The sequence below is a fragment of the Mycoplana sp. 10N416 genome (assembly GCF_056394765.1).
The window spans coordinates 1-57671 of sequence record NZ_JBFTIM010000008.1; the positions used below are offsets into that span (position 1 = coordinate 1).

General features: G+C 61.4%; 50 protein-coding genes and 1 tRNA gene (1 of these 51 running past the window's edge). 28 read left to right on the forward strand and 23 right to left on the reverse strand.

The window, feature by feature from the left end; translation table 11 throughout:
* Nucleotides 1–163: 163 nt before the first annotated feature.
* The 3 genes from AC1DDS_RS16685 to AC1DDS_RS16695 form a co-directional block, all read right to left on the reverse strand.
* A complete protein-coding gene (locus AC1DDS_RS16685; RefSeq protein ID WP_477479927.1) occupies nt 164–934 on the reverse strand; it encodes an outer membrane protein in 771 nt (256 codons plus the stop codon).
* Nucleotides 935–1300: 366 nt separating this feature from the next.
* Nucleotides 1301–1606: a hypothetical protein gene (locus AC1DDS_RS16690; protein ID WP_310422821.1), complete on the reverse strand. Its 306-nt coding sequence runs from the start codon at nt 1604–1606 to the stop codon at nt 1301–1303.
* Nucleotides 1607–1739: 133 nt separating this feature from the next.
* Nucleotides 1740–1829 (reverse strand) — tRNA-Ser (locus tag AC1DDS_RS16695).
* A gap of 501 nt (nt 1830–2330) precedes the next feature.
* Between AC1DDS_RS16695 and AC1DDS_RS16700 the strand changes: the two genes are divergently transcribed.
* The 4 genes from AC1DDS_RS16700 to AC1DDS_RS16715 all read left to right on the forward strand — a co-directional run bounded on the left by AC1DDS_RS16700 (nt 2331) and on the right by AC1DDS_RS16715 (nt 6462).
* Nucleotides 2331–3347, forward strand: coding sequence for a septal ring lytic transglycosylase RlpA family protein (locus tag AC1DDS_RS16700; protein ID WP_477479928.1), 1017 nt, complete (start codon nt 2331–2333; stop codon nt 3345–3347).
* 63 nt (nt 3348–3410) lie between these two features.
* Nucleotides 3411–4574, forward strand: coding sequence for a D-alanyl-D-alanine carboxypeptidase family protein (locus AC1DDS_RS16705; RefSeq protein ID WP_477479929.1), 1164 nt, complete (start codon nt 3411–3413; stop codon nt 4572–4574).
* Nucleotides 4575–4738: 164 nt separating this feature from the next.
* Entirely contained in the window at nt 4739–5431 is a 693-nt protein-coding gene (tmk, locus tag AC1DDS_RS16710) for a dTMP kinase (RefSeq protein WP_477479930.1), read from the forward strand.
* Entirely contained in the window at nt 5428–6462 is a 1035-nt protein-coding gene (locus AC1DDS_RS16715) for a DNA polymerase III subunit delta' (protein WP_477479931.1), read from the forward strand. Before tmk ends, AC1DDS_RS16715 begins: the two co-directional genes overlap by 4 nt.
* 11 nt (nt 6463–6473) lie before the next feature.
* On the opposite strand, the gene AC1DDS_RS16720 is transcribed toward AC1DDS_RS16715, so the two are convergent.
* Nucleotides 6474–7274 (reverse strand): sulfite exporter TauE/SafE family protein, encoded by an 801-nt coding sequence (locus AC1DDS_RS16720; protein ID WP_477479932.1) that lies wholly within the window; start codon nt 7272–7274, stop codon nt 6474–6476.
* A 222-nt stretch (nt 7275–7496) separates the two neighbouring features.
* Between AC1DDS_RS16720 and metG the strand changes: the two genes are divergently transcribed.
* Genes metG through AC1DDS_RS16735 form a run of 3 tightly spaced genes read left to right on the forward strand, consistent with a single transcriptional unit; the run spans nt 7497 to nt 10704 of the window.
* The gene (metG, locus tag AC1DDS_RS16725; protein ID WP_477479933.1) at nt 7497–9047 is read left to right on the forward strand and encodes a methionine--tRNA ligase; all 1551 of its coding nucleotides are present in this window, start codon (nt 7497–7499) and stop codon (nt 9045–9047) included.
* A gap of 24 nt (nt 9048–9071) precedes the next feature.
* Nucleotides 9072–9851, forward strand: a complete 780-nt coding sequence (locus tag AC1DDS_RS16730; RefSeq protein ID WP_477479934.1) for a TatD family hydrolase — start codon at nt 9072–9074, stop codon at nt 9849–9851.
* A gap of 4 nt (nt 9852–9855) precedes the next feature.
* Nucleotides 9856–10704 carry an MBL fold metallo-hydrolase gene (locus AC1DDS_RS16735; RefSeq protein WP_477479935.1) on the forward strand — a complete coding sequence of 283 codons (849 nt, stop codon included), beginning with the start codon at nt 9856–9858 and terminating at the stop codon, nt 10702–10704.
* A 224-nt stretch (nt 10705–10928) separates the two neighbouring features.
* Here AC1DDS_RS16735 and glnA read toward each other — a convergent pair whose 3' ends face one another.
* Together glnA and AC1DDS_RS16745 are read right to left on the reverse strand one after the other, a co-directional pair.
* The gene (gene glnA, locus AC1DDS_RS16740; RefSeq protein WP_477479936.1) at nt 10929–12338 is read right to left on the reverse strand and encodes a type I glutamate--ammonia ligase; all 1410 of its coding nucleotides are present in this window, start codon (nt 12336–12338) and stop codon (nt 10929–10931) included.
* A gap of 68 nt (nt 12339–12406) precedes the next feature.
* The gene (locus AC1DDS_RS16745) at nt 12407–12745 is read right to left on the reverse strand and encodes a P-II family nitrogen regulator (RefSeq protein WP_192244611.1); all 339 of its coding nucleotides are present in this window, start codon (nt 12743–12745) and stop codon (nt 12407–12409) included.
* Nucleotides 12746–13108: 363 nt separating this feature from the next.
* Between AC1DDS_RS16745 and AC1DDS_RS16750 the strand changes: the two genes are divergently transcribed.
* Nucleotides 13109–14590, forward strand: a complete 1482-nt coding sequence (locus AC1DDS_RS16750) for an NAD(P)H-hydrate dehydratase (protein WP_477479937.1) — start codon at nt 13109–13111, stop codon at nt 14588–14590.
* Between the two features lie 63 nt (nt 14591–14653).
* Nucleotides 14654–15547, forward strand: coding sequence for an EamA family transporter (locus AC1DDS_RS16755; protein ID WP_477479938.1), 894 nt, complete (start codon nt 14654–14656; stop codon nt 15545–15547).
* 13 nt (nt 15548–15560) lie between these two features.
* Here AC1DDS_RS16755 and AC1DDS_RS16760 read toward each other — a convergent pair whose 3' ends face one another.
* From AC1DDS_RS16760 to uvrA, 3 genes are read right to left on the reverse strand one after another with little or no spacing between them, the layout of a single operon-like run.
* Nucleotides 15561–16373, reverse strand: a complete 813-nt coding sequence (locus AC1DDS_RS16760) for a DUF72 domain-containing protein (RefSeq protein ID WP_477479939.1) — start codon at nt 16371–16373, stop codon at nt 15561–15563.
* A 37-nt stretch (nt 16374–16410) separates the two neighbouring features.
* Entirely contained in the window at nt 16411–17034 is a 624-nt protein-coding gene (locus AC1DDS_RS16765) for a glutathione S-transferase family protein (protein ID WP_477479940.1), read from the reverse strand.
* Nucleotides 17035–17039: 5 nt separating this feature from the next.
* Nucleotides 17040–19958, reverse strand: a complete 2919-nt coding sequence (gene uvrA, locus AC1DDS_RS16770; protein WP_477479941.1) for an excinuclease ABC subunit UvrA — start codon at nt 19956–19958, stop codon at nt 17040–17042.
* A gap of 305 nt (nt 19959–20263) precedes the next feature.
* On the opposite strand from uvrA, the gene AC1DDS_RS16775 reads away from it, so the two are divergent.
* Nucleotides 20264–20794 carry a single-stranded DNA-binding protein gene (locus AC1DDS_RS16775; RefSeq protein WP_310420416.1) on the forward strand — a complete coding sequence of 177 codons (531 nt, stop codon included), beginning with the start codon at nt 20264–20266 and terminating at the stop codon, nt 20792–20794.
* Nucleotides 20795–21522: 728 nt separating this feature from the next.
* Here the strand turns inward: AC1DDS_RS16775 and AC1DDS_RS16780 are convergent.
* The 8 genes from AC1DDS_RS16780 to AC1DDS_RS16815 all read right to left on the reverse strand — a co-directional run bounded on the left by AC1DDS_RS16780 (nt 21523) and on the right by AC1DDS_RS16815 (nt 31037).
* The gene (locus tag AC1DDS_RS16780) at nt 21523–22227 is read right to left on the reverse strand and encodes a DUF2161 domain-containing phosphodiesterase (protein ID WP_477479942.1); all 705 of its coding nucleotides are present in this window, start codon (nt 22225–22227) and stop codon (nt 21523–21525) included.
* Between the two features lie 173 nt (nt 22228–22400).
* A complete protein-coding gene (locus AC1DDS_RS16785) occupies nt 22401–23591 on the reverse strand; it encodes a serine hydrolase domain-containing protein (RefSeq protein ID WP_477479943.1) in 1191 nt (396 codons plus the stop codon).
* 31 nt (nt 23592–23622) lie between these two features.
* A complete protein-coding gene (locus AC1DDS_RS16790; protein WP_477479944.1) occupies nt 23623–24546 on the reverse strand; it encodes a MurR/RpiR family transcriptional regulator in 924 nt (307 codons plus the stop codon).
* A 2-nt stretch (nt 24547–24548) separates the two neighbouring features.
* Entirely contained in the window at nt 24549–26012 is a 1464-nt protein-coding gene (locus tag AC1DDS_RS16795) for an amidase (protein WP_477479945.1), read from the reverse strand.
* Entirely contained in the window at nt 25999–27651 is a 1653-nt protein-coding gene (locus tag AC1DDS_RS16800; RefSeq protein ID WP_477479946.1) for a dipeptide ABC transporter ATP-binding protein, read from the reverse strand. Before AC1DDS_RS16800 ends, AC1DDS_RS16795 begins: the two co-directional genes overlap by 14 nt.
* The gene (locus AC1DDS_RS16805) at nt 27648–28442 is read right to left on the reverse strand and encodes an ABC transporter permease (protein ID WP_477480161.1); all 795 of its coding nucleotides are present in this window, start codon (nt 28440–28442) and stop codon (nt 27648–27650) included. The genes AC1DDS_RS16800 and AC1DDS_RS16805 overlap by 4 nt, the downstream gene beginning before the upstream one ends.
* Before the next feature lie 67 nt (nt 28443–28509).
* The gene (locus tag AC1DDS_RS16810) at nt 28510–29448 is read right to left on the reverse strand and encodes an ABC transporter permease (protein WP_477479947.1); all 939 of its coding nucleotides are present in this window, start codon (nt 29446–29448) and stop codon (nt 28510–28512) included.
* Between the two features lie 59 nt (nt 29449–29507).
* Complete coding sequence (locus tag AC1DDS_RS16815; protein ID WP_477479948.1) at nt 29508–31037, reverse strand: ABC transporter substrate-binding protein; 1530 nt, start codon at nt 31035–31037, stop codon at nt 29508–29510.
* A gap of 411 nt (nt 31038–31448) precedes the next feature.
* Here AC1DDS_RS16815 and AC1DDS_RS16820 point away from each other — a divergent pair, with 411 nt between their 5' ends.
* From AC1DDS_RS16820 to AC1DDS_RS16830, 3 genes are all read left to right on the forward strand, one after another.
* Entirely contained in the window at nt 31449–33350 is a 1902-nt protein-coding gene (locus AC1DDS_RS16820; protein ID WP_477480162.1) for a TPR end-of-group domain-containing protein, read from the forward strand.
* A 131-nt stretch (nt 33351–33481) separates the two neighbouring features.
* A complete protein-coding gene (locus tag AC1DDS_RS16825; protein ID WP_477479949.1) occupies nt 33482–34156 on the forward strand; it encodes a L,D-transpeptidase in 675 nt (224 codons plus the stop codon).
* A complete protein-coding gene (locus tag AC1DDS_RS16830) occupies nt 34153–34707 on the forward strand; it encodes an OmpA family protein (RefSeq protein WP_477479950.1) in 555 nt (184 codons plus the stop codon). Before AC1DDS_RS16825 ends, AC1DDS_RS16830 begins: the two co-directional genes overlap by 4 nt.
* 148 nt (nt 34708–34855) lie before the next feature.
* Here AC1DDS_RS16830 and AC1DDS_RS16835 read toward each other — a convergent pair whose 3' ends face one another.
* Complete coding sequence (locus AC1DDS_RS16835) at nt 34856–35485, reverse strand: MarC family protein (RefSeq protein ID WP_477479951.1); 630 nt, start codon at nt 35483–35485, stop codon at nt 34856–34858.
* Between the two features lie 238 nt (nt 35486–35723).
* Here AC1DDS_RS16835 and gyrA point away from each other — a divergent pair, with 238 nt between their 5' ends.
* The 6 genes from gyrA to tgt all read left to right on the forward strand — a co-directional run bounded on the left by gyrA (nt 35724) and on the right by tgt (nt 43023).
* Nucleotides 35724–38495, forward strand: a complete 2772-nt coding sequence (gene gyrA / locus AC1DDS_RS16840) for a DNA gyrase subunit A (protein ID WP_477479952.1) — start codon at nt 35724–35726, stop codon at nt 38493–38495.
* A gap of 474 nt (nt 38496–38969) precedes the next feature.
* The gene (coaD, locus tag AC1DDS_RS16845; RefSeq protein WP_477479953.1) at nt 38970–39464 is read left to right on the forward strand and encodes a pantetheine-phosphate adenylyltransferase; all 495 of its coding nucleotides are present in this window, start codon (nt 38970–38972) and stop codon (nt 39462–39464) included.
* Nucleotides 39465–39488: 24 nt separating this feature from the next.
* The gene (locus AC1DDS_RS16850) at nt 39489–40058 is read left to right on the forward strand and encodes a peptidylprolyl isomerase (RefSeq protein WP_310420384.1); all 570 of its coding nucleotides are present in this window, start codon (nt 39489–39491) and stop codon (nt 40056–40058) included.
* Between the two features lie 123 nt (nt 40059–40181).
* Nucleotides 40182–40691 (forward strand): peptidylprolyl isomerase, encoded by a 510-nt coding sequence (locus AC1DDS_RS16855; RefSeq protein WP_310420382.1) that lies wholly within the window; start codon nt 40182–40184, stop codon nt 40689–40691.
* Between the two features lie 110 nt (nt 40692–40801).
* Nucleotides 40802–41887 (forward strand): tRNA preQ1(34) S-adenosylmethionine ribosyltransferase-isomerase QueA, encoded by a 1086-nt coding sequence (gene queA / locus AC1DDS_RS16860; RefSeq protein ID WP_477479954.1) that lies wholly within the window; start codon nt 40802–40804, stop codon nt 41885–41887.
* Nucleotides 41884–43023 (forward strand): tRNA guanosine(34) transglycosylase Tgt, encoded by a 1140-nt coding sequence (gene tgt, locus AC1DDS_RS16865; RefSeq protein ID WP_477479955.1) that lies wholly within the window; start codon nt 41884–41886, stop codon nt 43021–43023. Before queA ends, tgt begins: the two co-directional genes overlap by 4 nt.
* Nucleotides 43024–43051: 28 nt before the next feature.
* Here the strand turns inward: tgt and AC1DDS_RS16870 are convergent, their stop codons facing one another.
* Together AC1DDS_RS16870 and AC1DDS_RS16875 are read right to left on the reverse strand one after the other, a co-directional pair.
* Nucleotides 43052–43474 (reverse strand): DUF4864 domain-containing protein, encoded by a 423-nt coding sequence (locus AC1DDS_RS16870; protein ID WP_477479956.1) that lies wholly within the window; start codon nt 43472–43474, stop codon nt 43052–43054.
* Between the two features lie 257 nt (nt 43475–43731).
* The gene (locus AC1DDS_RS16875; RefSeq protein WP_477479957.1) at nt 43732–45684 is read right to left on the reverse strand and encodes an elongation factor G; all 1953 of its coding nucleotides are present in this window, start codon (nt 45682–45684) and stop codon (nt 43732–43734) included.
* 360 nt (nt 45685–46044) lie between these two features.
* Here AC1DDS_RS16875 and minC point away from each other — a divergent pair, with 360 nt between their 5' ends.
* The 5 genes from minC (at nt 46045) to hspQ (ending at nt 49874) form a co-directional block, all read left to right on the forward strand.
* Nucleotides 46045–46818 carry a septum site-determining protein MinC gene (gene minC, locus AC1DDS_RS16880; protein ID WP_477479958.1) on the forward strand — a complete coding sequence of 258 codons (774 nt, stop codon included), beginning with the start codon at nt 46045–46047 and terminating at the stop codon, nt 46816–46818.
* A 31-nt stretch (nt 46819–46849) separates the two neighbouring features.
* A complete protein-coding gene (minD, locus tag AC1DDS_RS16885; RefSeq protein ID WP_310420372.1) occupies nt 46850–47665 on the forward strand; it encodes a septum site-determining protein MinD in 816 nt (271 codons plus the stop codon).
* Nucleotides 47662–47925, forward strand: a complete 264-nt coding sequence (gene minE / locus AC1DDS_RS16890) for a cell division topological specificity factor MinE (RefSeq protein ID WP_310420370.1) — start codon at nt 47662–47664, stop codon at nt 47923–47925. The genes minD and minE overlap by 4 nt, the downstream gene beginning before the upstream one ends.
* 339 nt (nt 47926–48264) lie before the next feature.
* Nucleotides 48265–49221, forward strand: coding sequence for a phosphoribosylaminoimidazolesuccinocarboxamide synthase (locus AC1DDS_RS16895; protein WP_477479959.1), 957 nt, complete (start codon nt 48265–48267; stop codon nt 49219–49221).
* A 317-nt stretch (nt 49222–49538) separates the two neighbouring features.
* Entirely contained in the window at nt 49539–49874 is a 336-nt protein-coding gene (gene hspQ / locus AC1DDS_RS16900; RefSeq protein WP_310421254.1) for a heat shock protein HspQ, read from the forward strand.
* An 88-nt stretch (nt 49875–49962) separates the two neighbouring features.
* On the opposite strand, the gene AC1DDS_RS16905 is transcribed toward hspQ, so the two are convergent.
* On the reverse strand, nt 49963–50580 hold the full coding sequence (locus AC1DDS_RS16905; protein ID WP_310420892.1) for an invasion associated locus B family protein: 618 nt from the start codon (nt 50578–50580) through the stop codon (nt 49963–49965).
* Between the two features lie 307 nt (nt 50581–50887).
* Between AC1DDS_RS16905 and AC1DDS_RS16910 the strand changes: the two genes are divergently transcribed.
* A complete protein-coding gene (locus tag AC1DDS_RS16910; RefSeq protein ID WP_477480163.1) occupies nt 50888–52660 on the forward strand; it encodes an extracellular solute-binding protein in 1773 nt (590 codons plus the stop codon).
* Between the two features lie 115 nt (nt 52661–52775).
* Nucleotides 52776–53447: a DsbA family oxidoreductase gene (locus tag AC1DDS_RS16915; protein WP_477479960.1), complete on the forward strand. Its 672-nt coding sequence runs from the start codon at nt 52776–52778 to the stop codon at nt 53445–53447.
* Nucleotides 53448–53567: 120 nt separating this feature from the next.
* On the opposite strand, the gene AC1DDS_RS16920 is transcribed toward AC1DDS_RS16915, so the two are convergent.
* Both AC1DDS_RS16920 and AC1DDS_RS16925 read right to left on the reverse strand, forming a co-directional pair.
* Complete coding sequence (locus tag AC1DDS_RS16920; RefSeq protein WP_477479961.1) at nt 53568–54005, reverse strand: DUF1489 family protein; 438 nt, start codon at nt 54003–54005, stop codon at nt 53568–53570.
* Between the two features lie 90 nt (nt 54006–54095).
* Nucleotides 54096–55496: an L-serine ammonia-lyase gene (locus AC1DDS_RS16925; protein WP_477479962.1), complete on the reverse strand. Its 1401-nt coding sequence runs from the start codon at nt 55494–55496 to the stop codon at nt 54096–54098.
* A gap of 652 nt (nt 55497–56148) precedes the next feature.
* Between AC1DDS_RS16925 and AC1DDS_RS16930 the strand changes: the two genes are divergently transcribed.
* A complete protein-coding gene (locus AC1DDS_RS16930) occupies nt 56149–56838 on the forward strand; it encodes a DUF599 domain-containing protein (protein WP_310420899.1) in 690 nt (229 codons plus the stop codon).
* Nucleotides 56839–56924: 86 nt separating this feature from the next.
* Nucleotides 56925–57671 carry the 5' portion of a heparan-alpha-glucosaminide N-acetyltransferase gene (locus AC1DDS_RS16935; RefSeq protein WP_477479963.1) on the forward strand. 267 nt of this gene lie beyond the right edge of the window, so the window shows 747 of its 1014 coding nt (coding positions 1–747); it begins with the start codon at nt 56925–56927; its stop codon lies off the right edge, out of view.

Genomic DNA, 57671 nt, shown 5'->3' on the forward strand with positions numbered 1-57671 from the left:
GGAGGGAGAGTATGATCCGACCCGCCTGCCGTCCCATCCACGACTTTCGCCGGATCATCGAATGTCAGAGTTGTCTGCGCCATAGTCTTCCCTCACCGCTGCGTCGCAGCGCCCCTTCATCCAGCCGTGCTGGGTGCACTTGCGAGCCACCCGTCGTATAAAATTACATTCGCCACTTCAGCCCGACGCGGATCGTGTCGACTTCGACATCGTTTTCGAAGCGTGGAAAGGCGCCGGGCGGAAAACTCGCCGCGCCGGTTGCCGTGATGGTGCCGAAGTCATAATGCAGGTATTCGATTCCAACCGACCACTCGGGTTTGACGCGCCATTCGATGCCTGCGCCGGCGACCCAGCCGCCCTCGGTCCCACCGCCGGACACGTCCATTTCTCCGGGCGCTGCGAGGGTTGGCCGACTGTAGGCGCGCACGTCCACATTCGCGAGCGCGTAACCGCCGGTGGCATAGAAGAGAAAATCGGAAGCGGCGATGCCAGCGCGCAATCGAGCACTTGCCGCCCAATCGATGTCGAAGCTTGTGTGGGTGTCGCTACTAATAGCCGACGTGCTGGTCGCTCCGAGGTTCGTCAGGGAAAAATCGACCACCCCGCCCAGCACGAACGCCGTGCCATTGAAATCGAACTGCCGGTCGCAGCCGGCCTCGATCCCGCCCGCCATACCATTGTCATCGTTGAAAATGCGCTCATAGGGCGCGTCCGCACTGTTCCATGAAAAGCCCGATCCCGCGAACGGACCGTCGATGAATGGCGCATCGGTGGCGTCTGCATCGCCGTGAATGTAGCCGACGTTTGCGCCGACGTAGCAGCCCGACCACGACGTCGCCGCGGTCGCTGTTGTTGACGAGTCGGCCGCATTCGCTGGGGGCAGAGCGATCAACGTGAATGCGGCCGATGCGGCAGTCAGAAATCGATACTTCACCGTGTGTTCCCCAGATAGGCAGTTCAGCGAGGCATCCGCGTAAGACGCTTGGGATGGGAATCAGCGGATATAGAAGTGTGATGCCGGGAGCTAGATAGAATCGCTAAAAAACTCGCGTCAAAAGAGTTCAAACGTTCACAGCTGCGGCAGATCGACCACAGGCCGGCACGACTCCAAAGCAAGGCGAGGGGGATCTCCTCACTGGCGCCTAGTACGGGCCTCCCGGAGTGCGCTAACTCTGCCTGCCGGGGCGCGGTACGCTGGGAGTCTGAGCACTCAGAGACTGATCGCGCTTCGCCTCGACAGGCGCCGCAAGTGGCAAGAAGGAGGTAGTGTGGTTCGCCCCGGCTCCTTCCGGGCCGCCAGCTACTTGGTCGGCCTGACGAGTGTAATGACCCTTGGCTTGGATGGCGCATCTAGCCATTCGATCCATTTATCTCGTTCTTCGATCGTGTCGAAGAACCGCCAGAGCCGGTACTCCTCTTCTGTGGTCTCCAGCATCTCTCCGATGGATACGAGCTCCAAGGGTAGCGTCACCTCGTTACCGTCGAAGCGAACGAGATACACGCCATCGGTGGCGAGACGAATGATCTGGCCAGTGCCATAGGTGCCGTCGGCGGCGTCGAGCGTGAAGTACATGCCTGTCAGAGTGTCGAGGATCTTGTCGTTCATAGGTCGATTGCCAGTCCGAGATGCGAGACTTGAGAGCGTGGCGTAAGCGCCGAAGGGAACTCGGCAGATCTATCCGTAAGCCCGTAGGCAGGCAAGTGTTCCAAACCCGTCACCTAGCCGCGGCGGAGATAGTTGGCGGATGGGGTGGGATTCGAACCCACGGTACGGTTCCCCGCACGCCAGTTTTCAAGACTAGTGCCTTAAACCACTCGGCCACCCATCCATCCATTTGGGCCCCAATTTTGAGCGGGGTGCCCCACGGGCGCCCCACGGTGGGAAACCCGCTTTATTCTCAATGCCCTAACCCGAAACGGTTCCTTATTTCAAGGCCGGTTCTTTAAACTGCTCGGACACTCTTCCATCTCATCGAATTGGCTTGGCCCTGACTATCCGCTGCTTAGGCGCGGGCCAGTGTTATCGGTTTGCCGCCAAATCACTCGACGGCTGGTTTTCTATCAGCTTTGATTGCCGCGTCAACTTGCTCTGTGGCGCTGGCCGGCGGTGTCCTTGGGCAGGGAGAATGCCGCGGTCGGGCGTTAACGCCTTGTAAACCATAACGAAAATTAGTTCCCGAGCTGAGCCGTTTGCGAGCAAATCGTTACGCAATTTCGCCATCATGGCATCGTGATTAACATATTCTTGTGAGCGTACCGATACGAGGCGACGGATCGCGGGACGTGACGATCCGGGACAAACCGTTGGGGACTGTAGCGGCGTGGGATATATGAAAAGTGGGTGCTTGTCGGCTGGAGTGCGCAAGGCGTTGCGCGTCGCCGCCATTCCGATGATGTGTGCGGGTCTTGCCGCATGCGGCACAACGGAGATCGCCAAGAAACCGACCCGAAGCAAGGAGTACTTTGCCGAGTCCGAATACGGCGTGAAGGCGAGCCCGCGGGTCGTTCAGGAAGGGCAGCCGGTTCCGAAGGGTGGTGGCCGCTATCAGGTCGGCCAGCCCTATCAGGTTCGCGGGAAGTGGTACCAGCCGAAGGAAGAACCGGGCTACAGCAAGGTAGGCCTGGCGTCCTGGTATGGTTCGGCCTTCCATGGCCGCTACACCGCAAACGGCGAAGTGTACGACAAACACCACCTTTCCGCGGCCCATCCGACATTCCCGCTGCCGAGCTATGCACGTGTCACGAACCTCGAGAACGGATCGTCCGTGATCGTTCGCGTCAACGACCGCGGTCCCTATTCTGAAGGGCGGATCGTCGACCTTTCGTCAAAAACGGCCGAGATGCTCGACGTCAAGGGGAAGGGCACCGCGAAAGTGAGGGTGCAGTACGTCGGCAAGGCGCCGCTGGACGGCCATGACATGCCCTACCTGATGGCCTCCTATGTGCCGAAGGGTTCGCGCGGTCCGGCCGTCGATCCGGGCGGGCAGATCGCAACCGGCGTGATGGTCGCCTCCGCAGCACCGCTTGCCGATGCGCTGCCGGCCGTTATCCCCACCTTTGCGCAACGCGACGATGGTCCGGCCGCAGGCACAAGCCTGACGGCACTCGCCGCCGAACGGCCGCCAAGTGCCGCCATCGCAGCGATGGGGCAGTTCGCAGCGCTTCCTGAAATCGGCCCCGTACCGACGGTGCGTCCCGGCTACGTGCCGTTGCCGGGCGACAGTTCGAGCTATGCGGCCGCTTACGCGGAAACAGCGCCGACGCGGAAATCGCTGGAGGCCTTGGAAGCCGTCCTTCACCTCGACGGATCCTTGAGTGTGATTCCGGTGCCGGTCAGCGCACGCTGACAGCACTTGCGGCTTGCCGCGCGCATCAAGATGTAGGACTCTTGGCCGGTCATCGGAGTCTTCATGTTCGCCCGCCTTCTCGCCGTATTTTTCCTTTGCCTGGCATTGCCATGGACCGTCGCGGCGCAGAGCGCCGGCGGTACGACCGCATTCGACACCAAGGCAAAGCAGATCTATCTGATCGATGCTGCCAGCGGCACGGTCCTTTTTGCCCGCGGGGAGAATGAAGCGGTCACCGCCGCCTCACTGGCCAAGGTGATGACCCTGACGGTTGTCTTCAAGGCGGTGCGAGACGGGGAAATCAACCTCGATACCTCCTACCCCGTGTCCGAACACGCCTGGCGGACCGGTGGCGCCCCGTCGCGCACCGCAACGATGTTTGCCGCTCTGAAGTCGCAGATCCGCGTTGAGGACCTGATCCGCGGCGTGGCGGTGCAGGCTGCAAACGACGGATGCATAATACTGGCCGAGGGCATCGCCGGCTCTGAAGGCGCATTCGCCGCAAGGATGAACGAGCAGGCGAGGGAACTGGGGCTGGTGCAGTCGCACTTTGACAATGCGACCGGCCTGCCGTCCCCTGGAAACAAGGTCAGCATGCGCGACCTCGTCGTTCTGGCCCAGCACCTGCATCAGAGCTACCCGGATTTCTATCGCTACTATTCCGAACCGGAATTCGAGTGGAACAAGATCAAGCAGCGCAATCGCAATCCCTTGGCGACGATGAACATCGGCGTCGATGGCCTCGTGATGGGGTTTGCAGAAGATGCCGGTTATGGGTTGGTCGCTTCCGTCGAGCGCAACGGCCGGCGCTTGTTTCTGGCCATGAGTGGGCTCTCGAGCGATAAGGAGCGTCTGGACGAGGCCAGGCGCTTGATCGACTGGGCGATGACGTCGTTTGCTTCGAGGACCCTGTTCAAAGCCGGGGAGACCGTCGCCGAGGCGAGCGTCTACGGCGGAAGCGCCGGTCATGTCCCTTTGCTGACCAGGCAGGACGTCGATGTGCTCCTGCCGATCGGCAGCACCGAGCGCTTGTCGGCCCGCGTGACCTACTCCTGGCCCATGCGGGCACCGGTCGCCTCCGGTCAAAAAGTCGGCGTCCTGCGGATCTGGAGCGGTGATAGGTTTCTGCTCGAGGTGCCTCTAGAAACCGCCGCCGCAGTCGAAGTTGGCACGCTCTCGAGCCGGGCGATGGATGCGCTGCAGGAGCTCTTTTTCTTTTGGCTTTGAAGATCGGCTTGCGCCGGGCGCTCCGATCCAGGTGGGCGCCGCAATTGCCTGTAATTTCCACCGCAAATCGATTTTCTGTTTTGCCGGTTATGCGCTAGAAGTGGGCCGAATCGCCCGGTTGACGGACGGGAAAGATCCCGCCGCACCGGGAAGCGGAAGTTGGATTGGCTGGGTTGACTGGGTTATTTGTCACGTTTGAGGGCGGCGAGGGCGCCGGAAAGTCGACCCAGATCCGACTGTTGGCCGAAGCACTTAGGGCGCGTGGCCAAAGCGTGATCGTGACACGCGAGCCCGGCGGTTCGCCGGGGGCGGAGGCTGTTCGCCACGTGATACTCTCTGGCGCTGCCGAGCGTTATGGAACGCGCATGGAAGCGCTGCTGTTTGCTGCCGCCCGCAACGACCATGTCGAGGAAGTCATCCGGCCGGCCCTGCGGTCCGGCATGGTTGTGCTGTGCGACCGTTTTCTCGATTCGTCGCGCGTCTATCAGGGCATTACCGGCAATCTGGAGTCGGCCTTCATCGAGCGCCTTCAGAACGTCGCGATCAACGGGGTGATGCCGGACTGCACGCTGATCCTCGACTTGCCCGCCACCGAAGGTCTCGATCGTGCCCGACGTCGGGCCGCTGGCCCATCCGCGGGCGGTGAACCTGACCGCTTCGAGAGAGAGGAAATCGAGACGCACGAAAAGCGCCGGGAGGCGTTTCTCGACCTTGCCGAGCGCGAGCCGTTCCGTTGCCGCGTCGTCGATGCAACCCAGACACGGGAAGCAATTGCCAGCCAGATCCTATCGATCGTCGAACCGCTGTTGCCGCTTCAAAAGCGCGACCGCTTCGCTTTTCCGGAGGATTCGACGTGAGCCAGGAGCAGGCCGGAGTGCTTGACGGAGCGATTGCGCCAGCCGAACAGACGTGCCTGTTCGGGCATGACGCCGCGCAGGCTTTTCTGGCGCAGACCTATCGCTCCGGCAAGGGCCATCACGCGATCCTGATCGAGGGGCCGGAAGGCATCGGAAAAGCAACGCTTGCCTTCCGTTTCGCCCACCATGTCCTCACCTATCCCGATCCGACGACTGCACCGGACACCTTGATCGCACCGGCTCCAGACTCAGGACTCGGGCGCCAGATCGCCTCCGGCGCCTCGCACAATCTTCTGCACCTGTCGCGACCGGTCGACGAGAAGACCGGCAAGATCCGCACCGCCATCATCGTGGATGAGGTGCGCCGGGCGGGTAAATTCTTTGCCCAGACGTCCGGAACGGGCAACTGGCGCATCGTCATCATCGATCCGGCCGATGACCTGAACCGCAACGCGGCCAACGCCATCCTCAAGATCCTGGAAGAACCGCCGAGAAACGCGCTGTTCCTCGTGCTGACGCATGCGCCGGGCAAGCTGTTGCCGACGATCCGCTCGCGTTGCCTGCCGCTCAGCCTGGCACCGCTCAGCGACCGCGATCTCGCACTCTCGCTGGACAATCTCGGGGTGGCGCTGCCAGCCGCACAGTCCGAGCGGTTGCTGGCCGCCGCGGGCGGCAGCGTCGCGACGGCTCTGAAGCTGATCAACTATGGAGGCTTCGACATTCTCGAGGCATTCCGGGCGATCGTCGCGGCGGCGGGCGCCGCACCGCGCAAGGATGTGCACAAGCTTGCCGAGGTCCTTTCCGCCAAGGACAGCGACACGCTTTATGACTTTTTCTGTGGTCAGGCGATCGATCACGTCATGGAACAGGCGAGGGTGGCCGCATTGCACGGCGACATCGACAGGGCCGAGCACGTGGCGCGGTTGTCGTCGTCGTTGACGGAAAAGTTCGGCATTGCCGCTGCCTACAATCTCGATCGCAAGCAGACGATCATCGAGGTTCTGGATGACATCGCCGCACGGGCCTCGTGACTGAATTTCGCTCAGGCAAAAACGAGCTTTGATCCCACCAGGGCGAGCGTGATCGCCAGCATCGTGCTGATGAGACGTTCAGGCAGACGCGGCGAAAAATGGCTGCCGATGATGATGCCGGGAATGGAGCCGATGAGCAGCGTTCCCAACAGCAGCCAGTCGACCTCGCCGATCATCCAATAACCCATGCCCGCCAGAAGCGTCAGCGGAACCGCGTGGACAATGTCCGAGCCGACGATCTCGCGTACGTGCAGGCTCGGATAAAGCGCCAGAAGGACCGTCACGCCAAGCGCGCCGGCACCGACCGACGTCAGCGTGACGAGCACGCCGATCACCAGTCCGAGCAAAACCGTCAGCAGCGCCATGGTCGACGGCGCGACGCGCGACCGATTTCGGCCCAGAATGCGGAGTTTCTCGGTGATCCGCCGCCGGAAAAGCAAAAGCAAGGCGGTCAGGATTAACATGTAGCCGAGCGTGATCGTGATGACGGCGACAGAGGAGATGCTGCCTCTGTCCATGCCGGAGATGAACCACAGCGTTACCGCTGCCGCCGGCAGGCTACCGGCGGCCAGTCTTCCGACGATCCGCCAATCAATCGTTTTGTTGCGACCATGAACCGCGGTGCCGGCGGTCTTCGTGATGGCAGCATAGAGGAGGTCGGTGCCGACGGCTGTAACCGGGTGAACCCCAAACAGGAGGACCAGGAGCGGCGTCATCAGCGAGCCGCCGCCGACGCCCGTTACGCCGACGAGCATGCCGACGAAGAAACCGGAGACGGAATACAGCGGATTGAACGAACTCCAAAAATCCAAGCAGCGTTTCCTTCCGGTTTCGCGCGATGAACCATGATCGAAGGCTCACACCCTGCGAAACTGGTTGAAGTTGCGAATGGTTAGTGTCGGCCAAGTGCGGTGTCAAGCGAGCGACAGATGGGAGGTGGCGGGGCGGCAGGGGCGCAAACTTGCTGTTTCCCTTGCGGCCTGCATGGGTTAATAGCTGCGACCATATTGAGAAAAGACAGGCCGAGCTTCGACATGAGAGACACGTCGCCCTTCTACATCACGACCGCAATCGCCTATCCGAACGGCAAGCCGCACATTGGTCACGCCTATGAACTGATCGCGACGGATGCGGTCGCGCGCTATTATCGGCTGGACGGGCGGGACGTGTTCTTTCTGACCGGCACCGACGAGCATGGCCAGAAGATGCAGCAGACCGCGCGCAAGGAAGGGTTGAGTGCCCAGGAACTCGCCGACCGCAACACGGCGGAGTTCCAGAAGATGGGCGTGCTGCTGAATGCGTCCAACGACGACTTCATCCGCACGACCGAGCCGCGTCACCATGAGGCCAGCCAGATCATCTGGCAGCGCATGGTTGATGCCGGCGACATCTACAAGGACAGCTACTCCGGCTGGTATTCGGTGCGCGACGAAGCCTACTACCAGGAAGGCGAGACGGAACTTCGCGATGACGGCGTACGCTATGGCCCACAGGGCACGCCGGTCGAATGGGTCGAGGAAGAGAGCTACTTCTTCCGTCTGTCGAACTACGAGGACAAGTTGCTGCAACTCTATGAGACGCAGCCTGATTTCGTCGGCCCGGCCGAACGGCGCAACGAGGTGGTTTCCTTCGTCAAATCCGGCCTCAAGGACCTGTCGGTTTCGCGCACGACCTTCGATTGGGGTATCAAGGTCCCGAACGATCCGGCCCACGTCATGTATGTCTGGGTCGACGCACTGACCAACTACATCACCGCCACCGGCTACCTGACCGACCCCAACGGTCCGCGCGCGAAATACTGGCCGGCGGACATTCACATGATCGGCAAGGACATCATCCGCTTCCACGCCGTCTACTGGCCCGCCTTCCTGATGTCGGCAGGCCTGCCGCTGCCCAAGCGCGTCTTCGCCCACGGCTTCCTGCTCAACAAGGGCGAGAAGATGTCGAAATCGATCGGCAACGTCGTCGATCCGGCCAACCTCGTCGAGCATTTCGGCCTCGACCAGGTCCGCTACTTCCTGCTGCGCGAGGTCTCGTTCGGCCAGGACGGCAGCTACAGCGAGGAGGGGATCGCCACCCGCATCAACTCCGACCTTGCCAACGGCATCGGCAACCTTGCCAGCCGCTCGCTGTCGATGATCGTCAAGAACTGCGACGGCAAGATCCCGGCCTGCGGCCCGCTGACCGAGGCCGACCGGACGATGCTGGCGTCGGCGGACGCGCTGCACGCGATCACGCGCGACGAGATGGGAAAGCTGATGATCCATCGGGCATTGACCGCGATCATCGCCGTCGTCTCCGAGGCGGACCGCTATTTCGCCGGTGAGGCGCCGTGGGCGCTGAAGAAGACCGACCCGGAGCGGATGGGCACGGTGCTCTACGTGACGGCGGAGGTTGTCCGCCAGATTGCGATCCTGCTGCAGCCCTTCATGCCGGCTTCGGCGGCCAAGCTTTTGGATCTCGTCGCTGCTCCAGCAGACAAGCGCGATTTTGCAGCGCTCGGCGAAGCCGGCAGACTGGTCAGCGGCACGCCTTTGGAAGCGCCGGCGCCGGTGTTCCCGCGCTATGTTGCTCCAGAGGCTTGAGGAAAGTGGTCTGAGGACGGATCGATGCTGATCGACACGCATTGTCATCTCGACTTCCCCGACTTCGCGGTCGAGCTCGACGAGATCGTCGGGCGCGCCCACGTCGCTGGCGTCCGGCAGATGATCACGATCTCGACGCGGGTGAGGAAATTTCCGGACATCCTGGCGATCGCCGAAAAGTACCCGACGGTGTTCTGTTCGGTCGGCACGCATCCGCACAATGCGGACGAGGAACTCGATGTGACCGTCGATGAGCTTGTCCGGCTTTCGGCGCATCCGCGGGTGGTTGCGATCGGCGAGGCCGGGCTTGACTATTTCTATGACAATGCGCCGCGGGAGGCTCAGGCGGAAGGCTTGCGCAACCACATCGCGGCGGCGCGCCTGACCGGACTGCCGCTCGTCATTCACAGCCGCTCGGCCGACGAAGACATGGCGGCGATCCTGACCGAGGAGACGCAAAAGGGTGCCTTTCCGTTCCTTCTGCACTGCTTTTCCTCGGGAGCAGAGCTGGCACGCGTCGGCGTCGAACTCGGCGGCTACGTTTCCTTTTCCGGCATCCTGACGTTTCCGAAATCGGAAGAGCTGCGTCAGATCTCAAAGACGGTCCCGGTCGATCGGATGCTGGTCGAGACCGACGCCCCCTATCTCGCGCCGAAGCCCTTCCGCGGCAAGCGCAACGAGCCGGCTTATGTCGCGCACACGGCGTCGACGCTCGCCGAGACGCTTGGCATGACCGATGCCGAAATCGCCAGGATCACCACGGAGAACGCTTTCAGGATATTCTCCAAGATGCCGAGGGTTTGAAACCGTGTCCTACCGCCGGCGCTTCACCATTCTTGGCTGTGGCTCTTCCCCCGGCACGCCGCGGATCACCGGCGATTGGGGCGATTGTGATCCGGCCAACCCAAAAAACCGTCGCACGCGAACAGCCTTGCTGGTCGAGCAGATGGGGCCGGATGGCAGGACGACCGTCGTCATCGACACCGGACCGGACTTTCGCGAGCAGATGATCGCTGCGGGCGTCAAGAGCATCGATGCGGTGCTGTACACCCATGCCCATGCCGACCACATCCACGGTATCGATGACATCCGCGGCTTCGTCCAGCACAGCCGAAAGCAAATTCCGATCTGGGCCGATCCGCTGACGATGGCTCGCATTCGTGAGGGTTTCGGCTATTGCCTGGAGACCCCGCCGGGCAGCTTCTATCCGCCGATCGTCACGGCTCACCTGATCGAGCCGGTCGACATGCCCGTGGTGATCCGCGGAGCAGGGGGAGCCATGCGTTTCGATCCCCTGCTGCAGGACCATGGTTCGATCCACTCGCTTGCATTTCGCGCCGGCAATGTCGCCTACTGCACCGACGTCAGTGCCTTTCCGGAGGCCACCGCCAGCCGGCTGACGGGTCTCGACCTTTTGATCATCGACGCCCTGCAATACCGCACGCATGCCAGCCATTTCTCGCTCGAGCAGGCTCTCGAATGGATCGATCGACTGGCGCCGAACCGCGCAGTGCTGACGCACATGCATACGCCGCTGGACTACGATCGGGTGATGGCCGAGACGCCGGATCACGTCGAGCCCGCCTATGACCAGATGGCCGTGGAGTTCGACGTCACCGACGAGGTGATTTCGCTCGATGCGACCTATGCGGTTTAGCGCCGACCCGTAGCAGGTCAGGGGTCAATTCACCCGGAAATCGACGATGCGGGCATCTCAGTGTGTACTGCAGCCTTTGAGCGCGGTGCGCCCGTTCCCGCCAAAATCTTCTTTCAGCTCCAGGAAACAGAAACCCCCGGAATTGCTCCGGGGGTTGCCGTCTGGCCCGGCATTGCTGCCGGGCTCTCATCGCACGGTCCCGCCGGTTTGGGCGGAACAATCCGTCAAGCGGAGTAGTACATGTCGAACTCGACCGGGTGCGGGGTCATGTCGTAGCGCATGACTTCCGCCATCTTGAGTTCGATGTAGGAGTCGATCTGGTCGTCATCGAAGACGCCGCCGGCGGTCAGGAACTTGCGATCCTTGTCCAGGCTTTCCAGTGCTTCGCGCAGGCTGCCGCAGACCGTCGGGATCTTCTTCAGTTCCTTCGGCGGCAGGTCGTAGAGGTCCTTGTCCATGGCCTTGCCCGGATGGATCTTGTTCTTGATGCCGTCGAGGCCGGCCATCAGCATGGCGGCGAAGCTGAGATAGGGGTTGCCGAGCGGGTCGGGGAAGCGGACCTCGACGCGCTTGGACTTCGGACCGGTGCCGAACGGAATGCGGCACGAAGCCGAGCGGTTGCGCGCCGAGTAGGCGAGCAGGACCGGCGCTTCGTAGCCCGGGACGAGACGCTTGTAGGAGTTCGTCGTCGGGTTGGTGAAGGCGTTGATGGCCTTGGCATGCTTGATGATGCCGCCGATGAAGTAGAGGCAGGATTCCGAGAGGCCGGCATACTCGTCACCGGCGAAGGTCGGCTTGCTGTCCCGCCAGATCGACAGGTGCACGTGCATGCCCGAGCCGTTGTCGCCGAAGATCGGTTTCGGCATGAAGGTGGCCGTCTTGCCGTAGGCGTTGGCGACCTGGTGGACGACGTACTTGTAGATCTGCACCTTGTCGGCGCTGCGAACGAGCGTGTCGAACTTGACGCCGAGTTCGTGCTGGGCAGCGGCCACTTCATGGTGTTGCTTCTCGACGACCACGCCCATCTCGGCCATGACCGTCAGCATCTCCGAGCGCATGTCCTGGCAGCTGTCGATCGGGGGGACCGGGAAGTAGCCGCCCTTGACGCGCGGCCGGTGGCCGAGGTTGCCGGTCTCGTAGTCGGTGTCGTCGTTGGAGGGAAGTTCGGACGAGTCGAGCTTGAAGCCGGTGTTGTAGGGATCGGCCTTGTACTTGACGTCGTCGAACACGAAGAATTCCGGCTCCGGACCGACGAACACGGTGTCACCGATGCCGGATGCCTTGAGGTAGGCCTCGGCCTTCTTGGCGATGCCGCGCGGGTCACGGTTGTAAGATTCGCCGGAGACCGGGTCGAGGATGTCGCAGACGATGACCATGGTGGACTGCGCGAAGAACGGATCCATGTGAGCCGTGATCGGGTCCGGCATCAGCACCATGTCGGATTCGTTGATGGCCTTCCAGCCGCCGATCGAGGAGCCGTCAAACATCACGCCGTCGGCGAACATGTCCTCGTCGACGCAGGAAACGTCCATCGTCACGTGCTGCAGCTTGCCCTTCACGTCGGTAAAGCGCAGGTCCACGAACTTTACGTCGTTTTCCTTGATTTGCTTGAGGATATCATTGGCAGTCGTCATTTTTTGAAAGTCCCTGTGTGAGATGACGAGGTAAGAAAACCCGGGCCGAACGGCCGGATGATGGAGGGTCAGATGGCATCGATACCGGTTTCGCCGGTACGGATGCGGATAACTTCTTCAACGTTGGAAACGAAGATCTTGCCGTCGCCGATCCGGCCGGTCTGCGCGGCATTGCGGATCGCTTCGATGACAGCTTCGACATTCTCGTCCGCCAGAACGACTTCGACCTTAACCTTCGGCAGAAAATCGACCACGTATTCGGCGCCGCGATAGAGTTCCGTGTGGCCCTTCTGGCGCCCGAAGCCCTTCGCTTCCGTGACGGTGATGCCCTGGAGGCCGACTTCCTGAAGGGCCTCCTTCACTTCGTCCAGCTTGAAAGGTTTGATGATGGCTTCGATCTTTTTCATGAAAGAGTGTCTCTCCGCTTCTCCCGTTGGCAGGGGCATGGTCCCGCTGCCCAATTCAATGCAGGTTGCATGCCAGTTCCGCACTTGCTGCGCAAATTTCTACAATTAGATCGTTAGTAAGAGTTTATGGCCGCGCAATGTCGCCGGATTAGGGGTGCCTGTCGCGGTGTCCGTTGTGCTGTTCTCCTGCCTGAAATTGTGCCCTTTGCATGCGGAATGAGGCTGATCGGACAGCCGCCCATTGCTTGCTCCACCCGGTCGCTGCCATTTTGAGCACCCCTATCATGCAGATGCCTATTATTTGCGCACTTGCCCGCCCATATTGCGGTAGCGCCGTTGACGATTTGCGGGCATTGTCGGCGCATGCACATCGACCTTGAAACACTCGTCGTCACTCCTGCGGAAATGGCGGGCATCGACCGGGAGGCGGCATACAGCGGCATAGACAGTCTTGCGCTGATGGAGCGTGCTGGGCAGGCGGTGGCTGCCGCAGCCCTGCGGCACTATCCCGGGGCGTTGCGCTTCGTGGTTCTCGCCGGACCGGGCAACAACGGTGGTGATGGCTATGTGGCCGCGCGCGCGCTCGCCAAGTCCGGCTGTCCCGTCGAGATTTTCACTTTCGGACCTGCGCCTGCCCAAGGGGATGCTGGCAAGGCGCGAAAGCGTTATAGCGCTTCCGTTCGGCCGCTTCAGGGATATTCTCCAACGGTCGGAGATGTCGTGATCGATGCGCTGTTCGGCGCCGGACTTTCGCGCGACCTCGACGGTGAAGTCAGTGCGGTGATCGAGCGCGTAAACGGGCTGGCACTCCCGGTCGTGGCGATCGATCTTCCCAGCGGCGTCGATGGCCGTACCGGTCGCGTGCGGGGCGCGGCACTGCAGGCGAGCCATACGATCACCTTCATGTGCCGAAAGCCGGGTCATCTGCTCATGCCCGGTCGGAGCCTGTGCGGCGAAACGGAGGTCTTCGATATCGGCATCCCCAGTCGGATTGTCGTAGCCGCGTCCCACCACCTGCGCGTCAACGAACCGGGCATCTGGCGCATGAGCCTGCCGCGCGCCGGCGCTGGGGCGCACAAATACGGCCACGGACACCTGGCAGTGTTTTCCGGAGGGCGGCTTGCGACCGGCGCTGCGCGTCTGTCCGCCGGCGCCGGGCTGAAGGCCGGGGCAGGGCTGGTGACGCTCCTGTCTCCGGCCGAAGCTGCGGAAGAGAATGCGACCCACCTGACTGCGGTCATGCTGCGGCAGATCGACAATGTCGCCGCATTGCGGGCCCTGATCGCCGACCCGCGGTTTTCGGCCTTCGTTCTTGGCCCGGGTTTCGGCGACTTCGCGCGGGCGCGCGACTATGTCATGGCGCTTCGCGATCGCCCGCTGGTGCTGGACGCCGATGGCATCACGGGTTTTCGCGACAAGCCGCAGGAGCTTTTCAGTGCCTTCGCGGACGGGCCGACCCACCTTGTCCTGACGCCGCACGACGGCGAGTTCGCGCGCATCTTTGCCGACATTGCTGACGATCCCGACTTATCGAAGGTGGACAGGGCGCGACAAGCGGCCAAGCGCAGCAACGCCGTGATCGTATTGAAGGGAGCCGATACGGTCATCGCCGCCCCCGACGGTCGTGCCCTCATCAACGCCAATGCGCCGCCCTGGCTGGCAACCGCCGGTTCCGGCGACGTGCTATCGGGCATCATCGGTGCGCATCTCGCCCAGGGCATGCCCGCCTTTGAGGCGGCAGCCGCCGCGGTCTGGCGTCACGGCGAGGCGGGCCGGCGTGCAGGGGGCGGACTGACGGCCGAAGATCTCATCAACGTCCTGAATGGCTTCGATCAAATCAAATGACTTGGCTGCGGACCGCCGGCCGATAAAGCTGTGCGAAACGAAGCGTGTGTGGAATCCGGATCCATGGGCCTGATCGATATAGCTCTCTTAGTCCTCGTCGCGGCCGCCTGGGGCTTCAATTTCGTCGTCATCAAGATCGGCATCGCCAATTTCCCACCGATCCTATTTTCGGCGCTGCGGTTCCTCTTTGCCGCCCTCCCGCTCGTCTTCTTCCTGCCGCGACCGGCGGTGCCGTGGCGGCTCATTCTCGGCATTGGCTTGGTGCTCGGAGTGGTGAAGTTCAGCTTCCTCTTCATCGGCATGGACGTCGGATTGTCGGCGGGCCTGGCCTCGCTTCTTCTGCAGTCGCAGGCGTTCTTCACGATCATGCTGGCGGCCACGATCTACGGCGAGCGATCGCGACCGGTCCAACTCGCCGGCATTGGCGTCGCCTTTGCCGGCATGGTGGTGATCTCGACCACGGTGGATGCGGGTTTCACCTATACCGGCCTGGTCCTGGTGCTTGCCGCCGGCCTCGCCTGGGCCTTCTCCAACATGCTCATGAAGAAGGTCGGCAACGTCGACATGCTGGCGTTGATGGTCTGGGTCAGTCTGGTGCCGCCGATCCCGCTTGTGATCATCTCGCTGGCGACCGAGGGCCTGGAGCGCGACCTCGCGGCACTTCAGTCCCTGTCATGGCAGGGTCTGGGCGCAGTCGCCTATATCGCCTACATCGCGACGGTCTTCGGCTTCGGCGTCTGGGGCTACATGATCCGCAAGCTCGGCGTCTCGACGGTCGCGCCGTTTTCCCTGCTCGTGCCCGTGTTCGGCATGAGTTCGTCGGCGCTCGTGCTGGGGGAAAGCTTCGGCCCCGATCGGCTTGCCGGCGCGGCCCTGGTCGTCTGCGGGCTCGTTCTTACCGCGCTCGGACCGCGCCTCGTCGACCGTATGCGCCGTCCCGCCTCTGCGGCTTCATAGGCCCGAGGCATCTCTACTCCCGTGGCTGGACGCGCTTCTGCAATTCGCGGGCACCGTTCGGCGCATTGACCTTGCCCGAGGTGATGAAGAAGGCGAAGACGTCGCGCTGTTCCTTGGGCGGCCGATGCGCCGGATCGACCACGGGCAGGTCGCCCGGCTGGCCGCCGTCAGCCCATTCCTTCAGGCGATCGGCCCATTCGTCGAGCGCCTTCGGCGGATAGCAGGTCGGCACGTCGTCCGAACCGCGCTGCAGCCGCGCGTACACGAAGTCGGCGGTGACGTCGGCGATTTCGGGGTAGTCGTCATGATGGGCGTAAACGATTGCGGCCTTGTGCTTGCGCGCCAGCGCTGCGAACTCCGGCACCCGGAAGGAGGCGTTGCGCACCTCCAGCGCGTGCCGCAGCGGCAAGCCGTCTTGCTTCGCCGGTAGAAGTTTCAGGAATGCCGCGAAATCCTCAGGGTCGAATTTCTTAGTCGGTGCAAACTGCCACAGGATTGGACCGAGATGCGGGCCGAGCTCCGTCAGGCCCTGCGTCAGGAAGCGCTCGATGGACTCGCCCGCCTCGGCCAGCACCTTGCGGTTCGTCGAGAAACGGCTTGCCTTGAGCGAGAAAACGAACCCCTCGGGCACTTCCGCGGCCCACTTGGCAAAGGTCTCCGGCTTTTGCGAACAGTAGTAGGTCCCATTGACCTCGATCGCGGTCAATTCGCGGCTGGCGAACTCAAGCTGGCGTTTCTTCGAGAGCTTGTCCGGGTAGAACGTGCCCTCCCAGGGCTCGAAGGTCCAGCCGCCGATGCCGGTGCGGATGGTTCCGGATGGGCTCATGGACTGTGCTCCTCGACGGACAGGGTTGCGACGCCTCTCAAGCGGGCGCGATGAAGGGCTGCGAAATTTCCTGGAACACCGGCAGGGCCTCCATGCTCGCGCAATGTGCGGCGAGGGCCGGATAGGTGACCGGATCGATGAGGCCCGGATGCGCCTCGCTGACATGCCGCCAGGCACAGGCGACCGCGATGTCGGCGTGCGTGATCCGGTCGAACCAGAATTTTCCGCGCCGCTCGGCACGTTCCGCATCCAAGGTGGCAAGCACAGCGGCGATCTGCGCGCGGCAGCGCTCGACGAAATTGGTGGACGGCGTCTCGTGCAGATGAAGTTCGTAGAAGAGACTGACGCCCTTGTCGGCAAGGCCAGTGGCGAACGTCATGACCCTCAGCGCCTGCCGACGCTCCGGCTCGGCCTGCGGCAGCAGGCGCCTTTCCATCGGCACAAGGCCGTCCAGGTAATCGAGGATGGAATTGCTGTCGGCCACGATGTCGCCGTCGTCCAGCACCAGCGTCGGCACCCGCATCAGCGGATTGAGTGCCTGCACCTTCTCGCCGTCGCTGAACACCGACCAGGGGCGATGTTCGAACGGCAGTTCGTAGAGCCGCAGGGCGATCGCGACGCGGCGGACATAGGAGGAGTCGTACTGGCCGATCAGGATCATCGAGCCTACTCCGCCGCCGCCTTGCGCATTGGCCGGCGCTCGAGCAGTTCCTTGAGGAACTGACCCGTATACGAACGCTCGACCTTGACCACGTCCTCTGGCGTGCCCTGAGCGATCACCTCGCCGCCGCCGTCGCCACCTTCCGGTCCGAAGTCGATGATCCAGTCGGCGGTCTTGATGACCTCCAGGTTATGCTCGATCACAACCACCGAGTTGCCCTGGTTCACCAGTTCATGCAGAACTTCAAGAAGCTTCGCTACGTCGTGGAAATGCAAGCCGGTCGTCGGCTCGTCGAGGATATAGAGCGTGCGGCCGGTCGAGCGCTTGGAGAGCTCCTTAGCGAGCTTGACGCGCTGCGCCTCGCCGCCCGACAGCGTGTTCGCTTGCTGGCCGACCTTGATATAGCCGAGGCCGACCTGGTTCAGCGTCACCAGCTTGTCGCGCACGGCAGGGACGGCGGCGAAGAACTCCACGCCTTCCTCGACCGTCATGTCGAGCACGTCGGCGATCGACTTGCCCTTGAAGTGCACGTCGAGCGTCTCGCGGTTATAGCGCTTGCCGTGGCAGACGTCACAGGTGACGTAGACGTCCGGTAGGAAGTGCATCTCGATCTTGATGACGCCGTCGCCCTGGCAGGCTTCGCAGCGCCCGCCCTTGACGTTGAAGGAGAACCGGCCGGGCTGGTAGCCGCGCGCCTTGGCCTCCGGCAGGCCCGCGAACCAGTCGCGGATCGGCGTGAAGGCGCCGGTATAGGTCGCCGGGTTCGAGCGCGGCGTGCGGCCGATCGGCGACTGGTCGATGTCGATCACCTTGTCGATGTACTCGAAGCCATCGATGCGATCATGCTCGGCCGCGATCTCGCGCGCACCCATGATCCGGCGCGCCGCCGACTTGTAGAGCGTCTCGATCAGGAAGGTCGACTTGCCGCCGCCCGAGACCCCGGTGACGGCGGTGAAAACGCCGAGCGGGATGGAAGCGGTGACATTCTTCAGGTTGTTCGCCCGGGCACCGACGACGGTGATTTCCTTCTTCTTTTTCGGTTTGCGGCGTTCGGCGGGAACCGCCACTGCAAGTTCGCCGGAGAGATACTTGCCGGTCAGCGATTTCGCGTTTGCCATGATGTCGGCCGGCGTTCCCTGCGCGATCACCTCGCCGCCATGGATGCCGGCGGCAGGGCCGATGTCAACGACATAGTCGGCCGTTAGGATCGCGTCCTCGTCGTGCTCGACAACGATCACCGTGTTGCCGATGTCCCGCAGGTGGCGCAGCGTGTCGAGCAGGCGGGCATTGTCGCGCTGGTGCAGGCCGATCGACGGCTCGTCCAGCACGTAGAGCACGCCGGTCAGGCCTGAGCCGATCTGCGAGGCGAGGCGGATGCGCTGGCTCTCGCCACCCGAAAGCGTGCCGGAATTGCGCGACAGGCTGAGATATTCGAGACCGACGTCGTTCAGGAAGCGAAGGCGCTCGCGGATCTCCTTGAGGATGCGGACGGCAATCTCGTTTTGCTTGGCGTTCATGTGGGCGGGCAGCGTGTCGAACCAGTCGCGAGCGACGCGGATCGACATGTCCGTAACCTGGCCGATATGCAGCTTGTCGATCTTGACGGCGAGCGCCTCCGGCTTCAGGCGAAACCCGTCGCAGGCCGGGCAGGGGGCGGCCGACATGTAACGCTCGATCTCCTCGCGCGCCCAGGCCGAATCCGTCTCCTTCCAGCGCCGCTCGAGGTTCGGGACGATGCCCTCGAAGCTCTTCGTCGTCTTGTAGGACCGCGCGCCGTCCTGGTAGTGGAACTCGATCTTCTCGTCGGTTCCGTAGAGGATCGCGTTCTGGCCTTTTTCGGAAAGGTCCGACCAGCGGTTGGAGAGCTTGAAGCCATAAGCCGCGCCCAGCGCCTCGAGCGTCTGGTTGTAATAGGGCGAGGACGACTTGGCCCACGGGGCGATAGCGCCGTCGCGCAGCGCCCGCTGCGGCTCGGGCACGATCAGGTCCGGGTCGATCTTCTGCTGGCTGCCGAGGCCGTCGCAGGTCGGGCAGGCGCCGAACGGATTGTTGAACGAAAACAGCCGTGGCTCGATCTCGGGAATGGTGAAGCCGGAGACCGGGCAGGCGAATTTCTCCGAGAACAGCACCCGTTCATGCGTCTCGTTCAGCGACTTGTTGGCCGAGCCACCGGCCGCCGTGTCCTCGACCGGCAGCGGCTTGTCGGCGAACTCGGCGATCGCCAGCCCGTCGGCGAGCGTCAGGCAGGTCTCGAGACTGTCGGCGAGGCGGGCGGCGAGATCCGGGCGCACGACGACGCGGTCGACGACGACGTCGATGTCATGCTTGTACTTCTTGTCGAGCGCGGGGACGTCGGCGATCTCGTAGAACTGGCCATCCACCTTGACGCGCTGAAAGCCCTTCTTCATCAGCTCGGCGAGTTCCTTCTTGTACTCGCCCTTCCGGCCGCGCACGATCGGCGCCAAGATATAGAGACGCGTTCCTTCGCCGAAATCGATCACCCTGTCGACCATCTGACTGACCGTCTGGCTCTCGATCGGCAGGCCCGTCGCCGGCGAATAGGGCACGCCGACACGCGCAAACAGCAACCGCATGTAGTCGTAGATCTCGGTGACCGTCCCCACCGTCGAGCGCGGGTTCTTCGAGGTCGTCTTCTGCTCGATCGAAATCGCCGGCGACAGTCCGTCAATCTGGTCGACGTCCGGTTTCTGCATCATCTCCAGGAACTGGCGCGCATAGGCCGACAGGCTCTCGACGTATCGGCGCTGGCCTTCCGCATAGATCGTGTCGAAGGCGAGCGACGACTTGCCGGAGCCCGAAAGCCCGGTCATGACGATCAGCTTGTTGCGCGGCAGATCGAGGTCGATGCCCTTGAGATTGTGCTCGCGCGCGCCGCGAATGGAAATGGTCTTGAGTTCGCTCATGGTGTCCAGCGCCAGATGTCAGGTCGGTGATTGTCGATCTCGGATGAAGTGGCTCTTCGGTAGCGCACCCTATGTAGGAACCGGAACCGGCCTGTCCATGCGCGTCGCGACCAAAACCCTGCCTCTTTCCGATTCGGTTGACAAGATAGTAGGGATTTTGTAGAACAAAAAAAGAACGAAATGCACGCGAATTTGATCTGTGGATTATCTGGCGCACGGGGCGGCGCGCCGGGCGCGTCGCCGTTAAGATAGCGGATCGAATTTACAGCCGGCAGATGCCCGGCGCGACAACAAGGACTGAACGGATGGCAGGCAGCGTCAACAAGGTAATCCTGATCGGGAACGTCGGCGCGGACCCGGAAATCCGTCGCACTCAGGACGGTCGCCCTATCGCCAACTTGCGCATCGCGACCTCGGAAAGCTGGCGCGACCGCAATTCCGGTGAGCGCCGCGAGAAGACCGAATGGCACACCGTCGTCGTCTTCAACGAGGGCCTGTGTAAGGTCGTCGAGCAATATGTGAAGAAGGGCGCCAAGCTCTACATCGAAGGCGCGCTGCAGACCCGCAAGTGGCAGGACCAGAACGGCAACGACCGCTATTCGACGGAAGTTGTTCTGCAGGGCTTCAACTCGACGCTGACGATGCTCGACGGGCGCGGCGAGGGCGGCGGTGACCGCCGTGGCGGTGGCTCCGACTTCGGTGGCGCCGGCAACTATGGCGGCGGCGCACCGAGCTATGACGACTACGGCTCGCAACCGTCGTCGTCGGGTGGCGCAAGCCGCGGCGGCGCATCGTCGAACTTCTCGCGCGACATGGACGACGATATCCCGTTCTAGAGAGGAGTGGGAGACGTTTCGTAGACTATGACGTCGAACTCCTTGTAAATAAACATCTTTCTAGTTAAAACTCCGTTTTCTGCCGGTCAGTGATTTTCCGGTGGGAGCGGAGTTCATTGCGCTGGAAGACGAAACTGGCATTGTGGATGCGGTGATCTGGCCGAGCCTACTCGAGCGTCAACGGCGTCTGGCTCTTTCGTCGTCTGTGCTCGCGATCAGATCCAGCGGGAAGACGAGTTGGTTCATCTGGTGATGCAGCGTCTGTTCGACTTGTCCGCAGATATGGGAAAGCTGGGCGAAAGAGACGGGGCGTTCCCGATGGTCCGTGGCCGCGGGGACACTAGTCAAAGCGCTTCCATCCAACGGGTACCTGGGCTTATCCGCTGTCGCCAGCGGGGCCAAAATCTGCGGAGATTCTGAATTCAGGCTTAGGCTGGGTCCAAATCTCCCCTCAAACAAACTTAGGCAGATGGTCTCAGGTATCTTTGGGAGAGTGCTGGCTAGTTAATAGCCTAGCAGTCCGGATTTTCGCCGCCCTCCAGATCAAGTCGGGCGGCCGGTTACCCTACCAATATTCGCACAGATTTGGCGATGGCGGCCGCGACAGAGCCTTGTAGAGGATTCCCCATAGCTGCATTCCGTTGTCACCATGACGACCGGCGCGCCGCTGTCGTTGTCCTGGTTTGGAAACGGCTGCCGAGGTGCAACGGCTGGTTCTGCAGGGACGTCTAACCATCCGCGGATCGTGTCGGTCCATCATTCCGGTCGAGCGTGTTGATAGGGTCCGACTGCGGCCACCGGACCAGCGCTTCGCGACCGGCGTCCGTAACGCCGTAGACGCCCCTGTCAAGCCGCTCAAACCAGCCGTATACATTCGAAAGCAGGATCTTTCCTGCCTCCGGTATGCCTGCTCTTAGATCGCGAACACGCAACGGCCCGGCAACCAGAGCAGCCGCACAGCCGAGTGCCTGCTGGCGATAGGCGGTCATGACTGGTGCGCGCGTGCTGCCGCCAAGTGCTGGATCGCCGCGTCGGTTCTGGTGCTCGCGCACAAGCCTCGAACGCCGTTTCGGATTGGTGCGCGGCATTGGTGTCACCGAGTCAACAATCACGCTGACGGCGCCGGCATCGGAGACGCCGAGCATGCCAATGCCGAGCCTGCGGCAGAGATCGCGGTAACGTCTGTCGGCTTCCCGTCCTCTGCCCTTGGCCGAAACTCTGGCGGCGATCCAAACCTCGTCTGAAATGGCGGCCCGGTCAACGGCCTGCAGGATCAGTTCCAGATTGAAGGTCAGCTTCAGTTCACAGATCACGACAACGGACGGGTCGTTCTCGCTGAGGCCGACAACATCGCAGCCGCCAACTTCGCCTTTGACGACGTAACCTGCCTCTTCGAGAAAGCTTTTTACGGGAGGATAAAGGGACGTTTCCATTGCTCGGACCGAAAAGAGAATCGTTCCGCAAGCTACCTTGTTAGCCGACGCGGGTCACCGTAGGGCGTCACCAGAGCAGCTATACAGCACGCGCGAACAGCGGACATTGCCCGCTGTTCGTCGGATGCGTAGAAGGCAGCCATGTCAATGTGGATGATCTTGCGGGTCGGTGGTTAGCTCAGAGCATCGCGAATTGCGTGGACAGCGGCGAGCGTTGTCCGCGTCCGCTCCACACTGAGAAACTCCGGCCAGCTTGAGAGGATAACGGTGGCGAACTCGCTGTCTGGATCGATGTAGATCAGTTGGCCGAAAACCCCCCGCGCCATGTAGGCGCGCCGCTCCTGGTCCTCGATCCAGAATTGGTTGTGATACCTTCCACGGGGCAGCGTCTCGCTGTAATTGTCTCCGAGCGGGTTGGACTTTCCGTATCGAATTTCTTCGATCCAGCGTGAAGGCACGACCTGGCGACCGCCGATGCTACCCTGTCCGAGGTGCAACAACGCGAAGCGCGCGTAGTCTCGCAACGTGGCGTTAAATCCGCCGTCGCCAAGGGCGTAGCCAGCGGGATCGACGGTAAAGTAGGCATCTTCCTCCGCGCCCATCGGCGACCACAGTTCGCGGCTGACGAGTTCGGACAGCGTCAGTCCGCTGACCGCCTGGAGAACGAAGGCAAGGACGTCGGTTTCGATCGAGCGATAGCGAAACGATGCCCCGTGCGGGCATTCAGCGTCCTTCAGGGTCAGGATCAACTCCCAAACAGTCTTCGGCCAGCTTGGCTGATGTCCGCCCTTCCAGCCGCTGGCGACGTCCAACTGCGCCATGTGTGAATCCATCGCAGTGTAGGTTTCGTCGAACACCACTCCACTGGTCATATCCAGAACATGCTGAACGGCAGCACCCCGGTACGCTGTGACTTCGAGATCGGGAAGGTACTGCGTGAGGGGTGCAGCCGGATCCAGATCTCCGCGCTCAATCAGAATGCCAGCGACTGTGCCGACGATGGATTTGGCTACAGATTGCGAGAGGTGCGGCGTCCGGGCGGTCATGCCATTGAGATAGCGCTCCGCTACAACTTTCCCACGATGCAGAACGAGAAGTGCGTCGGTGTACTGCGCTTCCATAAAGCTCGCGAGCGTTTGGCTTGTGCCGTCCAGCCTGAGCGCCAATTCATCAATATCCTGATGCGCGCTGGGCAGCGTTGTCGGCTCGCCCTGGCCGCGCCACACCTGCGCTGTGGGAACCATCGAGCGGACGTTCTGAAACGTCCAGCGGTTCCACGGTGCGCGATCCCAGTCGGCTCGTGGGACAAGAGCAGCGCCGGGCTGGGTTGGAGTGCGGAATGCCATCGCGGATTCAAAATTCATCTCAGCTTTCTTTCACAATGCTTTGAGAGTTCTAATCTTTGCGGCGCAAATAGGAGCCGCCAACGAACTCGCCGAACAAATTGCCCATTTCGCTCATCGTCGCGAAGTTGCGTTTTGCCTTGGGTCCCAGCTTTATCGCTACCGAGTCGATCATGAGGTTGAGAATAACGCCGAGGCTGGCTGTGGAGTCCCAGAAGGTCTTCACATGCGTGTGCCCCTCGAAGACGAGTGGCGTGTAGTTGAAGCCCCAATGACTGTAGCGGTCAGTGACAATGATCAGAGGTATCTCAAGCGCCTTGAGCTGGTCTGCCAGCTTTATGCCGCGGGCGGCATAGGCGGCAGTATCGATCAGGACGACCACGCTCTGTTTTGGATCGGCGGACAGCACCTCGCCAAAGGTGCCGGTCGTATTGTCTACGAAGAATACGCTGGGGCGTGCCCATAACAGGCGGCTGGAAAAATCCATTGCCAGCCCTTTAGAGGCCTGAAATCCAACGGCATAGACGTTGCGGGCCTTGGCAAGCAGCGTTGTAGCCTCGTCCCACTGTTCCGTCGCCGTCAGTCCATATGCCTTCACGATCGCGTCCAGTTCGAGTTTGAGGCTTTCCTGAAGCTCCTGCTGGCGGACGTTTCGCACCTGGAAGCGCGCCATGTAGTCGTCGGTATCGCCCTCTTTCTCGACGACGGAGCTGCGCATCCGATTCTTCAGGTCGCGGAGATTTTCGAAGCCAAGCGCTCTTACGAAACGTGTGACCGTCATCTCGCTCACGCCGACGGCACGCGCGATGGTGCTGCCCGTCTCGAAGGGTAATAACTGAATATTGTCGAGCATGTAGACGGCCAGACTCTGTTCCGAAGGCGAAAATTCCGTCATGCGTGTGCGAAGGATCGTTTCGATGTCGATCTTCTCCGCACCAGGGCCTTCGGTCGCGCTATCATTGTCGGCATCTGTCATTGTCATCGTTCCCGCATGTCGTCCGCAAAGATGGGGGGAATACCTTGCCCCCATATGCCTTCGTCGCAGTCCAGACACTCCTCTAGCTGGCGGGCGACCGCAAGCAACAGGTCTTCCCGACCGAACCGGGCGACCAACTGGCTGCCGATCGGCAAACCGCTGAAGGATTTGCCAGTCGGTAGCGAGATCGCCGGCTGACCAGTACCATTGAACAGGGCGGTGAATGTTTCCTTGGGTTCGAGGTCGGCGAATACACCGTTCGCATCCATCCCCTGCCGGGCTGGATCATAGGTCCCCACAACCTCGGGCAAGATGGCGCTCGTGGGAGTTAGGAGCAGATCGTACTGGTTGAAAAAGCGGCCAACGCGTCGGGTCACCTCGTCATAGGTCGCGAGTGCATCGATCAGTGCCGCACCGCTGATGGATGTTCCGTAGTTGTAAAGTGCAAGGACTGTATTGCCGACGGATCCGGGTTCGATTTTCCTGTTCATTTGGGCAGCAATGCCGGGAAGGCCTGATGCGCTGTCAGCAGCCCAGATGTTTTTCTGAGCCTCGAGAAACGCGGCATAGTCGAACTGCGGAGCAGCTTCTTCCACGTGGTGGCCAAGAGAGGACAGTAACAGCGCCGTCTTCGAAACAGCCTCGATGACTTCAGGATCACAAGCAGTTCCTGACCAGGATTCGGTGCAGAGCGCGATGCGTAGCCCCCTCGGTGGCCGTTGGATCGCTTCGCTGTAACTGCCCGTCGGACAGCAAATCTCATAGCCGTCTCCAGCGTCCGGGCCATGGCAAAGATCCAACAACAGCGCGGTGTCGCGAACCGTCTTGGTCAACATGAATGCTGTCGCGAGGCCGAGAAGGGGAGCATTTGCGCGCGGAGATCCAGTGATGCGTCCACGGGATGGCTTCAGTCCGATCAGGCCGCAAAAAGAGGCGGGATTTCGGATAGAACCGCCGCCGTCACTACCCTGCGCAAACGGTACAATACCAGCGGCAACGGCCGCCGCTGCACCACCGCTTGAGCCTGCAACTCCCCGCATGGGATCCCAGGGGTTGGTCGTGCTCCCGTAGAGCAGGGTTTCCGTCGTGGCGGGTACGCCGAACTCCGAGCTGGTGGTGCGGCCCACATTGATCAGACCAGCATTCCTGAGGCGCCGCCAGTAGACGGCGTCATGCATCGCCCTGTGACCCTTGGCAAGCTGGCTGCCGAACTCTGCAGGACGCCCGGCCTCGACGGGAAAGTCCTTCGTCAATGTCGGGATTCCGTGGAGCGGGCCGCTGCCGGATTTTTCGGGAAGACGTTCCATGGCATCAGCGTACAGCTCGACCACGGCGTTGATCTTCGGATTGACTGCAGCAACCGCGTCCGAAACGCATTGCCCCAGTTCTTTTGGAGTCACGTCGCCCTTTGCCAACAGTTGAGCGAGGCCGATCCCATCATGGGTTACGTATTCATCGAGGCGCATGGCCCATTCCTTGTTCTGCGAGAGGCTTGAGGCGCGTGACTGAGCCGACGAGTTCGCGGGTGTAATTATCTTGAGGCTTGTTCAGGACTTGCCGCGTTGGACCGCTCTCGACGATCCTGCCGCCCTTGAAAACGTAGACACGCTGACAAATGCTGTTCACGACGCCGAGATCGTGGGAAATATAAAGAAGGGCGAGCCTTCGCTCACGTTGAAGCCTGTCCAAAAGTTCGAGGATTTGCGCCTGCGTGGTCACGTCCAGCGCGGATGTGATTTCGTCGGCAATCAACAATTCCGGCTCCAGGGAGAGGGCCCTTGCCAAGCCGACACGCTGGCATTGGCCGCCGGAAAGTTGCCGAGGGCGACGCTCTCGCATTGCTTTCGGCAGTTCGACCATATCCAGCAGTTCGTCGGCGCGTGCCAGTGCTGTGCGTCGGTCCGAAAGTCCGTGCCGCCAAATAGGCTCGGCGACAGCATCCAGGACGGGCATTCGTGGATTTAGCGAGTCGTATGGATTTTGAAAGACCATCTGAACGCGTTGTTGAAACCGCAGGAGCTCCGCGCCGCGCAATCGATGCACATCGCTGCCTTCAAAGCGGATCGCGCCAACGCTCGGCTTGTTCTGCCTCACAATTGTCCGCGCAAGAGTACTTTTCCCCGAGCCGCTCTCGCCCACAATGCCAACGGTCTCTCCGGCTGCAATTTGCAGATCGACTTCGTTGAGCGCAAGGAAGGGTGTTCGTGATGCGGTGGAACCTAGAAAAGTGCCTCTTGCAATAAACGAGACGGAGAGCTTGTCGACGCTGATCAATGGGGCAGTCGCCAATCCTGTGGCGACTTGGTCGGACTTGCTCCAGCCGTCTGGCTGTGATGCGATTAGAAGCTGAGTGTAGGGATGTTGGGGGCGGCTGACAATTTCGGCGGTCGATCCCTGCTCGACGATTTCACCATTGCGCATGACGATCACGCGCGTGCATGTGTTGGCGACAGCGGCCAGATCGTGGGATATCAAGATGATCGAGAGGCCGAGGTTGGCGTTCAGATCGCGCAGCAGCTTGAGAATGCGTGCCTGGACGGTAACATCCAGTGCCGTTGTCGGCTCGTCGGCAATGAGCAGCTTCGGTCCGCAACCGATAGCCGCAGCGATCATGGCTCGCTGTTTCATGCCGCCGGAAAACTCGTGCGGATAAGACCGGGACTTTGCTGGTGCGTCGTGAATGCCCACGTCCTCAAGCAGTTGGATGGCCCGTTGCTCGGCCTCGCGCTTTGTGAGGCCCAGATGGCGCACCATCGGGGCCGCGACCTGCTGGCCAATGCGGCGAAGCGGGTCGAGGTGTGAGGCCGGGTTCTGGAAGATCATTCCGAGTTCGCGACCGCGAATTGAACACCAGTCAGGACCATTGAGGTCGAGGAGGCTCCGCCCCTCCAGCCGTACTGAGCCCTTTGCTGCCGCAGCACTCGGAAGGATCCCCATCAAAGCACGGCACGTGAGGGATTTACCGGATCCGCTTTCCCCAACGATACCGAGGATCTCGCCGGCATGGACACTGAACGACACGCCTTTTACAGCCTCCAGGGATCCGAAGGCGATGGAGAGACCTTCGACCTCCAGCAAGGGCGGAGATTTGCTTGCCATGTTCATGCCGCCACCTTTCGACGCTGCAATTGACCGAGACCGTCGCCGAGGAAGGCGAAACCAAGGCCAAGCGATATGGCCGCGAGACCTGGGAAGAGGCAGATCCACCACGCCTGCTGGATGAATGCCTGTCCATCGGCGATGATGACACCCCACTCTGCGAGCGGCGGCTGCGCGCCCATCCCCAGATAGCCAAAGCTCGCACCGGCCAGCATGACAAGCACGGCGTCACTCACGGCGTAGGCAATGACTGGTCCGATCGCGTTCGGCAGAACGTGCTGAAAAAGAATCGACCGCTTCGGATAGCCGAGGCACTCGGCAGCACGGACGTACTCGCTTTCGCGAACCGTGAGCACTTCCGCTCTGACCAGCCGCGCGTAGCTTACCCAGCCGACGATCGTTAGCGCGATGATGAAGTTGAGCAGGCCGGGCCCAAGTACGCCGACAATTGCCAGAACAAGAACGAAGAACGGAAAGGCAACGGTGAGGTCATAGACCCTCATAAAGACGCTATCGACCTTCCCTCCGAAATAGCCGCTGAGGAGGCCGATGATGGTCCCGATCACAAGCGGAGGCAGGACGCCAACAATGCAAAGAAACAGGTCGACGCGGGCGGCATGAATGACGCGAGAAAAAACGTCACGACCGACCTGGTCGGTGCCGAACCAATGATCTGCGTTGGGGGCAGCCAACATGCTGGTGATGTCGATCGCGTCCGGGTCATATGGCGCGATCACGGGAGCAGCCAGGGCGACGAGCAGCCAGCCGCCCAGAATGGCTATTGCCACCATCATCATCGGCGGCAATCGCAATGCAAATGCGTCGCCCCCAATGGAAGCGGGAGTATTCGACATTCTGGCTACCTCAGAGCTGGATGCGTGGATCGATCGAAACCGACACAAGATCGACCGCGAGCGTTACGACCACGGTGGAAAAGGCAAAGACGAGCGTCAGTCCCTGCACAACGTAGTAATCTCGACCAAGAAGCGCTCCCACCATAAGCGATCCAAGGCCTGGAATGGCGTAGACCGTTTCCACGATGATGGCTCCGCCGATCATGAAGGCGACCATGACGCCAAGCAGGTTGAGTGTCGGGAGAACGGCGTTGGGCAGGATGGTCTTCCAGAAAATCTCGCGCTCGCTTGCGCCTTGAGCACGCACCGCCGTTACGAAATCGGCCGTGGTCTTTTCGATCAACGCAGCGCGCAGGCTCTGGGTCAACACCGGAACGAGCCAGATCGCCGTCGACATCGCAGGCAGAAACATATGGTGCAGATGCTCGGTGAAGGTCTCACCGTAGCCAGAGACCGGGAACCACCCCAACGACACGCCAAAGAAGCGCGACATCATTATTCCCAGCCAGAACACTGGAATCGTCAAGCCAACAATACCGATGATCCGGATAGTCTGGTCGGCCGCGCCACCAGGCTTGCGGGCGCTCGTGATAGCCAATGCGATCGTCGGCGGAACAGCTAGGACGATGACGTATCCTGTGAGGAATAAAGTCGGCCACATGAACTGCAAAATCAGTTCGCTCACCGGGCGCTGAAACCGCAGCGACTGTCCGATATCACCACCAAGCAGATTGGTGATGTAGGTAAGGTACTGCTGCCAGAGGGGCTGGTCCAAGCCGTAGTGAGAACGAATTGCCGCAATGGTCTCGGGACTGGCGCGATCGCCTGCCAAGAGGCGGGCAGGATCGCCAGGTGCTAGGTGCAGCAACACAAACGTGACGACGCTGATACCCAACATCACGGCAAGGAGCTGCAGCATGCGCCGCGAAACGAGGGATAGAATGCTCAAGCTGGTTCTCCGGCGAGAGAGGATGGCGGCGGTGTAAACACGCCGCCATCTGGCCTCAGTTACTTGGCGACCGTCGTGTCTTCGAGGGTCCACTGGAGGGAAGGAGTAAGCTTGATCCCATCGAGATCCCTCGAATAGGCAACCGCGTTCGGAGCATAGAAGAGGGGGATCTGAGACACTTCTTCGGTCGTGATCCGCTGGATCTCCTTGTAGATCTCTCCTCGTTTCTGCGGGTCTGCTTCCTTGGTTCCCTGTTCGACGAGCTCGTCAACCTTTGGATTGGAATAGAAGGTGTTGTAGGAGTTGGAACCGCAGGTGCCGCAGACTGCCCACCGTACGGCCAGATCGGGATCGGGCGTCTCGTTGTACCACCAGTTCGCGGCCGCATCGTATTCGCCCTTGCCGGTGGCGTCCCACCAAGCGCCTGAGTCTACGTTCACGATGACTGGCTTCAGGCCGATCGCTTGCCACTGCGCCTGCAACAACAATGCCATCTGCTGCTCTGTCGCGCCTGATGTTGCGAGGATCTTCACCTCGTGCCCCGCCATCCCGGACTCCGCTAGCAACTCCTTTGCCTTGGCGGGATCAAAGGGGATGCCGGGGTGATCCTTGTCATGGAAATCGATGCTGCCGGGCAGGGTGGTGTTGGCCGGTTCTGCGTAACCACGAGTGATCGCCGTTGCCATGGCTTTGTTGTCGATCGCGTAGGCCGCAGCCTGCCTTGCCTTCATGTTCGAAAACGGTTCTCGCTTATGGTTGAGCAAGGTCATGTAGATGGTGGTCGAAGGCTCGAGCCGCATATCGATGTTGTCTGTCGCCTTCAGATCGTCGATCTGGGACCACGGCACCGCGCGCATCACTTCAGCTTCTCCGGCCTTCAGCATGGCTGCTCGCGTCTCAGGAGAGGCGACCTCTCTCAGCTCGACAGTCGCGTCCGACTTTGGATAGCCGCTGCGCCAGTAGTGCTCGTTCGGTTGCAGCACGAGTTTCTCGTTTGGCTTCCATTCCTTGACGGCATATGGGCCTGACGTGACTGGTGCGCTGCTGAAGGCCTTTTCTGCGCCTCGCGCCTCAACATCGACTTTGGAGACAATTCCCATATTCCAGATTTCAAGGTTGCCCAGGAATGGGGCGAAGGCCGACTTCAGTTTGATTACCACGGTCTTCGGATCTTTGGCGGTGATGGATGCCATTGCACCCAGCGGGGCCGGGTAGGCTGACTGCTTGTCGCTCTGTATGCGTGAGAGGCTGAAGACAACGTCGTCTGCCGTGATCGGAGTCCCGTTCGAGAACTGGGCGTCACGCAGATGGAACGTGTAAGTCTCGCCGTTCTCCGAAACTTCCCAGCTTTCCGCCAGCCCCGGTTCGAGCTCACCCGTGGTTGGATTGCGCTGCAGCAGGCGCGCATAGAGCTGACCATAGGTCTCGATGTTTCCCGCCGCGGCAGAGCGCATCGGGTCGAGTGCCGTCGTCTGGTAGGGCGAAACGATGCGGATCAGTTCTGAAGCCAAAACAGGCTGATTGGCGAGAACCGCAACGCTCAGAGAAAGGGTTGCCGCAATCAGCGAGAGTCTTGTCGATGTGCCCATGGTCGCGCCTCCCAACGCAATTCTGTTGTCCGTGGTCTGAGATGGAGGTTATGTTATAAAACGAACAAGTGTCAATAATTGGGGTGGAAATATATCATTTTGCGCTTGAACTCGATCAGCGGCATAGGTGCGCTACGTCACCGTTGCCAACATCCCGGCGGTTTCGCGCGAACGCATGACCGATTGGACGATTTGGTGTCGGTCGAATCTGGGGAGGCGCCCGCCGCCTGCGATGCTGGTAACCACTAAGCTCGTGAACCGGACCTCGCTTACAAACAAAGTCGAGACCTTGCTCGACACGAATTGCCTTCATCCGTAGAGCGTTTACATTTCGCGCAGCGCTCAAAAAGAATCACTCTGTGGCCTTGCTGACGTTCGTCTCGTGCAAGCGCCGAGGCAACGAGCATGGACATGGAAGAGGAACGCATCGAACGACGATTGGCAGCCATCTTGGCGGCCGATGTCGTCGGCTACAGCCGCCTCATGAGCACAAACGAGGTGGGAACACTGCTGGCGTTGAAGACGCACCGCAAGGAACTGATCGACGTCCAGGTCGCGGAGCATGGCGGGCGCATCGTCAAACTGATCGGCGATGGTATCCTCGTCGAGTTCCCCAGTGTGGTGAAGGCAGTCGAATGCGCGGCGAACATCCAGCGCGATATGCTCGTGCGCAATTCCCAGGTGCCGGAAGACCGACGTATCGAGTTTCGCATAGGCATCAACCTCGGGGACGTCATCCTTGACCAGGACGACATATACGGCGACGGCGTCAATGTCGCCGCGCGCATCGAAAGCATTGCCAGGCCCGGAGGGGTGTCGGTGTCCGCCATCGTGCGCGACAGCGTGCATGGACAACCCGACCTGCAGTTCGAGGATACCGGCGAGCAGAAGCTGAAGAACATCGATCGTCCGGTGCGCGTGTTCAACGTCTATTTCAGTGTTCCGTCCTCGCCGGACGCAACGGCGCGCGCGGCCGGACAAGAACCAGTATCTGCAGGTGTGGCATCCGGGAAGCCGTCGGTTGCGGTCCTGCCTTTCCTCAACATGAGCAACGATCCCGAGCAGGAGTTTTTCGCCGACGGCATCACCGAGGACGTCATCACCGACCTGTCGAAGATTTCCGCGCTCTTCGTGGTCGGCCGCAATTCGGTGTTCACCTACAAGGGAAAGGCGGTGAAGCTGCAGGAAGCTGCGCGAGAACTCGGCGTGAGATTCCTGCTTGAAGGCAGTGTGCGCAAGGCGGGTCAGCGGGTGAGGGTTACGGCGCAACTCATCGATGGCCGCGATGGCGGCCACCTGTGGGCTGACCGTTACGACCGCGACCTGACCGACATATTCGCGGTACAGGACGAAATCACGCACGCGATCGTAGACCAGCTCAAAGTCAAGCTCCTGCCGGTGGAGAAGGAGGCGATCGACGAAGCACCTACCCGCAATGTCGAGGCCTACACAGATTATCTGCGGGGCCGGCAATTGTTCCATGTCGGAACGAAGACTTCGCTTATCTTGGCACGAACAATGTTCGCGAGAGCGACCGAGCTCGATCCTCTCTATGCGCGGGCCTATGCCGGTCTGGCGGATTGTGATTCACGCCTAAAGTCAAAGCACGGTGGTACGGTTCCGGTCGAGGAGATACTCGCCACCCTGGACAAGGCATTGTCGATCAATCCGAATCTGGCGGAAGCCCACGCCGCGCGCGGCTTTGCCTTGATGGTAGCCGATCGGCGCGTCGATGCTCTGGCGAGTTTCGAGACTGCGCTCTCGCTCGATGACACCTGCCATGAGGCGCACTATCACTATGCCGACTACTGCGTCACAGGGAGCGATTTCGCGGGAGCAGCGCGACACTACATCCGGTGCCTGGAGCTCAAGCCGGATGACTATATTTCGCCTGCTCTGCTGTTGAACGTGCTGCGTACGCTTGGGCGAGAGCATGAGGCGAAGGAGTACGCGCGTCTCGGCATAAGGCGAGCCGAGGAGGCCCTGAGGCTGCATCCCGAAGATTCAAAACCGGCCCAAATGGGAGCGGCAGCACTGGCAACTCTGGGCGCGCGGGAGCAGGCACTGGAATGGCTGAGCCGGGCCTTGGCGATTGATCCCGATGACAACAGCGCTCGCTACAATGCCGCCTGCATCTATTCCCTGCTAGGTGAGATCGACAGGGCGATAGACCTACTGGAGATCTATCTGAGACAGGTTGGGCCCGACCTGAAACGATGGTTCAAGAACGATTCCGATCTCGACCCGATCCGGGGGCATCCTCGATACCAGACGCTGCTTGAGCTTGCCGCTCAGGGGAAGATGCCGGCTTGAGGGTCAGCGATCGCGCCGCCGAGAGTTGGGTGCCGTATAATCGGCGCTCTACCTGAGTAGTTTTATGTTGTGGCAAATGAAAAATCTGATTTACTGGCGCGGTGCTACTTGGCTTTCGGGGGATATTGCCGATGGTGTTTACCCGCAGGGATACTTTGCTTGGTGGTTTAGCGTTGCTCGGTACTGGGGCCGTCCAAAATCCAGCGTCCGCTGCGGCGGTTTCCTATTTTTCCGGCGCCACCATCGACAATGGCGTAACGTTCCGAAGCACCAATTTTGCAAAAATCGACAGGAAGTGGCACCGCCAGGTTGTCAAGTATTTCAGCAGTGAGCCTATTGGCACTGTCGTCGTCGATACCAAACACCATTTTCTCTATCTGATCATGGAGAACAAGACTGCCATCCGCTATGGCGTTGGTGTCGGCCGCGACGGCTTCAAATGGTATGGCCGCGCCACGATTGACCAGAAAGCGCTTTGGCCGCGCTGGACGCCGCCGCCGGAGATGCGTGAGCGCCACCCTGAACTGCCTGAATTCGTGGCAGGAGGCTCACCGAAGAATCCGCTTGGCCCGCGTGCCATGTATCTGTTGCGCGATGGTGTCGACACTGGCTATCGATTCCACGGCACGCTGGAGCCGGGCAGTATCGGCAAGGATGCTTCCAGTGGCTGCATCCGCATGTTCAACGAAGATGCCATCGATCTCTATCAGCGCTGCCCCATCGGCACTGCGGTCCAGGTTTTGCCGCACATTGCCGACCAGGCCGAAAGCGCCGCTCAGGTCAGCCAGGCAACCCCGGTCGAATGAGGAAAATCCGCGTGATGTCTACTTTGACCGGATACACGAGGCTACTTGCCTCTGCGGCCATGCTTTTGATCCTCGCCGCCTGCAACACCACCGATATTGCCGCAGTAGAAGAACCCGCTGTTGCGCCGATGACCGGACAAACCAACGATCCAGCGCCGGGCTTCGAGAATGTCTCGGCCGGCAGCAAAGAGGATTTTATCCTGAATGTCGGCCGTCGAACGTACTTTACTCAGGATTCAGCGGCGCTCGACGCCGTCGCCATGGCAACTCTGGACAAGCAGGCGATCTGGCTCAACAGCAACCCGCGTTGGCTGGTCAAGGTCCAGGGATTTGCCGATGATTCCGGCGCTGCGTCAAAGATGGTGACGCTATCTCAGAAGCGCGCCGATGCGGTGATGGCCTATCTTGTGTCGAAGGGCGTAGACCCCAACCGTATGTGGGCCAAGGGTTACGGCAACGATCGCGAGGTCCGGGATTGCACGGATCGCTCTTGCAAGGTGCAGAACCGGCGCGTTGTCTCCAATCTGCGCACAGAACGGGACACACTCTGATAGGTATGTCGCCAGTGCCCTTCGGACAATTGAGATGAACTGAGGATATGACCGCTTGGCCGAAAGCGGACAGCGTGGATCCTCCATCTGCAGATGTGCTCTCCGCGTCCGTACAGGCGCTGCGCAGACTAGGCGACCTAGGTTCTGCCTAGATCACGAACGCTGCCCGGGTGCCGTCTACGACGAACTGCACCGCAAGCGCTGCGAGGATGACGCCCAGGAGCCGCGTCAGGATCGCCCGACCAGTCACGCCAAGATAGCGGTCGACGCGCTCGGCGATCACCAGCGTGAGGTAGACGACGGCCACGCACAGCGCGATGACGCCGATCAGCGCGCCGCGGCCCACCGGTGAAGACAGCGATCCGGACAGAAGGATCGTCGCGGAAATGGCGCCGGGCCCGGCGATCAGCGGCAGGGCGAGCGGAAACACCGCGATGTTGCGGATGTGATCCTTGGTGATCGCCACCGCCGAGGTCTTCTCTTTCCGTTCCTGGCGGCGCTCGAAGACCATCTCGAAGGCGATGGTGAAGAGCAGAAGGCCGCCGGCAATGCGAAAGGCCGCGATGGATATGCCGAGCAGGCCGAGGATCCCGGCGCCGAAAACCGCAAATGTGGCGAGGATGGCGAAGGCGATGATCGATCCGCGCAGCGCGACCTGCTTGCGCTCGGCACGGTTCATCCCGACGGTCAGGCCGAGAAAGATCGGCGCGAGCCCTGGCGGGTCGAGCGTCACGAGCATGGTGGTGAGCGCATTGACGACCAATTCGTAATCGTACATCCGGCCATCCCCCTTGCCGATCTGACGCATTCTTCGATGCGCTTTCGACGTCATTGTTAGGGGAGAGACGCCCCCAAGTGAAGGGGGCGGCGATGCCGCTGTCGGGCGGTGCCATCAAATTGCGGCATTTGGCGGATTTCTGGCAAAAGACTGTTCAAAACCTTCTGCAAAATTGGCGTGGTTCAAGCCGTTAGGCTATAAAATCCCGACTGATTCTGAACAAAGATCGTGATCGAAATTGACAGAGCAAACGACCCCCGGCGGCAAGTCCCCTTCCGGCATTGAGCCCATTTCCATCACCGCGGAAATGCAGCGCTCCTATCTCGACTACGCCATGAGCGTCATCGTGAGCCGCGCGCTGCCCGATGTCCGGGACGGCTTGAAGCCAGTGCACCGGCGCATCCTCTTCAGCATGAGCGAGATGGGGATCGACTGGAACAAGAAATATGTGAAGTGCGCCCGCGTCACCGGTGACGTGATGGGTAAATACCATCCGCACGGGGACTCGGCGATCTACGATGCACTCGCTCGTCTGGCACAGGACTGGTCGCTTCGTCTGCCGCTGATCGACGGCCAGGGCAATTTCGGTTCCGTCGATGGCGATCCACCGGCCGCACAGCGCTACACCGAGTGCCGCCTCGAGAAGGCCGCGCACAGCCTCCTCGACGATCTCGACAAGGAAACGGTCAATTTTCGCGAAAACTACGACGGCACCCTGCAGGAACCGTCAGTGCTGCCGGCGAGATTTCCGAACCTGCTCGTCAACGGCGCGGGCGGTATCGCTGTCGGCATGGCGACGAACATCCCGCCACACAACCTTTCGGAAGTCATCAGCGGCTGCGTCGCGCTGATCGACAATCCGGCGATCGACTTGCTGGATCTGATGCAGATCATCCCTGGTCCGGATTTCCCGACCGGTGCGTTGATCCTCGGCCGAGCCGGCATCCGCCAAGCCTATGAGACCGGCCGTGGCTCGGTCATCATGCGTGGACGCGCCCACATCGAGCCGATGCGCGGCGACCGCGAACAGATCATCATCACCGAGGTTCCCTATCAGGTGAACAAGGCGACGATGATCGAGAAGATGGCCGAACTGGTGCGTGAAAAGCGCATCGAAGGCATCTCCGACCTGCGCGACGAATCCGACCGCGAAGGATACCGCGTCGTCATCGAACTGAAGCGCGACGCGAACGCCGAGGTCATCCTCAACCAGCTTTATCGCTATACTCCGCTGCAGACCTCCTTCGGCTGCAACATGGTGGCGCTGAACGGCGGCAAGCCGGAGCAGATGACGCTGCTCGACATGCTGCGCGCCTTCGTGTCCTTCCGCGAGGAGGTCGTCAGCCGCCGGACGAAGTATTTGCTGCGCAAGGCGCGGGACCGGGCCCACGTGTTGGTCGGCCTCGCCATTGCCGTTGCCAACATCGATGAGATCATCAACCTGATCCGCCACGCGCCCGATCCGCAGACAGCCCGCGAGCAGTTGATGGTTCGCCGCTGGCCGGCGATGGATGTCGAACCGCTGATCCGCCTGATCGACGATCCCCGCCACCGCATCAACGACGACCTGACCTACAATCTTTCCGAGGAGCAGGCCCGCGCCATCCTTGAATTGCGACTGGCGCGCTTGACCGCACTCGGTCGCGATGAAATCGCCGATGAACTGAACAAGATCGGCGAGGAAATTCGCGACTATCTTGACATCCTGGCTTCGCGCCTGCGCATCCAGGCGATCGTCAAGGACGAGATGATCGCGATCCGCGACGAGTTCGGCACGCCGCGCCGTACGGAGATCGCCGATTTCGGTCCCGACATGGACGATGAAGACCTGATCGCCCAGGAAGACATGGTGGTGACGGTGTCGCACCTTGGCTACGTCAAGCGTGTGCCGTTGACGACGTATCGGGCGCAGCGCCGCGGCGGCAAGGGTCGCTCCGGCATGGCAACGCGCGACGAGGATTTCGTCACGCGTCTCTTCGTCGCCAACACGCATACGCCGGTGCTGTTCTTCTCCTCGCGTGGCATCGTCTACAAGGAGAAGGTCTGGCGGTTGCCGATCGGAACGCCGCAGTCGAAGGGCAAGGCGCTGATCAACATGCTGCCGATCGAGCCGGGTGAGCGCATCACCACGATCATGCCGTTGCCCGAGGACGAAAGCACCTGGGAGAACCTGGACGTCATGTTCTCGACGACGCGCGGCACCGTGCGGCGCAACAAGCTTTCTGACTTCGTGCAGGTCAACCGCAACGGCAAGATCGCAATGAAGCTCGAGGAGGAGGGCGACGAGATTCTGTCCGTTGAAACCTGCACCGAGCAGGACGACGTGCTTCTGACGACCGCGCTCGGCCAGTGCATCCGTTTCCCGGTCGACGACGTGCGCGTCTTCGCCGGCCGCAACTCGGTCGGCGTGCGCGGCATCTCGATGGGGGCAGGGGATCGGATCATATCCATGACGATCGTCGGTCACGTCGATGCAGAGCCGTGGGAGCGTGCCGCCTATCTCAAGCGCTCGGCCGCCGACCGGCGGGCCGCCGGTGCCGAAGTGGAAGACATCGCCTTGGTTGGCGAGGAGGTCACGGAAGAAGGCCAACTCTCCGATGAACGCTACGAGGAACTGAAGGCACGCGAACAGTTCGTTCTGACCGTATCAGAGCGGGGCTTCGGCAAGCGCTCGTCGTCCTACGACTTCCGCACCTCGGGCCGCGGCGGCAAGGGCATCCGCGCCACCGACACGTCGAAGACCAACGAGATCGGCGAACTGGTCGCGGCCTTCCCGGTCGGCGAAGCGGACCAACTGATGCTCGTCTCGGACGGCGGCCAGTTGATCCGGGTGCCGGTCGACGGAATCCGTGTTGCCAGCCGCGCAACGAAGGGCGTCACGATCTTCTCCACCGCCAAGGATGAGAAGGTCGTTTCCGTGGAGCGCATCAACGAGCCCGATGGCGACGACGAGGCGAACGGCGAGGCCGCTTTGGATGGCGACAACGGCGCGACCGGCGCCGAGGAATGACTGCTCGCACCTGCGGATGCACGGACAAACAAAAGGCCGGGGGAAACCCGGCCTTTTGTTATTTCGGTTCCTAGAATCGTGGCGCTCAGGGGCGACCAAGGAAGCGGCTCGCCCGAGCTAGCTTTCGGTATCTGTGTCATTGCTTCTCGCTCGACCCACTCGACGCAGACGGCGTGGGGCAGTGGGCGCCTGGTACAGTTCATCGCGCAAGGCGGACATGGTGGCGGCGATCAGAAGAACGAACATCGTCATGCTGAGCAGAGCGAGTGCCATCGTCGTGTTCCTTCCAGTTGCTGAAACGACCTGTGATGACACGGCAATGGCGTCGCAACACCTTTTGTTCCATATCGTTACGGTCCGAGATCCGCCTAGCTCCAGCCGCCTCCCTGCGAACGCAACGCCGGGGACAGAGGCCCAACAATCTATTGCTTCTGGCGCCGCCGCGTGACACAACGCGGCAAACGGGAAAACGCCATGGCTGTTGCCTTCTATCCGGGTTCCTTTGACCCGATCACCAACGGACATCTCGACGTGCTGGTCCAGGCGCTCAACATTGCGCCGAAGGTCATCGTCGCGATCGGCATCCATCCGGGCAAGGTACCGCTGTTTTCTTTCGATGAGCGCGCCGACATGATCCGGCAGGCGATCGCCGAGACGCTGCCTGCGCGCGCAGGCGACGTTTCCGTCGTGGCCTTCGACAAGCTCGTCGTTGACGCTGCACGCGAGCACAAGGCGCATTTGCTGATCCGCGGCCTGCGCGACGGCACCGACCTCGACTACGAAATGCAGATGGCCGGCATGAACCAACAGATGGCCCCGGACGTTCAGACCGTATTCCTGCCCGCCGGCACGGCATCGCGGCCCATAACCGCCACATTGGTTCGCCAGATCGCCGGCATGGGCGGAGATGTCAGCGCCTTTGTTCCCAAGGTTGTTAATGCGGCACTGATAGCGCGCAAGCGACCCTGATAGTCACAACGAAATGGAGTGATCATGAAACTCTTGAAGATCGCGTTTGCGGGTGCCTTGCTTCTTGCGACCGCCACCGGCAGCGTCTGGGCGCAGGCGAAGGAATACCTGACGATCCAGTTGAAGGACGGCCCGGTCGTCATCGAATTGCGCCCCGATATCGCGCCGAAGCACGTGGAGCGCATGAAGGCGCTTGCGGCAGCCGGCGAATATGACAACGTCGCGTTCCACCGCGTGATCGACGGCTTCATGGCCCAGACCGGCGACGTGCAGTACGGCGACATGGAGAGCGGCTTCAACCCGGCCGCCGCCGGTACCGGCGGCTCCTCGCAGCCGGATCTTCCGGCCGAGTTCTCCGACGTGCCGTTCGAGCGCGGCACCGTCGGCATGGCGCGCGCGCAGGATCCCAATTCCGCCAACTCGCAGTTCTTCATCATGTTTGCGCCGGGCGACTTCCTCAACGGCCAGTACACCGTTGTTGGCAAGGTGGTGGAAGGCATGGAGAACGTCGACAAGATCAAGCGCGGGGACCAGGCCAACAATGGCTCCGTCACCGATCCCGACCGGATGATCAAGGTAACGGTTGGAAAATAAGCTCCAGAGACATTCCGCCCTCTTCGGAGCGCGGAATGCCTCCAACCTTTCGTATTCACGCAATTCCGAACGCAAGACCGCTGCGTCGCTTGCAGGAATTGCTCTAGAGCAAGGAGAAAGACCATGGCCGAGATCAAGGATCCGGAAAACACCATCATCATGGAAACCTCGAAGGGCAAGGTTGTGATCCAGCTGTTGCCGGACCTGGCGCCCGGTCACGTCGCCCGTATCAAGGAACTGACGCGCGAGGGCGCCTATGACGGCGTGGTCTTCCACCGCGTCATCGAGGACTTCATGGCGCAGACGGGTGACGTGCAATACGGCAAGACCGGCGGCAAGGACTTCAATCCGGCCCGCGCCGGCATGGGCGGCTCCGACAAGCCGGACCTGAAGGCCGAATTCTCCAACATGAGCCACGTGCGCGGCACCTGCTCGATGGCCCGCAGCCAGATGCCGAACTCGGCCAACTCCCAGTTCTTCATCTGCTTCACCGACTCGCCCTGGCTGAACAAGCAGTATTCCGTCTGGGGCCAGGTGATCGAGGGCATGGAGAACATCGACAAGATCAAGCGCGGCGAGCCCGTGCGCGATCCGGACACCATCATTTCGATGAAGGTCGCAGCCGACGCCTGATGTCGTCGTCGAACAAACGAACCCGCCCTGGCCCATCCGGCGCCGGGGCGGGTTTCCCTTTTTTGCGAAAATAGGTTATCGGCAGGACCAAACCCGGTACAAGAACGACAATGCGCATAGACCTGTTCGATTTCGAGCTCCCCGAGGAGCGCATCGCGCTGCGCCCGATAACGCCGCGCGAAGACGCGCGCCTGCTCGTCGTGCAACCGGAGCTTCCGTCGGCCTTCGCCGATCGTCATGTGGGCGACCTGCCGGATTTTCTCGAGGCGGGCGATGCGCTTGTCTTCAACGACACACGTGTCATTCCGGCCCAGCTCGAGGGCATTCGCCACCGGGACGGTGCCGGTTCCCAGCAGGTATCGGCGACCCTGCACATGCGCATCGCCACTGACCGCTGGAAGGCCTTCGCCAAGCCCGGCAAGCGCATCAAGGTCGGCGACCGCATCTCGTTCGGCCACGAGGGCAGGGTGTGCCTGCTCGGCTCGCTTGACGCGACCGTCGAGGAAAAGGGTGAGGGCGGCGAGGTTACGCTGCGCTTCGACTTCCACGGCCCCGTTCTGGATGAGGCGATCGCGACCGTCGGCCACATTCCGCTGCCGCCCTATATCGCCTCCAAGCGCGAGGACGACGAGGCCGACCGGCGCGATTACCAGACCATCTATGCCCGTGAGGAGGGTGCCGTCGCAGCCCCCACCGCCGGCCTGCACTTCACCGAGGCGCTGTTCGAAAAGCTGGACCGCAAGGGTGTGGAGCGCCATTTCGTTACGCTGCATGTCGGGGCGGGAACGTTCCTGCCGGTCAAGGCGGATGATACCGACGACCACGTCATGCACCAGGAACTCGGCTACGTGTCGAAACGCACCGCCGATGCGCTGAATGCGGTCAAGGCGAGGGGCGGGCGCATCGTCTGCGTCGGCACGACATCGTTGCGGCTGCTCGAAAGCGCAGCCTCCGAGGACGGCACGATCGAGCCCTGGACCGGCGCAACGGGGATCTTCATCACCCCCGGCTACCGCTTCCGCACGGCCGACATGCTGATCACCAACTTCCACCTGCCGAAGTCGACGCTGTTCATGCTCGTCTCGGCTTTCTCCGGCCTCGACACGATGCGCGCCGCCTATGGGCATGCCATCGACACCGGCTACCGCTTCTATTCTTACGGCGACGCCAGCCTGCTCTTCCGGAAAGATCCATGACCGAACGTTTTGAATTCAAGCTGCTTGCGACCGATGGCAAGGCACGGCGCGGCGAAGTCAGCATGCCGCGCGGCACGATCCGCACGCCCGCCTTCATGCCGGTTGGTACCGTCGGCACCGTCAAGGCGATGTACCTCGATCAGGTGCGCGAACTCGGCGCCGACATTATCCTCGGCAATACCTACCATCTGATGCTGCGCCCCGGTCCCGAGCGCGTCGCGCGACTGGGCGGCCTGCACAACCTGATCCGCTGGCCGTGGCCGATCCTGACGGATTCCGGCGGGTTCCAGGTCATGTCGCTGTCGGGTCTGCGCAAGCTCGACGAGAAGGGCGTCACCTTCAAGAGCCATGTGGACGGCTCGCTGCACCACATGTCGCCGGAGCGATCGATCGAAATCCAGGGGCTGCTCGACAGCGACATCCAGATGCAGCTCGACGAGTGTGTCCGCCTTCCGGCGGAACCGAAGGAAATCGAGCGGGCAATGGAGATGTCCTATCGCTGGGCCGAGCGCTGCAAGGTCGCCTTCGGCGACCAGCCGGGCAAGGCGATGTTCGGCATCGTCCAGGGCGGTGACATTCCCGAACTGCGTGTCCGCTCGGCGCAGGCGCTCGCCGGCCTCGATCTCAAGGGCTATGCGATCGGCGGCCTGGCCGTCGGCGAGCCGCAGGCGGTCATGCTCGACATGATCGACACGACCTGCCCGCATCTGCCAACCGAAAAGCCGCGCTATCTGATGGGGGTGGGGACGCCAGACGACATCCTCAAATCGGTCGCGCACGGCATCGATATGTTCGACTGCGTGATGCCGACCCGCTCAGGCCGCCACGGCCTTGCCTTTACCCGCAACGGCCGCATCAACATTCGCAATGCCCGCCATGCGGAAGACTTGCGACCGCTCGACGAGCAATCGAACTGCCCGGCGTCGCGGGACTACTCGCGTGCGTACCTGCATCATCTCGTGCGGGCGAACGAATCGCTCGGCGGAATGCTGCTCACCTGGAGCAACCTAGCTTACTACCAGGACCTGATGGCTGGCATTCGTGCGGCGATCGAGCAGGGGCGCTACGCCGACTTCATGGCGGAAACACAGGACACCTGGGCGCGCGGCGAAGCCGAGGCCAAGAAAGCGGCCTGAGACGCGTGCACGTCGCTGTTCCAAGCTGTCAGATGTCGGAGCCCGGACCCGACGGCTGCATGTAGACCCCGTTGATCTTGTAGCTGCCATCCGGCTGCCGGATCACCTGGTAGATCACCGTCCAGTCCTTGCCGTCGCTGCCGGTGATCAGCACTTCCTGCAACACCGTGCCGTCCGACACCTTGCTGCGGCCAAAGGCGAAGTTTCCGGGGCGGTACACCGGCCCGTAGCCGCGCTTGACCATGTCGAAGAATGAAGTTTCGTCGGGAAACTTCTCACGGATGGTCGGGGAGGCGAACGAGTAGGCCGCCTTGGCGTCGTCGTGCAGGAAGGCTTCGATCTGGCGCTCGATGACGGTCTGCGCCGAATCGACGGGTTCGCCCGCCAAAACAACAGGTGATGCGGGCATGGCCAAGAAAAATATCGCGACGGCTGCTGGAACGAACCTCATGGCAAACGCTCCGTTGCTCATTCTTCAAAGTAGACCAATTGCCTGCACTTAAAAGTGGGTGGCCGCTTCGAAGTTCGCGCAGAGGAATCGATAAAAGCGAATGATAACAAGAGTTTATTTTATCATTATAAACTAATTGACAGCCTTTCAATTGTTCGTGAGATCCCGATCTGACGTTCGTTTGCATAGTGGACGAGGCGAGGTTAGTCGGATCTCTGCAACCTGGCTTATTGTGTCGTGGGGCGAGGCGTCGGTCATCAAGACGACGCGTGTGTCCCGAGGGCGGTCACGATTGCATCGGCCTCCTTGCCGTACATTTCCTCGTAGTGATCGAAGGACTTGGCAAAATAACCGATACCCTGCGTCGCCGATCGCAGCGACCGTGCCAACTCGTCGAGCACGTTGCCCGGAACCAGCGCGCGAAACGTATCCCAACCCTTGGCGGCCTCGTCGCGGTCAAATCCTAGGACCTGCCCCTTTAGCGCCGAGACGATCTGAACCAGGCCGCCTGTGTAGATGGAGGGTATGTGGATCTCGACACGGAGGATCGGCTGCATCAGAACCGGTGACGCCTGAGACAATGCCTGGCGGACGCCCATCTTGCCGGCGGTCCGGAAGGCGTATTCCGAACTGTCGACCGTGTGATGTTGTCCGTCGGTGAGGGTCACCCCGACATCGATTACGCCGAAGCCCAGCGGGCCCTTCTCCATCGCTTCGCGGGCGCCGGATTCGACCGCTGGGATGAAATTCCGTGGCACGGCACCGCCTTTGACGACCTCCGCAAAGGAAAAGCCGTAGCCGCGCTCGTTCGGGTGGATGCTCAGCTTGACGTCGGCAAACTGCCCGGCACCGCCCGTCTGCTTGCGGTGGCGATAGTGCACGTCGGACGCCTTGGATACCGTCTCCCGGTAGACCGGATGCGGTGGCTGCTCGGTGACCGCGATGTGGAAAACGTCGTTCAATGCCTTGCTGACTTCGCGCAGGTGCAATGGTCCCTGCACGCTGACGAGATAGGCGCCAGATCCCTCTTCCTGGGTCACCAGAAGACCGCGATCGGCTTCTGCGAGCTTCGCCAGCGTGCCGGACAGCTTGGTTTCGTCGCGTTCGCTTTCGGGCACCAGGATGCGGTCGAGCATCGGCGACGGCGGCGCGGTCCAGTCGGGGGCTGCAAGCGCCGAATTGGCAGTGATGAGGGCAGGAACCGGCAGACGGTCCGATTTAACCGTCGCGAATACCTCGCTCGGGGCTGGCATGCCGTTGGCGAGCGGTCGGCCGGTGATCGGGTCCTGCAGGCTGCCCAGGGCGAACTCTCCCTGGGACGTTTGCTTCATTTCGTTCAAGGCGCGCGCCAGCACCGTCTTGCCGATGTTCTGCCGGTGGAAGGCATGAAAGGTCACCGCGGCAAGAACTCCGTCCGAGATGTCCGCCGCGCTCGCCAATCGGCCGCGAAGCGCATCGACGGGCGGCGCTTCATGACGCAACGCCTTCATGAGGCGCATGATTCCGTTGCTGTGGCTGGCCGCGCCGATAAAGACCGGGGTGATCTGGTTCTGCCTCAGAATGCGCGAGGCAATGGAGTAGATCGCCGCGCTGTCCGGCTGCCGGTCTTCAATCAACTCTTCCAGCAACCAGTCGTCGAACTCAGACAGTTGCTCGAGCAGTCCCGTGCGCGCTTCGTGCTCCTGTTCCGCCAAGTCCTGCGGGATCGCAACCAGAGACGACGTCTGGCCCTCGCGGTACCGCCAGGCGCGCTCCGAGATCAGGTCGACGGCGCCAACGATCGTTTCGCCCTCGCGAATGGGAATCTGCCGCAGAACCAGGGTGTGGCTTGCATAGTCCTGCAGCGCGGCGATCACGTCGCGAATTCGCCCGCGCGGCTCGTCTATGCGATTGATGAAGATGATGCAGGGCGTGCCGGAGGCTTCGATGAACCGGAGATAAGGTGCGGCAAGCACGGCCTCCTCTGGGGTCGGCGAGACGCACAGGATACAGGCGTCGCTTGCCAGAAGCGTCTGCTGTGCGTGCGCCAGCGATTCGATCGAGCCCGGCGCGTCGAGTGCGCACCAGAACTCGCCGCCGAACTCGAACTGGCAGAGGTTCAGGCCGTAAGGGGAGGTGGCTTTTCGCGCTGTTCCTTCCAACGCCGCCAGCTTGTCGACGAGCGTTGATTTCCCCGTCTGCGAAGGTCCCATTACGGCAAAGCAGCGCATCGGCATTCCTCCCATTGCCAGGATCCCAACACTCTCCTTTTTGCAGGATGACGCGAAGCCGCGCGAAGCGCCAGAGAGATATTGATATTTCTTGGTCGCCGGCGGGCGAGGACCAGACGCACGATGCGATCGCCTCGGCGTCTGCGCCGATGACGACGGCACCGCCAAGCTTGCCGCAAGGTCAAAAATCTGTCTGCGCGAAGGTCGATTTCATGGTCGCCGCTGCGCAATCCGTGCAATGCGCGAAACGGTTGCGGGCCCCGCCACCGCGGTGCGAACACGCCGTATTGAGAACGGTAAGGCGCTGCTGGCGAGGCGCATTTTCCACTCGATGTATGCAAAATTAACCTTTTGTTAACCATGAATCGCCTAGTTATTGGGAACCAAAAATTAACAAAGATCCCCAAAGTGTTAACAGAACCTCGCTCGATCCGCATCAAGGGCCGATCCTTCCTGGCGCTTATGCTTTCACCGGAACTGCCGCTCGATGACTGGCTTACCCGGCTTGACGATCTTGCCGCACGATCGGCGGGATTCTTCCTGGAAAGGCCGATCGTGCTCGACGTCGCCGAGCTCGATATCGACCGATCGCAGTTGAAGGAACTGCTCGCCGCGCTTGCAGATCGCAATGTGCGGGTCATGGGGATTGAGGGCGGACGGCCGTCGCTGTTCGAGCCAGGGATGCCACCAGCCATGCGGGGAGGGCGTCCAGCGCCCGAAATCGAGGTTCCCGTCGTCGAGCCGGTCGCGGACACGTCTAAGGCGCCGATTGCACCCCAGGAGGCTGCACAGATCGTCAAGGCGCCCGCGTCGATGATCATCCGGGAGCCGGTGCGTTCCGGCCAATCGGTGATCTTTCCGGAGGGCGACGTCACGATCGTTGGATCGGTCGCATCCGGTGCGGAAGTCATTGCGGGCGGATCCGTCCACATCTACGGCACCCTCAGGGGTAGGGCGCTGGCGGGCTCGGTGGGCAACGCGGGCGCGCGCATTTTCTGCCGCAAGCTTGAGGCGGAACTGCTGGCGATCGACGGCGTCTACAAGACCGCGGACGACATGGCGCCAAACCTTCGGGGACAGGCGGTGCAGCTCTGGCTCGAGGGCGATTCGATTATGGCAGAGAGACTAAACTGAGCCGGCTGCCGGCCAGCAACAGGAGCGGAAGATGGCGAAAGTAATCGTGGTTACGTCCGGTAAGGGGGGAGTCGGCAAGACGACTTCAAGTGCCGCTCTCGGAGCAGCGCTGGCCCAGCGCAACGAGAAGACCGTCGTAGTGGATTTCGACGTCGGCCTGCGCAATCTGGACCTCGTGATGGGGGCCGAGCGCCGGGTGGTCTATGACCTGGTGAATGTGATACAGGGCGAGGCAAAGCTGCCGCAGGCCCTGATACGTGACAAGCGTCTCGACACGCTGTTCATGTTGGCGGCGTCGCAGACCCGCGACAAGGACAGCCTGACCGCGGAGGGCGTCGAGCGGGTCATCAACGACCTGAAGCGGCACTTCGACTGGATCATCTGCGATAGCCCGGCCGGCATCGAGCGGGGCGCGACGCTCGCCATGCGCCATGCGGATGTGGCCGTCGTGGTGACCAACCCGGAAGTTTCGTCGGTCCGCGATTCCGACCGTATCATCGGCCTCCTCGACGCCAAGACCGAGAAGGCCGAACGCGGGGAGCGGATGGAGAAGCATCTGCTGCTCACCCGCTACGACGCCGCCCGCGCCGATCGCGGCGACATGTTGAAGGTCGACGATGTCCTTGAAATCCTGTCGATCCCGCTGCTCGGCATCATTCCGGAAAGCATGGACGTCTTGAAAGCGTCCAACATCGGCGCTCCGGTCACGCTGGCTGACAGCCGCAGCGCTCCGGCGATCGCCTATCTCGATGCGGCCCGCCGGCTTGCCGGCGAGACTGTGCCGATGAGCCTTCCGGGCGAGAAGCGCAGTCTTTTGGGCAAAATATTCGGGCGGAGGGCGGCATGAGCATTTTCCGTTTCTTCAGCAAGCAAAGCTCTGCTCCGACGGCACGCGATCGTCTGCAGGTGCTTCTGGCGCATGAGCGGGCATCGGTCGGTCAAACGGATCTGATCGCCGTTCTCAGGGAAGAGATCCTCGCGGTCATCGCCAAGCATGTCGAGATCGACGACGAACGGGTGAGCGTCAAGATGGATCGCGGCGAGCACGTCACCACGCTCGAAGTCGACATCGAAATTCCGATCACCGTGACTGTCCGCGCGGCGTGAAGGCTGCCGCCGGCAAGTTTGACGATACTCCGGAAACCACATCCATCAGACAAGCGCTCTCGATATCGGGATGGCCCGACACGAGGGCGCTTTAATGCCCGCTGCGCCAGACGGCCGGCGCCGCGCGCAGCGTTCCGGCAGATGCCGCCACGGCTTGATCGCATGGCCAACGCAGTTCAACTTGAACCCACCCGGCTACATACCTTTATTGCATAAGATAGATTATGGAACATGAAGGTGAGATTTGTACAGCTTACCGGGTTCCGGCGGCTTGACCCGGCCTTTGCGGCTGCTTAAGCCGTGGCCCTATCAAATCCTGTTCCACGAAAGGCCCGGCCAATGAGCAATGCGCGCGTACTTTCCGATGCCTACATTGCCGAACTGCCGGGCTATTACAAAGGCAAGGTTCGCGAAAACTACGATCTCGCCGATGGCAGCCGCATCATCATCGCGACGGACCGTCTCAGCGCCTTCGACGTGATCCTGACGTCGATACCGTTCAAGGGCCAGGTACTGACGCAGACGGCGCGCTATTGGTTCGAGGAAACGGCCGACATCTGCCCGAACCACGTCCTGGCCTATCCTGACCCAAATGTCGTCCTCGGCACAAGACTCGATATACTGCCCATCGAGGTCGTCGTGCGCGGCTATCTCGCCGGTACGACCAGCACGTCGATCCTGACGAAATACAAGAACGGCGAACGTGAGATGTACGGCATCCGCCTGCCGGACGGATTGCGTGACAATGAGAAGCTGCCGCAGCCGATCATAACGCCGACCAGCAAGGCCTTCGACGGTGGACACGACGAGCCGCTCTCCGGCGCTGAAATCCTGGATCAGGGCCTGCTGACGCGCGAGCAATGGGAGACGGTCTCCGCCTATGCCCTGGCCCTCTTCGCCCGCGGTCAACAGAGCGCGGCCGAACGGGGCCTGATCCTCGTCGACACCAAGTACGAATTCGGGACCGACAAGGACGGTCGAATCGTGCTGGCTGACGAGATCCACACCCCGGACAGCAGCCGCTACTGGATCGCCGACAGCTACGGCGAAGCATTTTCCACCGGCAAGCGCCCGCTGAGTTTCGACAAGGACTTCGTGCGCGCCTGGGTCACCGAGCGTTGCGACCCCTACAAGGACCCGATCCCGGAAATTCCGGCCGAACTGATCGAGCAGACGTCGAAGGTCTATATCCAGGCCTACGAGACAATCACCGGACAAAAATTTGTCCCCGACCTTTCCGGCGCAACGGTGCTGGAGCGCATCCGCACAAACTTGCAGCCATATTTTGGGTCGTAGACTCGGTTCGAAAATTATGCTTTCGGTGTTTGCGCGTCCGTCACGGCGGAGCCTTCCGCGCGTTTAAGTTTGCGCTTTCCGTCGCAGCTTCGTCATTTGGTGACGCGGCTTTGACTTCGGCTTTGGCCCCCTCTCCCGAATATTAGGGATTGAGTATATGCGGCTAAAGGCCAATATCGCTTCCACGCAATTCCTGCTTCAGTTTATGCCGCGCACGCAGCGTTCCGCGGACCACGGTGTTCGCCAGGACCAGAATGGCAGAGGCCTTGTGTTTTGCGCGCTCCTTCCCAAATATTGGTGCGAAAGGAAAGCTCGACATGAAAATGAGAAATGCCAAGTTCGGGATTGGTGACGTCGTCCGCCATCGGATCTATCCGTTTCGCGGCGTGATCTTCGACGTCGACCCGGAGTTTGCCAATACCGATGAATGGTGGGATTCGATTCCTGCCGAGATACGGCCTTCAAAGGATCAACCGTTCTACCATCTCTTTGCCGAAAACGCTGAAACGGAATATGTCGCTTACGTTTCCGAGCAGAATCTGATGGCGGACGAAAGCGGTACTCCTATCCGTCACCCGCAGGTCAGGGCGCTGATGATGCCCGACGACGCCGGAACCTACCATTGGAAGGTCGATGCGGGCATCGTCCACTGAGCGCCCTCCTCCCACCGATGTGCGGCCAATCCATATGCAAAAACCCGGCACGCTGGCCGGGTTTTTTAGGTTTTGAACCTGTCTAAACTTACTGGCTCTTTGCCGCCTTCTGGGCGTCTTCGAGCTTCTTGCGGGCTTCGTCGGCCTTCTTCTGCATCTCTTCCTGCAGAAGACGCTGACGCTCCTCGAGCTTCGACTGCTCGATCGGCTCGCCGTCGAACGCGCCCGTGAAGCCGGACAGCGACATCTTGATCGGGTTCGGCGTGCGCTGGAAGTTGACGGAGGTGAACACCACCTCGCCGCCCTTCTTCAGGCTCGCCAGCATCTGGTCGGTCAGCGGCGCCTCGGCGACGCACTTATCGGGCATGCAGATGGCGTAGTCGATCTTCTGCGGCTTGCCGCCGTCGATCTGCATCGCCACGCCCGTCGGGATCAGCCGCGCACTCGGCACGGACACCTGGATGATCTTGCGATTGACCTTGCCCTCGACGGTGATCAGGCCGACAGCCGTCAGCAACTGGCCGCCGCCGGCCGTCAGCAGGTTCTGGACGATGCAGACGTCATTTTCTTCCTGCTTCGTGCAGACCTTGAACCAGCCCTGCGGGGCTGCGCCCTGCTGCGCCTGGGCAGTGGCAGGCAAAGTGCCGGCCGCGAGCGAAACTGCAAATGCCGAAAGCACTGCTTTTTTTGTAAGGATCGATTTCATAACGAGTTCCGTCTCCTGAAAACCGGTGCCGAGCGCTGTTCGCCCCTGAATGTTTCTGGTCAGCCGTGCGCTCTCCTGTCGGCGAATTGAGGCATTTGCATGACCCGTCTTTCGGGCTCTCCTGTTACAATGCGCCGCGGCGGATATCCAGCCTCCCCTCCGTGTTTTTGCCCAGACTTCATCAAAAAGGGGCGTCAAGAATGTTCGATCATGGCGCGGACATGTAAGTTGTCGCCGAATCGTCTTTTCAGCAATACGAGGAATCATCTTGCGGGCTCTATTGACAGCGCTCTTCATCGGACTTGCGATGCAGCCGGCTTGTCTTGCGGATGCTGCCCCGCTGCATGGGATCGCGATGCATGGCGATCCCGCGCTGCCGCCGGACTACAAGCATTTTTCCTATGTGAATCCCGACGTTAAGAAGGGCGGCAAGATCACCTACGGCGTCGTCGGCACGTTCGACAACCTCAATCCCTTCATCCTCAAGAGCATGCGCACCACGGCGCGCGGCATGTGGGATCCGGAGTTCGGCAATCTCGTCTACGAATCGCTGATGCAGCGCTCGCGCGACGAGCCCTTTTCCATGTACGGCCTCTTGGCCGAGACCGTCGAATGGGACGACGAGCGCAGCTTCGTCCAGTTCAACCTCAATCCGAAGGCGCGGTGGGCCGACGGCCAGCCGGTAACCGCCGAGGACGTCATCTTCTCTTTCGAGCTGTTGCGCGACAAGGGGCGCTCCCCCTTCAGCCGTAGGCTCGATGTTGTCGAGACGATGGAAAAGGTAGGCGACAACAGCGTCCGCTTCACTTTCAACGACAAGGCCGACCGCGAATCGCCGCTGCTGCTAGCTCTTTCTCCGGTGTTGCCGAAGCATGCGATCGAAGTCGAAGGCTTTGACCGCACGACGTTGCAGTTCCCGCTCGGCTCCGGCCCCTACCGGATCAAGGAGGTGAAGCCCGGGGAGAAGATCGTTTTCGAGCGCAATCCCGACTACTGGGGCGTGGACCTTCCCGCGAAGGTCGGTTTTGACAACTACGATCAGATAACGGTCGAGTACTTCCTGCAGGAGAACTCCCTGTTTGAAGCCTTCAAGAAGGGCGACGTCGACGTCTTCCAGGAAGGCAATCCGACGAAATGGGCGCGGGGCTACGACTTTCCGGCGGTGGCCACCGGCGCCATTCTCAAGGACGCGTTCAAGCCGCAGGTTCCCTCGGGCATGCTCGGGTTCGTGTTCAACACCCGGCGCCCCATGTTCTCTGACGTCCGGCTGCGGCATGGACTATCGCTCGTCTTCGACTTCGAATGGGTGAACAAGAACCTGTTCGAAGGGGCCTACAAGCGGACGGAGAGCTTCTGGCAAAATTCGGATCTCTCGTCGCTCGGCGTTGCAGCCGATAATGGGGAGCGGCAGTTGCTGGGATCTGCCCTGGCCCGTATCGAGCCGGCGATTCTCGACGGGACTTATCGTTGGCCCGTTACCGATGCCTCCGGCCGTGACCGCAAGGTGTTGAAGCAGGCCGTTATCCTGATGAAGGAGGCGGGTTATACGATCAAGGATGGTGTCATGAGCGACGCTTCAGGCAGACCGCTCGCCTTCGAGATCATGACCCAGAACGCCGACCAGGAAAAACTCGCCCTCGCCTACCAGCGTTTTCTTGCCGCGCTCGGCATCCGCGCATCCGTCCGCACGGTCGATGATTCGCAGTATCAGAGCCGCGCCCAGACCTTCGACTACGACGTCATCATCCGGGCCTACGCCTCGTCGCTTTCGCCGGGAATCGAGCAGGCGACGCGTTGGCGTTCCGATTTTCGGGATCGCGAAGGAAGCGAGGCCTTTGCCGGCGCCAACGATCCCGAGGTCGATCGGCTGGTGGATGCGATCCTGGCCGCGCGCAGCGCCGAGGATTTCCGCTCCGCTGTGCGCGCGCACGACCGCATGCTGCTTTCCAACCATTACGTCCTGCCTCTCTATCATCTCGGCCAGCAGTGGGTGGCGCGACACAGCCACATTGGGCATCCGGAGACGATGCCGCTCTATGGCTACCAGTTTCCGGTGTGGTGGGATGCGCGCGTCCAATAGGGGCGGTCCAATCGCTGATTCTGACTACTAACGGCGGACGGACCGTTGAAGTGCAGCACGCTCGCAACTATTTGCGGATTGTGACAGGCCCCTTGGGCAGGAGGATAGACGGGACATGGAAACCGTAACGATCGACGTCGTCTCCGATGTTGTGTGCCCCTGGTGCTATCTGGGCAAGAAGAGGCTTGCGCAGGCTGTCGACGCCGTCTGCGACGAACTGAACGTATCGGTCACCTTCCGACCCTACCAGCTCAATCCGGACATGCCGGCGCAAGGGGTGGATCACAAGAGCCACCTCGCCGAGAAACTCGGTGGCGAAGCGGCGGTCGAGCGCGCCCACAAGACGCTGACAGAACTCGGCGAGCAGGCCGGCATCGACTTCCATTTCGAAGCCATCTCACTAAGCCCGAACACGCTCGACGCGCACCGGCTGATGCGCTGGGCGATGATCGAGGGGCCGCAAGTGCAAAACCGCGTCACGCTGGCGCTGTTCAAGGCCTACTTCGAGGAGGGCCGGAACATCGGCGAGCGCAGTGTACTCCTGGACATCGCCGAGAAGTGCGGCATGGATCGGGCCGTCGTCTGCACGCTCTTTTCGGCAGGTGCCGATGTCGATTCCGTCAAGGAGGAGATCGGCATGGCGCGCGAGATGGGTATCACCGGCGTTCCTTGTTTCATCATCGACAACAAATATGCGGTGATGGGGGCGCAATCGACCGAAGTGCTGGCAGGTGCAATTCGTGAGGCTGCTGCCCTGAAGCAGTCAGAAGCGCCGGGCAAAGGTTAGGCGAACCAAGCGAGTCGTGCCGGGGACGGCTAACGAAGCTAAGGGCTTCGGCGACCTGGCGGCGCCCTCGTGTGGCTGATTGCTGTTGCCGCTTGGCTCTCGTCCGTAAGGGCTGCCGGCTCAGAGAAGCCCCAATTCCGCCAGTTCCCGCCTCAACTCTAGCGGCAGGTCGGCATTGCCTCCGTCGAGATTACGCAGATCGCGCGGCGCGTCCTCGTCCTTCAGATAGCGCCACCCTTGAAAGGCGCGCTTGGGCTGGAACTCCGTCTCGATCACCTCCGGCCCCAATATCAGTTCGCAGCGCGTGATCCCGTCAACATCCTTGAAAGTCCGCAGGTCCATCAGCCGCTGGCGGGCCTGAACCTGCCCTTTGATCACCCAATAGAGAGAGCCGCCGTCGAGCAGTTCTTCGACGCGCTTGGGGATCATCCTTGTCGTGTGGGACGAACTTGGCTCGAGGCCGGCGGCGAGCGCCACCAGCGCGCGCTTCGAAACCCACTCGCGCAAGTCGTCGAGCGTTTCCGCACCGACGCAGAGTTTGATGAGATGCAGGGCCATGGCCGCTTCAACGCCTTTCTGCTCCCGCCCTCAAGGTTGGCGCGCGCACTTCCCCCTGATTGCCTGTGCGTCAGGGACGGCAAAGTCGCATCAACACTCGACAACGTTCACGGCAAGACCGCCGGTCGAGGTCTCCTTGTATTTCTCGTTCATGTCGACACCGGTCTGGCGCATGGTCTCGATGCAGGCGTCCAGCGGCACGAAATGGGTGCCGTCGCCCTTGATCGCGAGCGAGGCTGCGGTCACGGCCTTGACAGCGCCAAGCGCGTTGCGCTCGATGCACGGCACCTGGACCAGCCCGGCGACCGGATCACAGGTCATCCCAAGATGATGCTCGAGCGCGATCTCGGCTGCGTTCTCGATCTGCTCCGGTGAGCCGCCCATCACGGCGGCCAGGCCGGCCGCCGCCATGGCCGAGGCCGATCCCACCTCGCCCTGACAGCCGACTTCGGCACCGGAAATCGAGGCGTTGTGCTTGATGATGCCGCCGATCGCGGCCGCGGTCAGCATATAGTCGCGAATGCCTTCGGCATCGGCATCCTCGTGAAAATGCAGGTAGTAGCGGATCGTCGCCGGGACGACGCCCGCCGCACCGTTTGTCGGCGAAGTCACGACTCGGCCGCCGGCGGCGTTTTCCTCGTTTACCGCCATGGCATAGACGCTGAGCCAGTCGTTCGCCAGCAGTGGGTTGGCCTTGTTCGAACGCCAATCCTCCTGCAACTTATCGTGGATCATCCGCGCGCGCCGCTTCACCTTCAGCCCGCCCGGCATGATGCCCTCCCCCTGAAGCCCGCGATCGATGCAGTTCTTCATCGCCTCCCAGATACGATCCAGTCCGGCATCGAGGTCCTCCCGGGACATGACGGTTTCCTCGTTCGCCCGTTTCATCTGGGCGATCGTCAGCCCGGAGCGGGCCGCCATCTCCAGCATCTCTTTCGCCGTGGCAAACGGGAACGGGATCTTGCGCTCGCTGGCCTGGGCCTTTGTCGCCCGCATTGCCTCCAGTTCCGTGTCGGTCACCACGAACCCGCCGCCGACGGAATAGTAGATGCGCTTGAGCAGTTCGCGACCATCGCGGTCATAGGCGGAAAAGGTCATGCCGTTCGCATGCCCCGGCAACGGCGTCTTCTTGTCAAAGACCAGATCGTGCTTCGGCTGGAACGCATAGCCGGGATGCCCCGGCGGGGTGACACGGCCGGTCCGCTCCACCTCGGCGATGATCGCGTCCATCTGGTCAGGGTCGACCTGGTCCGGGCGCTCCCCCATCAGTCCGAGGATGACCGCCCGGTCGGAGCCGTGGCCGACGCCGGTATAGGCCAGCGAGCCATGCAGGCTCATTTTGATGGCGGCGACGGTCGCTCCGGAGGGGCGCGGCCAGTCGGCCGAGAGAATGAGATCGAGGAAGCGGTTGGCCGCCGACATCGGTCCCATCGTGTGGGAACTGGACGGGCCTATGCCGATCTTGAAGACGTCGAATACGGAGAGAAACATGCCTGACCTGCCATATCGTGCAGCCGCATCGCGGCCGGAACCTGTGCCGCCGTGCCGCCCGTTGAGTGGCCACGGAAAGCGACACAGCCATATGTGGTAGAAGCTACGCCATCACGCAAGCGCCATCGAGTGGTGTCCCGACATTGGCTTTCACGGCTGCGACATACCTGCGCATACCGTCCCCCAAAAAAGAAAGCAGCGCGCCTGGGAGTGGCGCGCTGCTTTCGCTCGTTACGAGAGGGATGTGATCAATTGCCCCCAAAGAGATAGACAAGGGCAATAAAGCCCGCAAAACCGAGAACCATCCGGAGGGTCAGGCCCCAACAGAACTTCTGAGCGGTATTTTCCATGATTTCCCCAAACGAAGAACACTGCGCCGGCGCCGCTGGAGCGCCGAACGCGACCTTCATTAGTGAATAGTTTATGAAAACGCAATCGCAAAAAATGGCAGAAAAAAGGCAGGAGCATCTCCCCTCACGCACTGGGCAGGTGGAGCTATCTGCAAAATCAATTCGTTGAGGGATGCCCGCCCTCCCCTTCGCAAGCGGGGCTGGCCATACTTCGGTCAAAGGTGTCAACGCCACACCATCCGGTTCGCGATCGGCCCTTGAGCCCGTTCCCAAATCACCCAAACCGTGGCACACCTCGATCCATGTCAGTTGCCGATCCTATTGCCTTCACCGTGTTCATCGTTCTGTGGCTGGGCTATGCTTGGACCACGGACAATCGGCGCTTTCGCAACAGGGTAAGCCTGACGCGCGCAATGAACGCGCAGCGCGCTGCCTGGATCCGAAACGCCCTGCACCGCGACCTTCGCATGATCGACACCCAGATCATGTCCGGCCTTCAGAACGGTACCGCATTTTTCGCCTCCACCTCGATCCTCGCACTCGGCGGCTGCTTTGCCTTGCTCGGCGCTACCGAGAAGGTCTTCCTGGTCCTGGGCGACTTGCCGCTCGTGTTTCAGGCCGGCCGCGCCGGCTTCGAACTGAAGGTTGGCGGCCTTGCCTGCATCTTCGGCTATGCCTTCTTCAAGTTTGGATGGTCCTATCGGCTCTTCAACTACTGCACGATCCTTCTCGGAGCCGTCCCGATGGCCGGGGACATCGACAAGGACCCGGCGGCGGCGGAGCTTGCCGCCGACAAGGTCATCCAGATGAACATCCTGGCCGCGAGCCATTTCAACGCCGGCCTGCGCGCGATCTTTCTCTCGATCGGTTATCTTGGCTGGTTCGTTAGTCCCTATCTGTTCATGGTCTCGACGGCCTTCATCATCTTCGTGCTTGTCCGCCGCCAGTTCTATTCCGAAGCGCGTTGGACCGTTCTGGAGCGGGGCGAGTAGACACGCAGACCGCCACCTTTCCGCCATCCGTCCGGCACAAGGTCCAAACCCGAACATTGCAAGAGCGAATCGGAATAGACCGCCCCATGACGACAACGACGACAGACCCCGCCAGCCTGCACGGCGGAAAAACGATCCCGGCAAAGCGACTGCAATGGCTCGACGCAGCCCGAGGCATGGCACTCATTGCCATGGCCGTCTACCACTTCACGTGGGATCTGGACTATTTCGGATACATCGCACCGGGAACGGCGGCCACCGGTGGCTGGAAGATCTTTGCCCGTCTCATCGCCGGTAGCTTCATCTTCCTCGCGGGCTTCAGTCTCGTCCTCGGCCACCGTTCGGAAATCCGCTGGCGCCCCTTCTGGATCCGCTTCGGGCGGATCACCGCCGCGGCATTGCTGATCACGGTTGCCACCTATTTCATTTTTCCAGGCAGTTTCATCTTTTTCGGCATTCTGCACCTGATCGCTGCAGCGAGCCTGATCGGGCTGCTCTTTCTCCGTCTGCCGATCCTGGCGATCCTGCTTGCCGCCGCCGCCGCGTTCGCCGCGCCGCACTATCTGCGCTCCGCCGTCTTCGATCAGCCGGCGCTGCTGTGGGTCGGGCTGTCGCAAACAATGCCGCGATCGAACGACTATGTGCCCCTGCTGCCGTGGTTCGGCGCGTTCCTGCTCGGCATGGCCACCAGCCGACTCTTTCTTTTGCGGAAGGCGCCGGTTTCAATCACCCCGCGTCCAGTTATGAACAGCCGGTGGATATCCCTGCTTGGCACTGCTGGTCGCCACAGTCTCGCCATCTACCTTCTTCACCAGCCGGTGCTGATCGCGCTG

Bases quoted from the DNA above. Each gene is read 5' to 3' on its own strand.
- AC1DDS_RS16690 (WP_310422821.1), bottom strand. From the start codon at position 1,606: ATGAACGACAAGATCCTCGACACTCTGACAGGCATGTACTTCACGCTC.
- AC1DDS_RS16700 (WP_477479928.1), top strand. From the start codon at position 2,331: ATGAAAAGTGGGTGCTTGTCGGCTGGAGTGCGCAAGGCGTTGCGCGTC.
- AC1DDS_RS16705 (WP_477479929.1), top strand. From the start codon at position 3,411: ATGTTCGCCCGCCTTCTCGCCGTATTTTTCCTTTGCCTGGCATTGCCA.
- metG (WP_477479933.1), top strand. From the start codon at position 7,497: ATGAGAGACACGTCGCCCTTCTACATCACGACCGCAATCGCCTATCCG.
- AC1DDS_RS16730 (WP_477479934.1), top strand. From the start codon at position 9,072: ATGCTGATCGACACGCATTGTCATCTCGACTTCCCCGACTTCGCGGTC.
- glnA (WP_477479936.1), bottom strand. From the start codon at position 12,338: ATGACGACTGCCAATGATATCCTCAAGCAAATCAAGGAAAACGACGTA.
- AC1DDS_RS16745 (WP_192244611.1), bottom strand. From the start codon at position 12,745: ATGAAAAAGATCGAAGCCATCATCAAACCTTTCAAGCTGGACGAAGTG.
- AC1DDS_RS16750 (WP_477479937.1), top strand. From the start codon at position 13,109: ATGCACATCGACCTTGAAACACTCGTCGTCACTCCTGCGGAAATGGCG.
- AC1DDS_RS16755 (WP_477479938.1), top strand. From the start codon at position 14,654: ATGGGCCTGATCGATATAGCTCTCTTAGTCCTCGTCGCGGCCGCCTGG.
- AC1DDS_RS16760 (WP_477479939.1), bottom strand. From the start codon at position 16,373: ATGAGCCCATCCGGAACCATCCGCACCGGCATCGGCGGCTGGACCTTC.
- AC1DDS_RS16765 (WP_477479940.1), bottom strand. From the start codon at position 17,034: ATGATCCTGATCGGCCAGTACGACTCCTCCTATGTCCGCCGCGTCGCG.
- uvrA (WP_477479941.1), bottom strand. From the start codon at position 19,958: ATGAGCGAACTCAAGACCATTTCCATTCGCGGCGCGCGCGAGCACAAT.
- AC1DDS_RS16775 (WP_310420416.1), top strand. From the start codon at position 20,264: ATGGCAGGCAGCGTCAACAAGGTAATCCTGATCGGGAACGTCGGCGCG.
- AC1DDS_RS16780 (WP_477479942.1), bottom strand. From the start codon at position 22,227: ATGGAAACGTCCCTTTATCCTCCCGTAAAAAGCTTTCTCGAAGAGGCA.
- AC1DDS_RS16785 (WP_477479943.1), bottom strand. From the start codon at position 23,591: ATGAATTTTGAATCCGCGATGGCATTCCGCACTCCAACCCAGCCCGGC.
- AC1DDS_RS16790 (WP_477479944.1), bottom strand. From the start codon at position 24,546: ATGACAGATGCCGACAATGATAGCGCGACCGAAGGCCCTGGTGCGGAG.
- AC1DDS_RS16795 (WP_477479945.1), bottom strand. From the start codon at position 26,012: ATGCGCCTCGATGAATACGTAACCCATGATGGGATCGGCCTCGCTCAA.
- AC1DDS_RS16800 (WP_477479946.1), bottom strand. From the start codon at position 27,651: ATGAACATGGCAAGCAAATCTCCGCCCTTGCTGGAGGTCGAAGGTCTC.
- AC1DDS_RS16805 (WP_477480161.1), bottom strand. From the start codon at position 28,442: ATGATGATGGTGGCAATAGCCATTCTGGGCGGCTGGCTGCTCGTCGCC.
- AC1DDS_RS16815 (WP_477479948.1), bottom strand. From the start codon at position 31,037: ATGGGCACATCGACAAGACTCTCGCTGATTGCGGCAACCCTTTCTCTG.
- AC1DDS_RS16820 (WP_477480162.1), top strand. From the start codon at position 31,449: ATGGAAGAGGAACGCATCGAACGACGATTGGCAGCCATCTTGGCGGCC.
- AC1DDS_RS16825 (WP_477479949.1), top strand. From the start codon at position 33,482: ATGGTGTTTACCCGCAGGGATACTTTGCTTGGTGGTTTAGCGTTGCTC.
- AC1DDS_RS16830 (WP_477479950.1), top strand. From the start codon at position 34,153: ATGAGGAAAATCCGCGTGATGTCTACTTTGACCGGATACACGAGGCTA.
- AC1DDS_RS16835 (WP_477479951.1), bottom strand. From the start codon at position 35,485: ATGTACGATTACGAATTGGTCGTCAATGCGCTCACCACCATGCTCGTG.
- coaD (WP_477479953.1), top strand. From the start codon at position 38,970: ATGGCTGTTGCCTTCTATCCGGGTTCCTTTGACCCGATCACCAACGGA.
- AC1DDS_RS16850 (WP_310420384.1), top strand. From the start codon at position 39,489: ATGAAACTCTTGAAGATCGCGTTTGCGGGTGCCTTGCTTCTTGCGACC.
- AC1DDS_RS16855 (WP_310420382.1), top strand. From the start codon at position 40,182: ATGGCCGAGATCAAGGATCCGGAAAACACCATCATCATGGAAACCTCG.
- queA (WP_477479954.1), top strand. From the start codon at position 40,802: ATGCGCATAGACCTGTTCGATTTCGAGCTCCCCGAGGAGCGCATCGCG.
- tgt (WP_477479955.1), top strand. From the start codon at position 41,884: ATGACCGAACGTTTTGAATTCAAGCTGCTTGCGACCGATGGCAAGGCA.
- AC1DDS_RS16870 (WP_477479956.1), bottom strand. From the start codon at position 43,474: ATGAGGTTCGTTCCAGCAGCCGTCGCGATATTTTTCTTGGCCATGCCC.
- AC1DDS_RS16875 (WP_477479957.1), bottom strand. From the start codon at position 45,684: ATGCGCTGCTTTGCCGTAATGGGACCTTCGCAGACGGGGAAATCAACG.
- minC (WP_477479958.1), top strand. From the start codon at position 46,045: ATGAATCGCCTAGTTATTGGGAACCAAAAATTAACAAAGATCCCCAAA.
- minD (WP_310420372.1), top strand. From the start codon at position 46,850: ATGGCGAAAGTAATCGTGGTTACGTCCGGTAAGGGGGGAGTCGGCAAG.
- minE (WP_310420370.1), top strand. From the start codon at position 47,662: ATGAGCATTTTCCGTTTCTTCAGCAAGCAAAGCTCTGCTCCGACGGCA.
- AC1DDS_RS16895 (WP_477479959.1), top strand. From the start codon at position 48,265: ATGAGCAATGCGCGCGTACTTTCCGATGCCTACATTGCCGAACTGCCG.
- hspQ (WP_310421254.1), top strand. From the start codon at position 49,539: ATGAAAATGAGAAATGCCAAGTTCGGGATTGGTGACGTCGTCCGCCAT.
- AC1DDS_RS16905 (WP_310420892.1), bottom strand. From the start codon at position 50,580: ATGAAATCGATCCTTACAAAAAAAGCAGTGCTTTCGGCATTTGCAGTT.
- AC1DDS_RS16910 (WP_477480163.1), top strand. From the start codon at position 50,888: ATGCAGCCGGCTTGTCTTGCGGATGCTGCCCCGCTGCATGGGATCGCG.
- AC1DDS_RS16915 (WP_477479960.1), top strand. From the start codon at position 52,776: ATGGAAACCGTAACGATCGACGTCGTCTCCGATGTTGTGTGCCCCTGG.
- AC1DDS_RS16920 (WP_477479961.1), bottom strand. From the start codon at position 54,005: ATGGCCCTGCATCTCATCAAACTCTGCGTCGGTGCGGAAACGCTCGAC.
- AC1DDS_RS16925 (WP_477479962.1), bottom strand. From the start codon at position 55,496: ATGTTTCTCTCCGTATTCGACGTCTTCAAGATCGGCATAGGCCCGTCC.
- AC1DDS_RS16930 (WP_310420899.1), top strand. From the start codon at position 56,149: ATGTCAGTTGCCGATCCTATTGCCTTCACCGTGTTCATCGTTCTGTGG.